This window comes from Aestuariimicrobium ganziense (assembly GCF_015352975.1).
In the GTDB taxonomy this organism is placed as follows: Bacteria; Actinomycetota; Actinomycetes; order Propionibacteriales; family Propionibacteriaceae; genus Aestuariimicrobium; species Aestuariimicrobium ganziense.
Genome location: NZ_JACYIZ010000006.1, coordinates 1 through 57671, shown reverse-complemented (window position 1 = coordinate 57671; position 57671 = coordinate 1). Strand labels below are relative to the sequence as shown.

Below are 57671 nucleotides of genomic sequence, written 5' to 3'. Positions count from 1 at the left end.
TGACCGCGGCGCTGAAGGAGTTCTTCGGCACCTCGCAGCTGAGCCAGTTCATGGACCAGAACAACCCGCTGGCCGGCCTCACCCACAAGCGTCGTCTGTCGGCGCTGGGCCCCGGTGGTCTGTCGCGTGATCGTGCCGGCATGGAGGTGCGTGACGTCCACCCCTCGCACTACGGACGCATGTGCCCGATCGAGACCCCTGAAGGCCCCAACATCGGCCTGATCGGCTCGCTGGCCAGCTTCGCCCGGGTGAACGCCTTCGGCTTCATCGAGACCCCGTACCGCAAGGTCGTCGACGGCCACGTCACCGAACAGATCGACTACCTCACCGCCGATGAGGAGGACCGCTACGTCGTCGCGCAGGCCAACGCCAAGCTCGACGCCAAGGGCCAGTTCATCGAGGACCACGTTCTGGTCCGGGTGCGCCACGGTGACATCGACACCGTGCCCGCCTCCGAGGTGGAGTACATGGACGTGTCGCCGCGCCAGATGGTGTCGGTGGCCACCGCGCTGATCCCCTTCCTCGAGCACGACGACGCGTCGCGTGCCCTGATGGGCGCCAACATGCAGCGCCAGGCCGTGCCGTTGATCCGCAACGAGGCCCCGCTGGTCGGCACCGGCATGGAGTTCCGCGCCGCCACCGACGTCGGTGACGTCACCCTGGCCAGCAAGGCCGGTGTGGTCACCAGCGTCAGCGCCGACCTGATCGACATCGCCCACGACGACGGCACCTACGGCACCTACCGGCTGCAGAAGTTCCGTCGCTCGAACGCCGGCACCTGCATCAACCAGCGCCCGCTGGTCGAGCCGAACCAGCGCGTCGAGGTCGGCACCCCGCTGGCCGACGGCCCCTGCACCGACCAGGGCGAGATGGCCCTGGGCCGCAACCTACTGGTCGCCTTCATGCCGTGGGAGGGTCACAACTACGAGGACGCGATCATCCTGTCGCAGCGCCTCGTGCAGGACGACGTGCTCACCTCGATCCACATCGAGGAGCACGAGATCGACGCCCGTGACACCAAGCTGGGTCCGGAGGAGATCACCCGCGACATCCCGAACATGAACGAGGACATGCTCGCCAACCTCGACGAGCGTGGCATCGTCCGCATCGGCGCCGAGGTCGGCACCGGCGACATCCTGGTCGGCAAGGTCACCCCGAAGGGCGAGACCGAGCTCACCCCCGAGGAGCGCCTGCTGCGCGCCATCTTCGGTGAGAAGGCCCGCGAGGTGCGCGACACCTCGATGAAGGTGCCCCACGGCGAGACCGGAACGGTCATCGGCGTGCGCGTCTTCAGCCGGGACGAGGGTGACGAGCTGGCGCCCGGCGTCAACGAGCTGGTCCGGGTCTACGTCGCCCAGAAGCGCAAGATCTCCGACGGCGACAAGCTCGCCGGACGCCACGGCAACAAGGGCGTCATCTCGAAGATCCTCCCGGTCGAGGACATGCCGTTCCTCGAGGACGGCACCCCGGTCGACATCGTGCTCAACCCGCTGGGCGTGCCCTCGCGCATGAACGTGGGCCAGGTGCTCGAGAACCACCTCGGCTGGATCGCCAAGACCGGCTGGGACCTGAGCGGTGTCGAGGGGGAGTGGGCCGAGCGCCTGCGCGCCGTCGGCCTCGAGAAGGTCGAGGGCAACGCCCGCCTGGCCACCCCGGTCTTCGACGGTGCCAACGAGGACGAGATCTCGGGCCTGCTCACCCACGGCAACATCAACCGTGACGGTGACCGGATGGTCGACGCCGACGGCAAGGCCCGTCTGTTCGACGGCCGCTCAGGCGAGCCCTACCCCGATCGCATCGGTGTCGGCTACATGTACATGCTCAAGCTGCACCACCTGGTCGACGACAAGATCCACGCCCGTTCTACCGGTCCGTACTCGATGATCACGCAGCAGCCCCTGGGCGGCAAGGCCCAGTTCGGCGGCCAGCGGTTCGGCGAGATGGAGGTGTGGGCACTCGAGGCCTACGGCGCCGCGTGGGCCCTGCAGGAGCTGTTGACCATCAAGTCCGACGACGTCCCCGGACGCGTCAAGGTCTACGAGGCGATCGTCAAGGGCGAGAACATCCCCGAGCCGGGCATCCCTGAGTCGTTCAAGGTGCTGGTCAAGGAGATGAAATCGCTGTGCCTGAACGTCGAGGTGCTCTCCAGCGACGGCCAGGTGGTCGAGCTGCGTGACTCCGAGGACGACTACCGCACCGCTGAGGACTTCGGCATCGACCTGTCCCGTCGACCCGGGGCGGACTCGTTCGCCCTCGTCGACGAAGTCTGAGTTCACACTCAGTCACCACACACTCACATCAGTCACTGACAGGAAAGTGAAGCCAACGTGCTGGACGTGAACTTCTACGACGAGCTGCGCATCGGACTGGCCACGGCCGACCAGATCCGCGAGTGGAGCCACGGCGAGGTCAAGAAGCCCGAGACGATCAACTACCGCACGCTCAAGCCCGAGCGTGATGGCCTGTTCTGCGAGAAGATCTTCGGTCCCACCCGGGACTGGGAGTGCTACTGCGGCAAGTACAAGCGGGTGCGCTTCAAGGGCATCATCTGCGAGCGCTGTGGCGTCGAGGTCACCCGCTCGAACGTGCGCCGCGACCGCATGGGCCACATCGAGCTGGCTGCCCCGGTCACCCACATCTGGTACTTCAAGGGTGTTCCGAGCCGTCTGGGCTACCTGCTCGACATCGCGCCGAAGGACCTCGAGAAGGTCATCTACTTCGCCGCCTACATGATCACCTCGGTCGACGAGGAGGCGCGTCACCGCGACCTGTCGTCGCTCGAGGGCAAGGTGGCGGTCGAGAAGACCCAGCTCGAGAAGCGTCGCGACAACGACATCAACGCCCGCCTGGCCAAGCTCGAGGAAGACCTCGAGACCCTCGAGAACGAGGGCGCCAAGGCCGACGCCAAGAAGCGGGTCAAGGACGCCGCCGAGAAGGAGGCCAAGGCGATCCGCGACCGCTCGCAGCGTGAGCTCGACCGCCTGGACGCCGTCTGGAGCCGCTTCAAGACCCTCAAGGTGCAGGACTTCGAGGGCGACGAGGTGCTCTACCGGGAGATGAAGAACCGCTTCGGCAAGTACTTCGAGGGCTCGATGGGCGCCGACGCCATCAAGAAGCGTCTGGCCAGCTTCGACCTGGTGGCCGAGGCCGCCAACCTGCGCGAGACCATCCAGACCGGCAAGGGCCAGCGCAAGACCCGCGCCCTGAAGCGGCTCAAGGTCGTCTCGGCCTTCCTCAACACCGAGAACTCCCCGCTCGGCATGGTGCTCGACGCCGTGCCGGTCATCCCGCCGGACCTGCGTCCGATGGTGCAGCTCGACGGTGGCCGCTTCGCGACCTCCGACCTCAACGACCTGTACCGCCGCGTGATCAACCGCAACAACCGCCTCAAGCGACTGCTCGACCTCGGCGCTCCCGAGATCATCGTCAACAACGAGAAGCGGATGCTGCAGGAGGCCGTCGACTCGCTGTTCGACAACGGACGCCGTGGTCGTCCGGTGACCGGACCGGGCAACCGTCCGCTGAAGTCGATCTCGGACATGCTCAAGGGCAAGCAGGGCCGGTTCCGTCAGAACCTGCTCGGCAAGCGCGTCGACTACTCGGGCCGTTCGGTCATCGTGGTCGGCCCGCAGCTCAAGCTGCACCAGTGCGGCCTGCCCAAGGCGATGGCGCTGGAGCTGTTCAAGCCGTTCGTGATGAAGCGTCTGGACGACCTGAACCACGCCCAGAACATCAAGTCGGCCAAGCGCATGGTCGAGCGTCAGCACCCGGTGGTGTGGGACGTGCTCGAAGAGGTCATCACCGAGCACCCCGTGCTGCTGAACCGTGCACCGACGCTGCACCGCCTCGGGATCCAGGCCTTCGAGCCGCAGCTGATCGAGGGCAAGGCCATCCAGATCCACCCGCTGGTCTGCACCGCCTTCAACGCCGACTTCGACGGCGACCAGATGGCCGTGCACCTCCCGCTGTCGGCCGAGGCCCAGGCCGAGGCCCGGATCCTGATGCTGTCGACCAACAACATCCTCAAGCCGGCTGACGGTCGTCCGGTGACCATGCCCACCCAGGACATGATCATCGGCCACTACTTCCTCACCCCGGAGCGTGAGGAGGCCGGTTCGGGACGCGCGTTCTCGTCCATCGGTGAGGCGATCATGGCCTTCGACCGCGGCGAGCTGGCGATCGGGTCGCCGATCAAGATGATGCTGTTCGACATCGTCACCGACGAGGCGCCGCAGCGTCCCGACGGCAGCGTCATGCTCAACACCACGCTGGGCCGCGCGCTGTTCAACGACGCCCTGCCCGCCGACTACCCCTACGTCAACCGCGAGGTCGGCAAGAAGGTGCTCGGCACGCTGGTGAACGACCTGGCTGAGCGCTACCCGCGCCTGGTCGTGGCTGCCACGCTCGACAACCTCAAGGACCTTGGCTTTCACTGGGCCACCCGCTCGGGTGTCACCGTCTCGATCGGTGACGTGCAGACCCCGGCGAGCAAGCCCCAGGTGTTGGCTGCCTACGAGGACAAGGCCGGCAAGATCGACCGGCTCTACGAGCGCGGCGCGGTCACCGACGAGGAGCGTCGTCAGGAGCTCATCCAGATCTGGACCGACGCCACCACCGAGCTGACCCAGGCGATGGAGGCGAACTTCACCCGGACCAACCCGATCTACATGATGGTGCACTCCGGCGCACGAGGGAACATGACCCAGATGCGCCAGATCGCCGCCATGCGAGGACTGGTGGCCAACCCCAAGGGTGAGATCATCGCGCGTCCGATCAAGTCGAACTTCCGCGAGGGCCTGTCGGTGGTGGAGTACTTCATCTCCACCCACGGCGGCCGCAAGGGACAGGCCGACACCGCGCTGCGCACGGCCGACTCGGGTTACCTGACCCGTCGTCTGGTCGACGTCAGCCAGGACGTGATCATCCGCGAGGAGGACTGTGGCACCGAGCGTGGTCTGACCAAGCCGATCGCGGTCGAGGTCGACGGTGCGCTGCAGGTGCTCGACAACGTCGAGACCGCTGTCTACGCCCGCACCCTGGCCACCGATGCCACCGATGCCAAGGGCACGGTGGTGGTCAAGGCCGGCACCGACCTCGGCGACGCCGACATCCGGGCGCTGGTCGCCGCGGGCGTCAGCGACGTCAAGGTGCGTTCGGTGCTGACCTGTGACGCCACCTCGGGCACCTGCGCGATGTGCTACGGACGCTCGCTGGCCACCGGCAAGCTGGTCGACGTGGGCGAGGCCGTGGGCATCGTCGCCGCGCAGTCGATCGGTGAGCCCGGCACCCAGTTGACGATGCGTACCTTCCACACCGGTGGTGTGGCCGGTGACGACATCACCCAGGGTCTGCCGCGTGTCATCGAGCTCTTCGAGGCGCGTCAGCCCAAGGGCAAGGCGCCGATCGCCGAGGCCGCAGGCATCGTCCGGATCGAGGAGGGTGACCGCAGCCGCAAGATCATCATCGAGCGCGAGGACGGCGGCGACGACCTGGAGTACCAGGTGCCGCGTCGTGCCCGCCTGGAGTTCGACGAGGCCGACGGCGAGCGCATCGCGATCGTCGACGGGCTGCGGGTGAAGGCCGGTCAGCAGCTGACCGCCGGAACCATGGATCCCCAGGACGTGCTGCGGGTCAACGGTGTGCGCAAGGTGCAGGAGTTGTTGGTCGAGGAGGTGCAGCGGGTCTACCGCACCCAGGGTGCGCCGATCCACGACAAGCACATCGAGATCATCATCCGCCAGATGCTGCGCCGGATCACCGTCATCGAGTCGGGTGACACCACGATGATGCCCGGTGAGCTGGCCGACCGTCAGACCTTCGAGTCCGAGAACCGTCGCGTGGTGGCCGAGGGCGGCAAGCCCGCCGAGGGCCGTCCTGTGCTGATGGGCATCACCAAGGCCTCGCTGGCCACCGAGTCGTGGCTGTCGGCCGCCTCGTTCCAGGAGACCACCAAGGTGCTCACCGACGCCGCGATCCACGCCAAGTCCGACAGCCTGCTCGGGCTGAAGGAGAACGTGATCCTCGGCAAGCTCATCCCGGCCGGTACCGGTCTCGACCGCTACCGCAACATCAGGGTCGAGCCGACCGCTGACGCCCGGGCCACGGCCTTCACCATGAACTACGACCCCTACGACTACGACTTCGGGTCGGGTTCGGGGGCTGCGGTTCCGCTGGAGGACCTGGACTTCGGCGACGGCATGCGCTGATCCCGCAGCAACGACAGACCGCCGGCCCACTCCCTGACGGGGGTGGGCCGGCGATCTTCATCGTGCATGGGCATCCCCCTGATGGGGGAGGCAGAGCCGTCGCGACGCAGTCAATTGGCCCTGACCCTGACCATCATGTAGGTTCCGTGGAAACAACCCCCCACAAACTTCGGGAGAGCAGACATGGGTATTGGGCGTAAGCTCGCCAGCCTCGCTTCGGCCGTGGTGCTGGCGGGCGCCGGCGTGATTGGCCTCGGCCAGACCGCTTTCGGCGCGGCCGGTGTCACCGCAACCAGCGTCGACGTTGGCCAGGCGAACACCATCACCATCACCGGGTGCAGCGATGCCGCGGTGTACTCCGGCGCGGTCGTCCAGATCGTCCGTATCGAGGAGAACGACGAGGTTGTTCCGGTTCAGGAACTGCCGGTCGCGACCACGGGACAGGCTTCGGCCTCGGTGACTTGGACTGCTCCGCAGGCCGGCGCCTACTACCTGCAGGCGACCTGCTTGGGCTACAACGGCAATGAGGACTCTGCCGCCGAGGCAGGCTTCTTCGTCTACCCGACCTCGCTGTTCGTCGAGCCCTCGAGCTGGAGCGCCGGCGACCCGGTGACCGTCTCGGCCTACGGCTTCACCCCCGGCGAGACCGTCTCGCTCAAGATGGTCGATGTCAGCACCGGTGCCACCGTCTGGTCCGACGCGGCCGTGGCCCGGGCCAACGACGACGGCACCTTCAGCTACGAGCTCGTGCTGAAGTCCGACGTGCCTGAGGGCAGCTACTACCTGATCGCCACCGGTGACGACAGCGGCAAGACCCGCACCCTCGAGTTCTACTGGGGAAGCCCCGATGAGGACGACAACGGCGGCGACAGCGGCGGCCCGGTCAGCCCGAACCCCGGTGGCGGCGGTGGCGGTCTGCCTTCGACCGGCAACTGATCGGTAGCCACCTCAACGCTTCACCTGGACTGGCCTCTCCCTCACGGGGGAGGCCAGTCTCTTTGTTGGTGGGAGACGACTCAGCGGCGGCTGAGGTCACACCATGGTCAAGCCCGCGTGCGAGGCGTACGATTCGCCTCACCCGCCAACACCTGGGAGCGGACCATGACCCTTCGTCGTGTCCTCGTCGCCACAGCCGGCGCAGTCGCCCTGGCGGCCACGAGCCTCATCTCCACCACCATCACCGCATCGGCAGCCCCACCCTGAGAGTCACCTCGGTGGACTCGGGCAGTGCACCCACCATCACCGTCAGTGGCTGCGGCGACGCCACGCGCTACGCCGGAGCCGTCGTCCAGGTCGTCGGCCCCCAGGGCCGCACTGACGGTGGATCCCACCCACTGGGCGGCAGGTGACGTCGTCACTCTGTCCGCCGAGGGCTTCACCCCCGGCGAGACGATCTCGCTGACCATGTACGACCACAGCACCGGCACGGTTGTCTGGTCGGCCGACGCCGTCGCCACCGCCAACGCCGACGGCACCTTCACCCACGACATCGTCCTGAAGTCGGACGTGCCGCTGGGCGACTACCTGCTGGTCGCCACCGGCGACGACTCGGGCAAGGAGCGCTTCCTGAGGTTCTACTGGGGCAGCCCTGACCCTGACCAGTCCGACCCGACCGTGGTGAGCGACGGCGGGGGAGGGGGTCTGCCCTCGACCGGCAACTGAGGTAGCGTCGCTCAGGTGATCGTCCCAACCCAGGCCGACCCTCGCCCCCGCCGCACGGTGTGGACGAGGGTCGTCCTTATGGTCGTCGCGCTGCTCGTGGCGGCGATGGTGGCCGAGTCGTTGGTGCTCTCGTCACGACCGCAACGCGTCGAGGTCGCCCTGCCCGACGCCGATGGTGCGCCCACTTGGCTGATCGTGGGGCTGGACGACCGGGCCGAGGCGGCCGACCCCGACAACGGTGACTTCGGCACGGGCCCTGACAAGCCCATCGGCGCCCGCACCGACGTGATCGTGCTGGTCAGGCCCGGAAGAACAGCACTGTCGGTCTCGCGCGACATCGTCGTGCTGCAGCAGGACGGACGCCCCCAACGCCTGGGCAACCTCTGGCTGCGCTCCCCCCAGGCGCTGGTGGACGGCCTGTGCACCGGTCTGCAGGTGCCGGTCACCCACCTGGTGGCCATCGACATGCGCGGTTTCCAGACGCTGGTCGACACCCTGGGTGGCATCGAGGTCACCCTGCCCGAGGCGATGCGTGATCGCCGCACCGGACTGTCGATCGAGGCCGGCAGCCACACCATCGACGGACGCACCGCGCTGGCGCTCGTCCGCTCGCGGCAGGGCGAGGTGCTGCGCAACGGCCGGTGGGTGCCCGAGGGCACCGGAGAGGCCGGACGAGAAGCACGCGCGGCCACGGTGATGGCTGACGTGGTCGCCAAGGCCAAGGCGCGCGGGACTCGCAACCCGGCGCTCGCCCACACCCTGGCCTGGCGGGTGCTGCCCGATGTCACCCTCGACGCCGATACCCCACTGGCCGAACTGGCCAGCCTGCGCAACCTGCCCGCATTCACCTCGCTGCCTGTCGAGCGCACCCCCAACTCGAACCTGGCCGCACTCACCGACCAGAGCCGCCAGACCCTGACCGAGCTGGGCTGGACCTCCGGTTGCACCGTGCGGCGGTGAGCGGCGGCGTCGTCCGCTGGGGTGGGCTGTTTTGACCCTCCACGCCGTACCACGTAATCTTGAACCCTGTGCTCGGTGTTGCACGAGCATCTGTGCGTGCCCTGGCGTGGCGCCCGCCACCTGACGTTGCAAGGTCAAGGTGGGGCCAGTGCGGAGTTCGCACGGCAGTCTGAGCAGATTCCCACGGGTGACGGTGGCCGGGTGGGGTCTGCGGGGCTGCAAGCCAGGGATCACCCGTCAAGACAACGAAAGAGATACCAGCAGGTGCCTACAATCCAGCAGCTGGTCCGCAAGGGCCGCGCCGACAAGGTCAGCAAGAACAAGACCGCCGCGCTCAAGGGCTCGCCCCAGCGCCGCGGAGTGTGCACGCGTGTGTACACCACCACCCCCAAGAAGCCGAACTCGGCGCTGCGCAAGGTCGCCCGTGTGCGCCTGAGCTCGGGCGTCGAGGTCACCGCCTACATCCCCGGCGTCGGCCACAACCTGCAGGAGCACTCGATGGTGCTCGTTCGCGGTGGTCGTGTGCGTGACCTGCCGGGTGTGCGCTACAAGATCGTCCGCGGTGCGCTCGACACCCAGGGTGTCAAGAACCGCAAGCAGGCCCGCAGCCGTTACGGCGCGAAGAAGGAGAAGTAATGCCTCGCAAGGGACCGGCGCCGAAGCGCCCGGTGATGGTCGATCCCGTCTACGGGTCGCCGGTGGTGTCGCAGTTGGTGAGCAAGATCCTGCTCGACGGCAAGAAGACCGTCGCCCAGGACATCGTCTACACCGCCCTCGAGGGCACCCGCGCCAAGACCGGGGTCGACCCGGTGCAGACGCTGAAGCGTGCGCTCGACAACATCAAGCCCAGCCTCGAGGTGAAGAGCCGCCGAGTCGGTGGCGCCACCTACCAGGTGCCGGTCGAGGTCAAGCCCGCCCGCGCCACCACGCTGTCGATGCGTTGGCTGGTCAGCTTCTCTCGCGCCCGTCGTGAGAAGACCATGGCCGAGCGCCTGATGAACGAGATTCTCGACGCCTCCAACGGTCTGGGCGCTTCGGTGAAGCGTCGCGAGGACACCCACAAGATGGCTGAGGCCAACCGCGCCTTCGCCCACTACCGCTGGTGAGGTGATGCCCCTTCGCTCCGGCGGAGGGGCACGCCCATGCTCGGGGCCCTACGGCCCCGAGTCAGCGCCGCCCAGCAGGCGCACTGCACGACCCTGACGAGCCCCCGCAGACACGAAATTGAGGACGAGCGTGGCACGCACCACCGACCTGAGCAAGGTCCGCAACTTCGGCATCATGGCGCACATCGATGCCGGCAAGACCACCACCACCGAGCGCATCCTGTTCTACACCGGCATCAACTACAAGATCGGTGAGGTGCACGACGGCGCCGCCACGATGGACTGGATGGAGCAGGAGCAGGAGCGTGGCATCACGATCACCTCTGCTGCCACCACCGCCTTCTGGCACGGCTACCACCTGAACATCATCGACACCCCCGGGCACGTCGACTTCACCGTCGAGGTGGAGCGCAACCTGCGCGTGCTCGACGGTGCGGTCGCGGTGTTCGACGGTGTGGCCGGTGTCGAGCCGCAGTCTCAGACCGTGTGGCGCCAGGCCGACAAGTACCGCGTGCCCCGCATCTGCTACATCAACAAGCTCGACCGCACCGGTGCCTCGTTCGACCACTGCGTCAAGACCATCCGTGAGCGCCTCAACGCGACCCCGCTGATCATCCAGCTGCCGATCGGCGCCGAGGCCAACTTCATCGGCGTCGTCGACATCGTCGGCATGCGCGCGCTGACCTGGCGCGGCGAGACCAAGGTGGGCGAGGACTACGAGGTCGAACAGATCCCGGCCGAGCTCGCCGAGAAGGCGGCCGAGACCCGCGAGGAGCTGGTCCACGCGCTCGCCGACCTCGACGACGACTTCGCCGAGATCTACCTCGAGAAGGAGGACTCGGGCGAGGAGATCACCGTCGAGGAGCTCAAGGCCGCGATCCGTCGCGTCGTGCTGGCCAGCAAGGCCAACGCCGTGGTCTGTGGCACCTCGTTCAAGAACAAGGGCGTGCAGCCCCTGCTCGACGCGGTGGTCGACTACCTGCCGGCCCCCACCGACATCCCCGCCATCGACGGCTACAAGCCCGGTGACGAGTCGGTGAAGCTCGAGCGGCACCCCTCCAACGAGGACCCCTTGTCGCTGCTGGCCTTCAAGATCGCGGCTGACCCGCACCTGGGCAAGCTGACCTTCGTCCGCGTGTACTCGGGCGTGCTGCAGTCGGGCACCCAGGTGCTCAACGCCACCAAGGGCAAGCGCGAGCGGATCGGCAAGATCTACCAGATGCACGCCAACAAGCGTGAAGAGGTTGCCGAGATGGGCGCGGGCATGATCTGCGCGGTGATGGGCCTGAAGGACACCACCACCGGTGAGACCCTGTGCGACCCAGCCAACCCGATCATCCTCGAGTCGATGGAGTTCCCCAACCCCGTCATCGAGCAGGCGATCGAGCCGAAGACCAAGTCCGACCAGGAGAAGCTGGGCACCGCGATCCAGCGTCTGGCCGAGGAGGACCCGACCTTCAAGGTGCACACCGACGACGAGACCGGGCAGACCATCATCGCCGGCATGGGCGAGTTGCACCTCGAGATCCTGATCGACCGCATGAAGCGCGAGTTCAAGGTCGAGGCCAACATCGGCAAGCCCCAGGTGGCCTACCGTGAGACCCTGCGTCGTCCGGTGCACAAGGTGGAGTACACCCACAAGAAGCAGTCGGGTGGTTCGGGTCAGTACGGCCGCGTCATCATCGACCTGGAGCCGAGCGAGCCGGGTGCGGGCTACGAGTTCGTCAATGCCGTCACCGGCGGCCGCATCCCCCGCGAGTACATCCCCGCGGTGGACGCCGGCATCAAGGAGTCGCTGCAGTTCGGTGTGCTGGCCGGATACCCGGTCGAGGACATCAAGGTGACCCTGGTCGACGGTGCCTACCACGACGTCGACTCCTCGGAGCTCGCCTTCAAGATTGCTGGCTCGATGGCCTTCAAGGAGGCCGCCCGCAAGGCCGATCCGGCCCTGCTCGAGCCGATGATGGCCGTCGAGGTCACCACCCCCGAGGAGTTCCTCGGCACGGTGATCGGCGACATCAACTCCCGCCGTGGCCACGTGCAGGGCATGGAGGAGCAGCACGGCAACCAGCTCGTGCGCGCCCTCGTGCCGCTGTCGGAGATGTTCGGCTACGTCGGTGACCTGCGGTCGAAGACCTCGGGCCAGGCGTCGTACTCGATGGAGTTCCACTCCTACGCCGAGACCCCCAAGAGCGTCTCGGACGAGATCGTCGCCAAGACCCGCGGCTCGATCGACTGAGGCCCTGCACGGGCGGTACTCGTTTGACTATGGTCCGCCCGTGCACAAGACTTGGGTGGGTTCGCCGCGTGTTCGCACGCCGCGCGCACACTCATGACAGACCAGACTTCGCGGGTCGTCCATCCGCGAGATGCAAACCACAGCGCCGCCAGCCGCGGCGCGTCCATCAGAAGGAGCCCCAGTGGCAAAGGCCAAGTTCGAGCGGACCAAGCCGCACTGCAACATCGGCACCATCGGACACATCGACCACGGCAAGACCACTCTGACCGCGGCGATCACCAAGGTGCTGCACGACAAGTACCCGGAGCTGAACGCTGTGTCGGCCTTCGACCAGATCGACAAGGCTCCTGAGGAGCGCCAGCGTGGCATCACGATCTCGATCGCGCACGTCGAGTACCAGACCGAGGCGCGCCACTACGCGCACGTCGACTGCCCCGGTCACGCTGACTACGTGAAGAACATGATCACCGGTGCGGCCCAGATGGACGGCGCCATCCTCGTGGTGGCCGCCACCGACGGCCCGATGCCTCAGACCCGCGAGCACGTGCTGCTCGCCCGCCAGGTCGGCGTGCCGGCGATCGTGGTCGCGCTGAACAAGTGCGACATGGTCGACGACGAGGAGCTCATCGAGCTCGTCGAGATGGAGGTCCGCGAGCTGCTGTCGAGCCAGGAGTTCGACGGCGACGACTGCCCGGTCGTCCGCGTGGCAGCCTTCCCGGCCCTCAACGGTGACGCCAAGTGGGGCGACTCGATCGCCGAGCTCATGGACGCCGTGGACTCCTACATCCCGCAGCCGGAGCGCGACACCGACAAGCCGTTCCTGATGCCGGTGGAGGACGTCTTCACCATCACCGGTCGTGGCACCGTCATCACCGGCCGCATCGAGCGCGGCATCGTCAAGACTGGCGAGACCGTCGACATCATCGGCATCCGTGAGGCCAAGCAGTCCTCGACCGTCACCGGTGTGGAGATGTTCCGCAAGATCCTCGACGAGGGTCGCGCTGGTGAGAACGTCGGCCTGCTGCTCCGTGGCACCAAGAAGGAGGACGTGGAGCGTGGCATGGTCGTCATCAAGCCGGGTTCGACCACCCCGCACACCGACTTCGAGGCCAACGTCTACGTGCTGACCAAGGAGGAGGGTGGCCGTCACAAGCCGTTCTTCTCGAACTACTCGCCGCAGTTCTACTTCCGCACCACCGACGTGACCGGTGTGGTTCAGCTGCCCGAGGGCACCGAGATGGTCATGCCTGGTGACAACACCGACATGACGGTTCACCTCAACAAGCCGATCGCCATGGAGGACGGGCTCAAGTTCGCCATCCGTGAGGGTGGCCGCACCGTCGGCGCCGGTCGTGTGACCAAGATCCTCAAGTGATCTGACCCAGCCCCTGGCTGGACAGCCCTGAGCTGAACGAGGGCCCCGTACCCCTGGTGGGTGCGGGGCCCTCGTCCATTTGGCGGGAGCGGGCTTCCGTCCACTTGGTGGGGGCGGCGGGGCGTCCGTGGTGCTGCCCATCCTCCTGTCCGTCACCTGTCGTCCACCCACCCCGACGATCACCCACCNCTTCCGTCCACTTGGTGGGGGCGGCGGGGCGTCCGTGGTGCTGCCCATCCTCCTGTCCGTCACCTGTCGTCCACCCACCCCGACGATCACCCACCCGCGTCGACGGGTAGCTCGGTGCTCGACGGGCATGGTGTGCAGTGCCGGTCGGCGTCCTGGATGAGCGTCGGGGGGACGAACCTGCCCGTCGCCACACGCGCAGGGCTGCTCGTTCCTGAGCTCCGTCGTCTTGCTCCGGGTGTTTGGCTCGTGGGGTGTGGCGACGATGGCGCTCTCCTCGACGACGATCACGTCCTCGCGTCGACGGGTAGCTCGGTGCTCGACGGGCATGGTGTGCAGTGCCCGTCGGCGTCCTAAGTGAGCGTCGGAGGACGAACCTGTTGTTCGAGACCAGCGATGTGTCGTGTAGGCGCGCTGATGCGGCAGAGGGCTCAGGCAGCGTGCGCACCGTGGGAGGCAAACTCACCTCAGCCAGACACTCGGCCGGTACTGGGCCCGCGCCGCTGCGACCTTCTTGCGTACGATCTTGGGTGAAGCCAGATCGCTCCACAGGATGCGGACGACGATGTACCCGGCACGCCGGAGGGCGTCCTCGCGGACCTTCTCCAGCAACAGGTTCTTGTGCACATCGTCAGGGGACACCCCGTACTTCGCCAGCCCGTCGACCTCGATGATGATCGGCTCGTCCTTGAGCATGAAGTCGACTCTGTAGCGCTTGCCTTCCGCGGGGATCACGACCTGGGGTGTGACGACCAGTCCCAGCAGCCGAGCGGTGTGGGCGAATCTTGTCTCAGCCACGCTCTCGTGGCGCGCGTCCAGTAAGGGACGATGGCTTCGGACCGCAGCGAGGCCCCGTCCTCCGGATCGAGCTTCGATGGCTCCGTCGATCTCGTCGAGGGTGGTGAGGCCATCTCGAAGCGCCTCATCGCCAGCAATCAGGAAGTCGAGTGGCGCTCGTCGGGCCATCACCTGCCCGAGGCCGACCAGAGCATCGGCGACGCTCACGCAGGGAACCCCCGACTGCTGGCTGATCGTCTCCGGGCCCGCTTGGTGCACCGTCAGGCCGAGCCGTGCGCGGGACTGGTTGTCGTCGACACGGACGAGGTGGACACGGTCGAGCGGTGTCGACCACAACGGCAGTCCGTGGAGCACCACCGCAGAGATGTGGCTGGCAGCGACTCGCGGGCTCATCTGTTGGATGAGGGCGATCGTCCGCAGCCGGTGCTCCCTGCGGAGCGCTTCGTACTGGGTCTCCTTGGGGGGTGGTGTGGTCCATGCCCCACGGGAGACTGGGACGAGTAGTCCTTGACGCTCCCACGCACGCAGGATGGCCGGTGGCAGCCCGACGGCTCTCGCCCGGGACGACTGCAGGATGTCGTTGTCCAGCAACTCTTGGATCAGCACGCCTTCACTGTGGGCGTCTGATGGCCCAAAGTGTCGCTCTCCACAGGACGAGCCTCGACATCGGCCAGTTGTCCACAGGTGCGCCACAGTCGTCCTAGGTGGACGATGCATGCGCTGGAGACCTGCTGCGACGGGCACCACCACAAGTCGGCGGGCACCTGGGTACCCCACGGGCATGGCACGCAGTACCCGTCGATGACCATGGTGGCCGTCGGCATGGAGAGGTGGCCGTCGCAGGGACGACGCAGGGACCCTTCTGGTGGGGGAGGGGCGGCAACCCGAGCGACGTGACCCCGGGGTCAGCAGGCGTGTACGCCGGGGTCAGCAGACGTGGGCGCGGGCCTCGTCCACCAACGTGCGGACGACCCGTACCCGGGCTGCCAGTGAGGACGAGGTGTCCGTCCGGTCGTGGGAACCAGATCCCGCCTCTGGGAACCCGGACATCGCAGCCGACGCTCGCTCGCCCCAGCCTCGGGGCGCCCCGGGCAGGCGCTCCACACCGGGCACCAGGCCCTTCTCGTTGGTCACCCAGACGCCAGCGGCGGCGTGCAGCGCGTGCGCGCAGATCATCAGCGCATGCGACAGGCACAGCATCACGAAGGTCGCATCACCCCTCGAGACACCCTTGGCCACGATCCCCAGGTCGAAGTCGGCCTCCCACAACCGTCCGACCATCTGCTCGCGCAGCGCCTCGGGGTACACCAGACAAGCCTCCCGCCGCCGCCCGAGTTCACCGGAGGGGTCGGCCAGCACCACCGACAGCGCCAGTTCGCCGCAGTAGGCCGCGTCCCAGAACCCGAACGGGTGTCCCGGCTGCGTGTGGAACGCGCTTCGTCCCTCACACGCCCGGCCCCACGCCTCGTCCACGCGCCGCAGGTCACGCACGATCCAGTCGACCGGCACCTCGTCCACGGTCAGCCAGCCACCATGGTCGACCCACGGCCCCCACGAGCCCGACGGCCCGATCTCGACCGGCGTCGAACTCCACCGCGCCGCGACCGCGTTCAGCCCTGCCAGATCCAGCCCGCCGCCGTGGTGCACCCCGAGGTCGACGTCCGACCCGGCGACGGCATCCCCCCGGGCTCGGCTTCCACCCAGGCTGACCCCGACCACGCCGGGCACGCCGACCAGGTCGTCGGCCATCGCCTGCAGTCGCGCCTCGTCCACGGGCCCCAGCCTCACACGTCCAGCAGCAACGCGACCGGCAACTCGTCCAACACCTGCGCCACGTAGACCCGGCCCGAGAACTCCCGCCCGGTCAGCACGTCGACGCAGGGCCGTGGCAGCAGCACCGAGGTGTCGCCCCAGCCTCCGCGGGCCGCCAGGCCCACCGGCAGCCTGGTCGCCAGCGTCACCGCCCCACCCCGGTCGAAGCCGAACAGGTGGTCCGAGGCCGACCCGGCGGCCAGCAGCGGTGTGTACGCGGTGAACGCCTGCGGACGATTGCGGCGCGCGGTCAACGCCTGGTGCACCAGCCACTGCTTGGCCGCCCCGGTCTCGTCCACCGCCGGCGCGCCGTCCTCGACCGCCGTGCCAGGCCACGGCATCGCGTCCCACGCGACCGGACGCCGGTTGTCGGGATCGACCAGCGAGTCCTCCCAGACCTCGGTGCCGCGGTAGACGTCGGGCACCCCCGGCATGGTCAGCTGCACCAGCTTCTGGGTCAGGCTGTTCGACCGAGCGGGTCCTTCGACGAGCCCCAGCAGGGTCTGCCAGGCCTCGTGCAGCACCGGGTGGTCGTGGGCGATGTCGACCGCATCGAGCACGCTGCGCTCGAACACCTCGTCCGAATCGGTCCAGGTGGTCTCCTCCGACGCCTCGCGCATCGCCTTGACCAGGTACTCCTTGATCCGCTCACGCACGCCAGCGTTGTCGAGCCCCAGACCGACACCGACCAGGGTCTGCGCCACGAACCGCGAGAAGCGAGGATTGCTGATCCTGGTGTGGGCGTCGAAGACCTCGCGGAACGCCGGCCACGCCTCGGGCAGCTCGGTGAGCACCGCCAGCCGGGCCCGCACGTCCTCACCGCGCTTGGTGTCGTGGGTCGACAGCGCCGTCATCGAGCCGGGCAGCAACCGCTGGCGACGTTCCAGGGCGTGGTGGGCCTGGGCGAGTGTGCAGCCCAGCTCACCGGGGTGCCCGCCGACCTCGTTGAGGCCGACCTGGCGGGTGTAGCGGTACCAGGCGGTGTCCTCAACGCCCTTGGCCATCACCGCACCGCTGAGCTGCTCGAACCGCTTGGCAGCCGGCTGGTTGGCGTCGATCAACGTGGGCTCGAGCTCGTCCACGGTCAGCGCCAGGTCGGGACGCTCGTCTCGCAGACGGGCGATCGCCCTGGCCAGGGTGCCGGCGTTGTCGGGCAGGTACGACCGGTAGACCGGCACGCGTGCCGCCAGTTCGCGCAGGGTGTCGGCGGCGTCCTCGACGTCGGCGGGGACGACCGGCAGCTCGCGCAGGATCCGGTTCACCTCGGCCGAGAACATCGTCTGCGCCACGAACCGCTTGCCCTCGAGCACGTGCTCGGCCACGGATCGTTCGTCCCCGGTCGACTCGACGTACTCGGCGGTCATCCACGCGTCGGCGCTCGGGTCACCCAGCAGCAGGTTGACCTCGGCCATCGCGTCGTAGCCGGTGGTGCCGTCGATGGGCCAGTGGGGCAGCGGCTCGTCGGTCTCAAGGATCTTCTCGCCCAGCAGCCAGACGTCGGGGCCGACCGCCTCACGCAGCCGGGTGAAGTAGCCGCGGGGGTCGACCAAGCCGTCGGGGTGGTCGACCCGCAGCCCCTCGATGCCGTCCTCGTGCACCCAGCGCAGCACCCGCTCGTGGGTGGCGGCGAACACGTCCTCGTCCTCGACCCGTAGCCCGGCCAGGGTCTCGACGGCGAAGAAGCGACGATGGGTCAGCCGTGACCCGCCAGTCCAGGGCACCAGCCGGTAGACCTGCCGTTGGGCCACCACCGCGACCGGGGCACCGTCGTCCGCCGTGCCCGGGGCGATCGGCAGCCGGTCGTCGTAGAACCGCAACTCGGTGCGGTCGTCGTTGAGTTCCAGCCCGTCGAGCGAGCCGTCGGCCGGCAGGAACGGCAGCATCAACGCCGGACGCTCCCAGTCGATGTCGAACCAGTGCGCGTAGGGGGAGTGGCGGCCCTCACGCAGCACTGACCACCAAGCCTCGTTCTCCCACGGCTTCGAGATGCCCATGTGGTTGGGGACGATGTCGACCACGATCTTCAGCCCGGCCTCGCGCGCAGCCTGGACGAAGCGTCGCCAGCCTTCCTCGCCGCCGCGCTGCGGGTCGACCTGGCGCCAGTCGGTCCAGTCGTAGCCGTGGTCGGAGCCCGTCGTCGAGGTCAGCAGCGGCGACAGGTAGACCGCATCGGCGCCCAGGGCAGCGATCCGGGCGCAGTGGTCGGCAGCCTCGTCCAGGGTGAAATCGGGCGAGATCTGCAGGCGGTACGTCGAGGTGGGGATGGTCACGCCTCCTGACCCTATCGACTGCTGCCCCTACCCTTGAACTCGTGAGCATGCCTCCCCCTCCGGCCACACCCCCGGCCGACGCCCAGGCGACACCCCCGCCACACGTTCTCGACCCCGCACCCGCCGACCGCCCAGCGCGCTCGACGGTGCTGCTCAGCAAGGTGCTGGACGACCTGATCCCGATTCCGGGCACCAAGCAGAGCATCGGTGCCGACGCCATCGCCGCGTTCGTCCCCGGCTTCGGCAACGCCGCCGGCACCGCCATGTCTGGCGTGGTGATCGCCGACGCCATCAGGCTGCGGGTACCGCTTCCGATCCTGGGCCGGATGCTGTTCAACATTGGCATCGACGCCGCCGTCGGCTACGTGCCCGTGATCGGACCGGTGCTCGACGCCGCCTGGCGGGCCAACCGGCGCAACATGAAGCTTCTCGAACGCACCCTGATGGACGAGCAGAAGACCGCCCAGTCGTCGGTGGTCTACCTCGTGGTGGCGGTCACCCTGAGCGTCACCGTGCTGCTGGCGCTGCTGGCCTCGGCGGTGTTCGCGATCTGGGCCGTCGTCCAGTTGCTCAACGGGATCGCCTACTGATGCCGGTCGGGCTCACCACCGTCTGGGGCGAGAACCTCGACCCCGACGCGGTGCTGCCCGAGTACCCGCGCCCGATGCTCGAGCGCGACGAATGGCTCAGCCTCAACGGCCCCTGGGACCACGCCGTGCGCCCCGACACCGGAACCACGACGCCGCCCGAGCGCTGGGACGAACCTCTGCTGGTCCCGTTCGCGATCGAGACCGCCGCATCGGGGGTGCAACGGGCGCTGCGCCCGGACGAGGTGCTGTACGTGAGTCGACAGATCGTCGTGCCGCCGGTATGGCGCGGACGACGGGTCGTGCTGCATGCCGAGGCGGTCGACCACGACTGCACCGTGCTGGTCAACGGGGTCGAGGTCGGACGCCATCGCGGCGGCTACCTGCCGTTCAGCGTCGAGTTGCCGCGTGGGGACGCCGATGTGGTCGACGTCTGCCTGGCGGTACGCGACCCCAGCGACGCCGGGCTGCAGCAGCGGGGCAAGCAGTCACTGCACCCCGACTCGATCTGGTACACCGCCACCTCAGGTCCGTGGCAGTCGATCTGGCTGGAGCCACTGCCCGAAGCCGCCATCACGCGGGTGGTGGCCACCACCGACGACCTGCGCAGCCTGGAGGTGCTGGTCGAGGCCGAGCGCCCCGGGACGGTCAGGGTCGCGGTCGACCTGCCCGACGGTCCGCTGGTCGTCGACGGCCGCACCGACCAGCCGATCTCCATCCCGCTGGCAGACCCACACCCCTGGACCCCCGACGACCCGCACCTGTACCGGCTCACCGTCACCACTGAGCATGACCGGGTGACCACCTGGGCCGGTCTTCGCACCATCGCCATAGGACCGATCCCCGGTGCCGTGGACGGCCAACGCCACGCGATCCTGCTCAACGGCCGGCCGATCCTGCTCAACACCCCGCTGTGGCAGGGCTACTGGCCAGAGTCGGGCATGACCGCCCCGGCCGACGCCGCCCTCGTCCACGACCTCGAGACCATGAAGGCGATGGGCTTCAACGGCGTGCGGGTGCACGTCAAGGTCGAGTCGCGTCGCTTCTACCATCACGCCGACCGGCTGGGGCTGCTGGTTGTCCAGGACGCCGTCAGCGGCGGACGACCGATGACCGGGCTCACCGCCTCGGGCGTCGTGCAGGCCCTCGACCTGACCATGGACGACCGCTCGGCGCTGGCCATGCGCCTGGCCGGACGAACCGACGCCGCCACCCGGCAGGAGTTCACCGACGAACTGTGCGCCATGGTGACCCACCTGGCGCCGCACCCGTCGATCGTGATGTGGGTGCCGTTCAACGAGTCGTGGGGCCAGTTCGACGCCCGCGGCGCCGCCCGGCTGGTGCGCCGGCTCGACCCGACCCGGCTGGTCGACCACGCATCGGGCTGGTTCGACCAGGGTGACCCGGAGTTCCGCTCCCGGCACCGCTACGTGCTCAAGCTCCGCCGACCACCGCGGCGCGACCGTCGTCCATTCTCGCTGTCGGAGTTCGGCGGGCTCAACCTCGCCGTACCCGGCCACCTGTGGGACGAGCAGCGCCGCTTCGGCTACCGCTTCTTCGACGACGCCGACGGGTTGGCCGAGGCCTTCACCCGGCTCTACCGCGAGCAGTTGGTGCCGCTGGTCGCCCACGGGCTGCGGGCCGCCACGTACACCCAGGTCAGCGACGTCGAGATCGAGACCAACGGGCTGCTCACCTACGACCGGGCGGTCACCAAGCTGCCGGTCGACCTGGTCGCCCGACTCAACCGCGAACTCGACGACGCCCTGGCTGCGCTGGGACGCCGATGACCACGCCCGCTGGTCCGACCACCCGGACCAGGCTGCCCGGACGCACCTGGCTGGTGGTCGTCCTGCTCGGCCTGTCGGGCCAGATCGCCTGGAACGTCGAGAACAGCTGGCTCAACACGTTCGTCTTCGACGAGATCACCCCCGACCCGCGCCCGATCGCGGTGATGGTCGCGGTCTCGGCGATCGTTGCCACGGTCACCACCTTGGTGATGGGCAACGCCTCCGACCGGTTGGGACGACGCAAGCCGTTCATCCTGGTCGGCTACATCGCCTGGGCGCTCACCACTGCCGCGTTCCCGGTGGCCAGTTGGACCGACGCGGTCGCGGTCGGGGTGTTCCTGGTGATCGCGCTCGATGCGCTGATGACCTTCTTCGGGTCGAGCGCCAACGACGCCACGTTCAACGCCTGGGTCACCGATGTCACCGGACCGGGCAACCGCGGCCGGGTCGAGGGCGTGCTGCAGGTGATGCCGGTGCTCGCCACCGCCATCGGCATGGGCCTCTCGGGTCTGATGATCGAACGCTTCGGCTACGCCACCTTCTTCGGGCTGCTGGGCGGACTGGTGCTGCTGATGGGCCTGGTCGGCGGGCTGATGCTGCGCGAGTCACCGCACCTGGCCCCGGCTCCTGGTGGAGCCGGACTGCGCGAGGTGGTGGGGCGCATCCTGTCGTCCGAAGAGCGACGCGAACGCCGGCAGTTGTACCTGGTCTTCGCCGCGATGGCCATCTTCGGGATCGCGGTGCAGGTCACCTTTCCCTATGAGCTGATCTACCTCGAACGCCACGCCGGGGTGTCGAAGGCCACCGCCGGGGTGATCGCCGCCATGGTCGCGCCGGTGCTGTTGCTGTTGGCGCTGCCGGTGGGCTGGCTCACCGACCGAGGCCACGGCCGCGCGGTGCTGCTGGTCGGCTACCCGGTGGCAGCGGTGGGCACGGTGCTGTTCGCCAGCACCACCAGCATCGTCTGGCTGGCGGTGTTCGCGATGGTGAAGTCGGTGGGCTTCCTGATGGCGGTGGTGCTGATGGCTTGGCACCGCAACCTGCTGCCGACCGATGCCCGCGGCGCCTACCAGGGCGTGCGGATGGTGTTCACGGTCCTGCTGCCGATGACCATCGGACCGGCGCTGGGCGCGACCGTCACCGGGCTGTTCGGGGCCTCGGTGGTGGTCGGGCAGAACGTCGGGACCGCTCCGCCGCCCTCGATCTACTGGTGGAGCGCGGCGGTCATGCTGGTCACCCTGGTGCCGGTGTTGCTGCTCAGGCCTTCTGCTGTCGCCGCTGGATCGCAGCCCACTCGTCCTTGAGCCCCACCGTGCGGTGGAACAGCCCCGGCTGGTCGGGGTCGGCCGCGAAGTAGCCCAGGCGCTCGAACTGGACGACCTGACCGCCCTCGACGTCGGCCAGCGAGGCCTCGCCCAAGCACCCGGTGAGCAGCTCTCGCGAGTTCGGGTTGAGGTCGTCCAGCGACTCGCCGGTGGCCTCACCCGGCACCTCGGCGGCAAAAAGCCGGTCGTACAGGGCGGCGGTCAGCGGGGTGCTGTGCGGCACTGACACCCAGTGCATGGTCGACTTCACCTTGCGTCCGTCGGGGGCGTCGCCACCACGGGTCTCGGGATCGTAGGTGGCCAGCACCTCGACCACGTTGCCGTCGTCGTCGGTGACCACGTCGGTGGCGGTGACCAGGTAGGCGCCACGCAGGCGCACCTCTCGTCCCACCGAGAGCCGGAAGAACTTCGGCGGCGGATCCAGGGCGAAGTCCTCGCTCTCGATCACCAGGTTGCCGGTGAAGGCTACCCGGCGGGTGCCGTCGTCGGGGTTCTCGGGGTTGTTGGTCAGGTCGAACCACTCCACCACCGGGGTGCCGTCGTCGTTGGTGGGCCAGTTGGTCAGCGTCAGCTTGATCGGACGAAGCACCGCCATCCGGCGCTGGGCGACCGCATTCAACTGGCGACGCACCACGGCTTCGAGCGACTCGATGGCGTGGCGGGCGTTGGTGCGGGCGGTGCCGATCTCGACGCAGAAGGTGGTGATCGCACTCGGCGGGTAACCGCGGCGACGCAGCCCGGCCAGGGTCGGCATCCGCGGGTCGTCCCACCCGTCGACGACGCCCTCGGCGACCATCTTCTTCAGCCGCCGCTTCGAGGTGACGGTGTGGGTGAACTCCAGGCGCGCGAACTCGATCTGCTGCGGCTGCTCGTAGGGCAACGGCAGGTTGTCGAGGCACCAGTCGTAGAGCGGACGGTGCGAGTCGAACTCCAGCGTGCAGATCGAGTGGGTGACGCCTTCGATGGCATCGGACTGACCGTGCGCCCAGTCATAGGTGGGATAGATCACCCAGGCGTCGTGGGTGCGGTGGTGGTGGCCGTGGCGGATCCGGTAGAGCACCGGGTCGCGCAGCCACATGTTGTCGGACTGCATGTCGATCTTGGCGCGCAGGCACATCGCGCCCTCGTCGAACTCACCAGCCCGCATCCGGGCGAACAGGTCGAGCGACTCGGCGACAGGACGATCGCGGTAGGGGCTCTCGATGCCCGGCCTGCCGTAGCCGCCGCGCTGCGCCGAGATGGTGTCGCCGTCCTGCTCATCGACGTAGGCCAGGTTGTTGCTGATCAGGTGGAGGGCCCAGTCGTAGAGCTGCTCGAAGTAGTCCGAGGCGTAGAACACGTTCGCGGGGTGGAAGCCCAGCCACTCGATGTCGGCCAGGATCGACTCGACGAACTCGACCTCTTCGGTGTCGGGGTTGGTGTCGTCGAAGCGCACGTTGCAGATGCCACCGAACGATTCGGCGGTGACGAAGTCCTGGGTGATCGCCTTGGCGTGGCCGATGTGCAGGTAGCCGTTGGGCTCGGGTGGGAACCGGGTCTGGACCCGTCCGCCGAAGGTTCCCTGCTCGATGTCGCGCTGCACGCGCTCGCGGATGAAGTCGGAAGCGGCCGGCCTCTCGGTGGCGGCCGGCTTGGCGCCTGCGCTCGGCTTCGCGCCGGCGCTCGGCTTCGCGCCGGCGCTCGGCGTCGCGCCGGCGCTCGGCGTCTCGGGGGAACCTGCGGTCATGGCGGCGACTCTATCGAACGGGGACGATCCCACCGCTCCCGGTAGGCTGGTGCCCCGTGAGCCAGCAGCAGGAGCCCTCGTCCACCAGTCCCGCCACCTCGGCGCCCCCCGCGTCGGCACCCACACCCTCATCTGGGCCGGCGCGCACCCGGGTGGCCCCGTCGCCCACCGGCGACCCGCACGTGGGCACCGCCTACCAGGCGTTGTTCGACCTGGCCTGGGCCCGCCGCACTGGCGGACAATTCATCGTCCGCATCGAGGACACCGACCGCGCCCGTCTGGTCGATGGGTCGCAGCAGCAGATCGAGGACTCGCTGGCCTGGCTGGGGCTCGTCCCGGACGAGGCGCCGTGGCTGGGTGGGCCGCATGCGCCGTACCGGCAGTCGGAGCGGCTCGAGACCTATCGTCCGGTGGTCGACCGACTGATCGCGGACGGGCATGCCTACCACTGCTGGTGCACCCCTGAGCGGCTGGCCGAGATGCGCGCCGAGCAGGAGGCGTCGAAGGCCGAGGTCACCGGCTATGACCGGCTGTGCCACGGCAAGACCGCCGAGCAGCGCGCCGAGCTGCCCGGGTTCCAGCCCAACCCGGTGGTGCGGATGCTCGTCCCCGACGACGTGCCGCTGACCTTCACCGACCTGATCGGAGGGGAACTGTCGGCGCCGCGTCCCGACGACCAGGTGATCTTCAAGGCCGACGGCTTCCCGACCTACCACCTGGCCGTGGTGGTCGACGACCACCTGATGGGCATCACCCACATGGTGCGCGGCCAGGAGTGGATCAGCTCGACCCCGAAGCAGGTGCTGCTGTACCAGTGGCTGGGTTGGCAGGTGCCGCAGTTCGCGCACACCCCGCTGATCCGCAACACCGACCGCTCCAAGCTGGGCAAGCGCAAGAGCCCCTGGGCCAAGCTGGTCTGGTTCCGTGAGCAGGGCTACCTGCCCGAGGCGCTGCTGAACTTCCTCATGCTGCTCGGGTACCCGCCGGTCAACCAGGGTACCGAGGTGCAGACGTTGGACGAGTTCATCGCCGCCTTCGACTGGTCGCGGATCAACCCCGCGGGCGCGATCTTCGACATCAAGAAGCTGGACTGGCTCAATGGGCACTACCTGCGGGCGCTGACTTCGGAGGAGTTGGCTGAGCGAATCGTGGCGCACCACGTCGAGACCGGTGGCGAGGCGTTGTCTCAGCGCGACCAGGCGACGCTGGTGAAGGCCGTGCCGCTGGTGCAGGAACGGATGGTGCTGCTGGGCGATGCCCTGCCCAAGCTCGGCTTCCTGTTCAGCGAGGGCGTCGAGGTCGAGGACGAGGCACGGGCATCGCTGGGGGAGGACGCCGGTGCGGTGCTGGACGCCGCTGTCGGTGCCCTCGAGGCGCTGCCCGAGTGGTCGACTGCCGAGATCGAGGCGGCGCTGCGCGCCGCGCTCGTGGATGGACTGGGGATCAAGCCGAAGTTCGCCTTCGGGCCCGTGCGGGTGGCGATCACCGGTTCGCGGGTGTCGCCACCGCTGTTCGAGTCGATGGAGTTGCTGGGCCGTGAGGCCTCGCTGGAGCGGCTGAAGGCCCTGCGCGGCAGCCTCTGAGCGTTCGCCGGTCCGCAGGACGAGTTGGAGTTCCGCCGTGCTCAACGCCATGCAGCGGCCGGCGGGGAGCGAGCGCCGGAATCCCCTTCATCCCGCGCCCCGGCTTCGTCCGATTGGCGGATCGCCGCGGGTACTCACGGAGTGATCCGCCACTCGGGGGGCATGCCTCACCGGTTCGTGGCGAGAAACAGCGGGTCATCGCGTCGTTTGTCGCCACGAATCGCCAGAGGCGGCACCGCACTCCCGAGCCGCCAGCGGTTCGCGGCGTGAAACGTGTGGTCTCTGCGCCATTTCCCGCCACGAATCGTGGGAGCCCCAGGCGCTGATCAGAACCTGCGCGGGTCGTTCTCGGGACGATCGGTGAGCGGGTTCACCTCGTCCTCAGGCGACGACCGGGTGAACCGCTCAGCCAGGTGCACCACCACCACGAACGCCGCCAGCGCCAACGCCCACCAGGCGTGGCCGGTCAGGGCAAGGCCGAGGACTGCCGCGGCGTAGACCACCAGCTTGGTTGCCAGTGAGACCGCTGGCGACGCGGTGGCCCGGGGTGAGGCCAGCTTGCCCCACGCGACCAGCACCAGCAGGACGACGACCGCGGCGATGGCCGCCGCCGTCCAGTCGCTCCCGGCGATCCGATACACGGCGTAGCCGATCGCTGCCCAGGCGAAAAGCTCGGCGAGCATCACGAACAACAAGCCCATGGCCCGCAGCGGTTGCAGTGTCGGACGAGTGCGATCCATGCCCTCCACTGTGCCCTGTTCACACCCTCAGGTCAGTTGGGCGTCACGAATCGCCCAGACATCGCCCGGGCGTGGCGCCTTCTGCCTACGGTGGTGCCACCCACGATCACCACGCTCACCACAGGGAGAAGCGATGCTCAACGCCGAGCAGATGGCCGACTACGAGCGCGACGGCTTCGTCCTCGTCAAGGGAGTGCTCACCCCCGAGGAAGCCGCCGCACTGCGCCAGGAGGCGCACGACGTGCTGGCCAGGATCAACGACACCTCCGACCCCACGTGGGGCTCGGCCCGGGAGGCCGCCGGCGGACGCCAGACCCGCCTGCAGCACTGCCACGACACCCAGTTCCACTCCGCAGCGTTCAGCCGGCTGCTGGTCGACCGACGCTGGACCGAGGTCGCCGGTCAGACCATCGGCACCCCGAACGTGCAGTTGCACCACACCAAGCTGTTCGTGAAGCCGCCCGAGAACGGCTCCCCGTTCCCGATGCACCAGGACCACCCGTTCTTCCCGCACACCCACCACCGGATGGGCGCGGTGATCTTCTTCCTCGACGGCGCCAGTGAAGAGAAGGGCTGCCTGCGGGTCGTTCCCGGCTCGTACAAGCAGGGTCCGCAGGAGCACCTCGAAGAAGGCAGCTACCACCTCAGCGCCGAGACCTGGCCACCCGAGCAGGCCGTCCCGGTGCCCTGCGAGCCGGGTGATGCGATCTTCTTCAGCTACCTGACCGTGCACTCCTCGGGGGTGAACACCTCGTCCGAGGCCCGCACCACCTGGCTGATCCAGTACCGCGACCCGGCCGACCCGCCGCTGACCGACCAGCACACCCACTCGCTGGGGCAGGGCATGATCCTGGCCGGCATCGACCCCACCGGACGCAAGCACGCCGCCGCCGGCGACGCCACGGGCGGTCCAGCGATGGGCGGTCCGGCGATGGGTGTGATGGGGACGATGGGCGGCTGAGTCCAGCCATCACTTCGGGACGAGCCGCCCGCACAGCTCAGGGACGAAGCGACTTCAGCGTGCCTCCGGCACCGGGTTGCTGCACCTGGGCCAGGTAGAGCTCGGCACAACTGAGGGCATCGCTGAGCGCGTTGTGGGCGGCGTGTCTGGGCAGGTTGTACTGGTCGCAGGCCCCCCACAGCCGCAGCGCGCCCCGAGGCGGGTCGGTGTCACGCTCCCGGCTCAGCAGTCGGTACTGCAACTGCATGGTGTCGACCACCTCGAACAGCGGTTCTGCCCCCCACAGCCGACGACAGGCGGCCGACAGGAACCCGACCTCGACATCGGCGTGATGGGCCAGCAGGACGCGGCCGGCCAGCGCGGCCAGCGTCGTCGTGACCGCCTCCTGCTCCGAGCGACCTTGTCCGAGCGCGTCGTCGGTCAGGCCGTGGATGGTTGCCGAGTCACCGACCGAGCCCTCCTGGTCCTGACGGATCACCACGTGCCGGGCCGACCCGACCACCACCTCGTCCCCGTCGACCTCGACGAAACCGACCGACAACAGCCGGTCGCTGGCCGGGTCGAGACCGGTGGTTTCGAGGTCGATGGCGAGCAGTCGCAGGTCAGCCACGGGTGTCTCCGGTGCCGGAACCGCGGCGAGGACGAAGTCGCGCAACGGACCGGGGGAGAGCTTGCCGGCCAGCCGCTCACGCTTGGCCGCCGCTGAGAACCACCACGCCATGTCAGCTCGCCGCTTCAGTTCATCAGGTGGGTCTGGTAGCGCTGGGCGAGTGCCTTCTGGGCGGCCGAGACCACCCCGAAGGCCTCCTTGAGGTGGCGCTGCTCGAACCCGGTGAGCAGGTCAGGACGGACGTGGTTGTCAGGCCCCTCACCTGCGCGCACCTGCGCCGCCTGGTGGGTGAGCCGTACGTGGCTGAGGAATTCGAAGGCCTCGACCAGTTCTTCGGCACCCTCCTGGCTGAGGCCGCCGACGTGGGCGACGGCCACGAGCCGGTCGGTGGTGCCGACCTCGACCACACCGTTGGCCAGGGCGTGTACGCGGGCGAGTTCGATCACCCCGTGCAGGCCGCCGGCCTTGATGTCGAAGGTGTCGGCGTGCTCGCCGCCCTTCTCGAGCACGAAGCCCTTGAAGAAGCCCAGCGGTGGGGTGCGCTCGACCGCCATCGCCGCCATGTGGCCGAGGAAGCGCTGGTTGCCCGCGGCTTGGGTGACCACGGCTTGGCGCAGGTCGTCCAACAACGAGGTCTCGCCGTGCACCACGCGCATGTCGAAGAAGATCTGGGCGTGCAGCACCTGTTCCGACCCCGGCTGCTGGATCCACTGGCTGAACTGGCGCCGCCACTGGGCCAGGCTCACTCGCCAGCGCGGGTTGGTGGCCATGGCGTCGCCGGCGCAGCGGGGCTGTCCGCAGGCCTCGAGTCCGTCGACCACCCGCGCGGCCAGTTCGGCGAACCAGCCGTCGTCGTCGGTGGTGTCGGCGGTGATGATCGCGTGGTCCTGGTCGGAGGCCAGTCCCTGCTCGTGGCGGGCCTGTGAGCCCATCGCCACCCAGCACCACGGCTGTGGCGCAGGCCCGATCTCGGCCTCGACCAGCGCGATCAGCTTGCGGGTCAGCGAATCGGCCAGGGTCGACAGCAGCCTGGTGATCTCGTCGGCGCTGACGTGCTGGTCGGAGTAGGTGGCGACCACGCCGGGGATCCGGCGTGCGACTTCGGCCACCCCGGCGACCGTGGTCTGCCGGTTGATCTGGCTGGTCAGGCTGATCGGGTGCGAGCGCTCCAGTCGCATCACGTCACCGGAACTGACCAGGCCGATCGGACGACCGTCGGCCACCACGGGCAGGTGGTGGAAGTTGCGGCCGGTCATCTCGAGCAGCACCTCGAAGGCCCGGGTGTGCGGGGTGGTGGTGACCGGGTCGGCGGTCATGATCGTGCGCACCGGGGCCGAGGTGTCGGCGCCTGCGGCCACCACCTTCGAGCGCAGGTCGCGGTCGGTGACGATCCCCTCGAGGTGACCGTCGTCGTCGACCAACAGCAATGCTGAGACCCGGTGTTCGGACATGGTCGCCGCGGCCTGCTGAATGCTGACCTCGGACGACGCGGTGACCGGGGCACGGCCCAGGATCGACTCCACGGTGCGCGACAGCGAAGGCTCGCGGCCCATCGAGATGCCGCCGCGGGACAGGTTGTGCCGGTTGGCGCCCTGCAGACGTTTCTGCGCAGTGGACGTGTAGTGGGCAGCGAACGTGGCGTCGTCCTCGGCGACCTGGCGAACCACGTCGCCGGGGAAGACCACGACCAGGGTGTCCTCGATCGCGGTGACGGTCACAGCAGAGGCGGTCTGCGCCAGCAGCGACGAGGTGCCGAACGACCCGCCAGGCTCGACCCGTTCGACCAGCACTCCATCCGCGCCGTTCAGGTCAACCCCACCCGAACGCACCACGTGCAGGGAGTTGTTGGGTTCGCCGTGGCGGTAGAGCACCGTGCCGCGACGGTGGTAGCGGATGCGTGACTGCTGGACGAGGCGGTTCAGCAGGGGGCCGGGCAGGTCGGCGAACGGGGCGTGTCGGCGCAGGAAATCGGCCACCTCGACCAGTTCGACGTCCATCTGTGGCTCCTTCGCTCACCGTGAGTGTGCCACGGGTGCCCGGAAGGCGGGAGCTGCTGATTCATGTCCTGACATATGTGGAAGGATGACCGGCATGACCGAGGTACGACCGCTCGACCAGCGCATCGCCGGGGCCCCGATCAGTTGGGGTGTGTGTGAGGTTCCCGGATGGGGATTCCAGCTCGGCGCCGACACCGTGCTCACGCAGATGCGTGAGGTGGGGATCGCGGCCACCGAATACGGCCCCGATGGGTTCCTGCCCGATGACCCGACGGCCAAGGCCGACCTGCTGGCCCGCTACGAACTGCAGGCCGTGGGGCAGTTCGTCCCGGTCGTGCTGCACGACCCGAGCGTCGACCCGATGCCCACCGTGCAGGAGGCGATGACCGGCCTGATCGCGACGAACGCGATGGTCGTGGTGATCGCCGCCGCGACCGGCGTCGACGGGTACGACGATCGTCCCGTGCTCGACGACGAGGGCTGGGCCACGCTGCTCGGCCACCTGGACGAGATCACCGACGCCGCTGCGGCCCGGGGCCTGACCGCCACCGTCCACCCGCACGTCGGGACGATGATCGAGACCGGTGACGAGGTCGCCCGGGTGCTCGCCGGGTCGCGCATCAAGCTGTGCCTCGACACCGGCCACCTGCTGATCGGTGGGGGAGACCCCGCGGCGGTCGTCCGTGACCACGCCGACCGGATCGGCCACATGCACCTCAAGGACGTGCGCGTCGACCTGGCCGCCAAGGTCGGATCGGGTGAGCTCAGCTACACCGACGCGGTGCGCGAGGGCATCTACGTGCCGCTGGGGCAGGGAGATGTCGACATCGCCGGCATCATCGGCCGGCTCGAGCAGGCCGGCTACGACGGCTGGTACGTGATGGAGCAGGACACGATCCTGGCCGCGGCGCCGGACGAGGGCGGCGCTGACCCGCTGGACGACATCCGCTCGTCCATCGACTTCTTGCTGGCTTCGGCCAAGGCCTGAGAGGACGACCATGCTGCGCTTCGGACTGTTCGGCGCCGGCCGGATCGGGCAGGTGCACGCCGAGACCCTGTCGACCCATCCGGGCACCCGGTTGGTCGCGGTGCACGACCCGGTGCCCGAGGGCGCTGCCGCCTTGGCCGGACGCACCGGCGCCCGGGTCGCTGCCGACGCCGACGAGATCATCGGTGACCCCGAGATCGACGCGGTGCTGATCGGCTCGCCGACCCCGACCCACGTCGACCTGATCACCGCTGCGGTCAGGGCGGGCAAGAAGGTGCTCTGCGAGAAGCCGATCGACCTGTCGCTGGCTCGCGTCGACGAGTGCTGGCACGAGATCTCGCCGCTCGACCCGACCGTGATGATCGGCTTCAACCGGCGCTTCGACCCCTCGTTCGCGGCCGTCAAGCAGCGGGTCGACCGGGGCGACATCGGCGACCTGGAGCAGTTGGTGATCACCTCGCGTGACCCCGCGCCCGCGCCGGCGGAGTACATCAAGGTGTCGGGTGGGATCTTTCGCGACATGACCATCCACGACTTCGACCTCGCCCGGCACTTCCTGGGCGACGTGGTCGAGGTGACGGTGTTCGCGGCGAACCGGGTCGAGCCCTACATCGCTGAGGCTGGCGACGTCGACTCGGCCACGGTGGTGCTCAAGAGCGCCAACGGGACGATCGCGACCATCATCAACAGCCGCCGCTGCGCCTTCGGCTACGACCAGCGGCTCGAGGCCTTCGGCTCGAAGGGCATGCTGCAGGCCGGCAACCAGACCGCGACCACGGTGACCTGGTCGTCGGCGGCCGGCACGGCGCAGGCCGACCCTGCGCTGGACTTCTTCCTGCAGCGCTACATGCCTGCCTACCGGGCCGAGCTTGACCACTTCGTCAGTGCTGTCGAGCAGGGGGTGGCGCCGTCGCCCGACTTCACCGACGGACGCGAGGCGCTCGCCCTGGCCGAGGCCGCGAACGAGTCACTGCGGACCGGCTGCGTCGTCAAGTTCTGAAGGCCGCCACCCTCATCGCTGGCTGGTCGAGTGGCTCGCGGGGGACGAGCGAGCGTGTCCGAGGCATGCGAGCCGTCGTCGCGGCGGCTGCGTGGAGGTCCTTCGCGGCTACCCGCGGGCGCGAGCCCGTGGGCGGGCACCTGTGTGGGGGACGCCGCTTCCGGACGCTCCCCGCACCCCCGCTCGCCCTCGACCTGCGGACAGCCCCTCACAGGTAGTGGCGCTGGCCCTGCTTCTGGTGCTCGTACTCGACGCGTGCGGTCTGGGTGCTCTCCAGGGTCGAGACCTCGGCGACCGGCACCTCCCACCAGGCCGACCCCGGCGGATTCGGACCCATCAGGTCGGTGTGGATGTGCAACACCACCGGGCCGGACGAGGCCGCAGCTGTGACGTAGTTGGCCCGGAACTGCTCGATGCCGTCGCAGCGCAGCACCTCCAGCCCCCACGAGGCGGCGTTGGCGGCCAGATCGAACGGAATCACATCGCCGTCCAGCCGGCCGGTCTCGCCACCGGAACGCATCCGATAGCGAGTCCCGAACCGCTGCGAGCCGCGCGACTCCGACAGTGCCCCGATCGAGGCGAAGCCACCGTTGTCGAGCAGGACGATGATCACCCGCAGCCCCTCCTGGACGATCGTCGCCAGTTCCATCGGAGCCATCTGGTAGGTGCCGTCGCCGACGATGGCGACCACCTGCACGTCGTCGTCCACCGCGAACCGGGCACCGATCGCCGCCGGGATCTCATAGCCCATGCACGAGTAGGCGTACTCCACGTGGTACTGCTCGGGCGTCGAGGCCCGCCACAGTGCCTGCAGGTCGCCCGGCATCGAGCCGGCGGCGTTGATCACCACGTCCCGAGGACCCATCAACTCGTTCAGCGCACCGAACACCTCGGTCTGGGCCGGCAGGGGAGTGTGGTCGCGGTGGTAGCACTCGTCCACGTCGCGCTGCCACGCCTCGTCCAACTCAACCACGCGTGCCCGGTAGGCCTCGTCGGTCTGCCAGCCCGACAGTGCCTCGGTGAGCGAGGTCAGTGCCTCCCGGGCGTCTGCCTGCACCATGGTCGCGCCGTGCTTGGCGGCGTCGAGGCCCAAGGTGTTGACGTTGACGAAGCGCACGTTCGGGTCGGCGAACACGGTGTGGCTGGCGGTGGTGAAGTCGCTGTAGCGCGTGCCGACGCCGATCACCACGTCGGCCTCGCGGGCCAAGGTGTTGGCGGCGGTCGTCCCGGTCGAACCCACGCCTCCGACGGCGCTGGGGTGGTCCCAGTTGATCGCGCCCTTGCCGGCGGGGGTGTCGGCGACCGGGATGCCGGTGGCCGAGGCGAACGCCCGCAACTGCTCCGAGGCCTCGGAGTAGACCACGCCACCGCCGGCGACCAGCAGCGGACGCTCAGCCGAACGGATCACCTCAACCGCACGCGCCAGCGCCGCCGGTTCGGGCACCGGACGACCGATGTGCCAGGTGCGCTCGGCGAAGAAGGCCACCGGCCAGTCGTACGCCTCGGCCTGCACGTCCTGGGGCAGGGCGATGGTCACCGCGCCGGTGTCGGCGGGGTCGGTGAGCACGCGCATCGCGTTCATCAGCGAAGGGATCGCCTGCTCGGGTCGCAGGATCCGGTCGAAGAACCTCGACACCGGGCGGAAGCAGTCGGTGACTGCGGTGTCGAGAGTCTGCGGCGACTCCAACTGCTGCAGCACCGGGTCGGGAATTCGGCTGGCGAACTGGTCAGAGGGGAACAACAGCACCGGGATCCGGTTGGTGGTGGCCAGCGCCGCACCTGTGACCATGTTGGTCGCTCCCGGACCGATCGAGGTGGTCACCGCCATGGTCTGGGTGCGGTTGCGCTGCCGTGAGAAGGCCACCGCGGCGTGCACACCGCTCTGCTCGTTGCGCACCAGGTAGTAGGGCAGGTGTCCCTCGAGGCTGCCGTCTTTCTCGGCGGCCACCTGGTCCTCGAGCAGCGCCTGCCCGACGCCGCAGACGTTGCCGTGGCCGAAGATGCCGAACATGCCGGTCACCAGGCGCTGGCGCACCCCGTCGCGCTCGCTGTACTGGGCGGCCAGGAAACGGACGATGGCCTGTCCCACCGTCAACCTGATCGTGTCGCTCATCATGGTCCTCGTCTCGAGTGGTCGTGGTCAGGGCCTGGGGCCCAGTGTCAGGGGGCGGGGTGCAGCACGTCGCGGACGAGGTGGTCGAGTTCCTCGTCGGCGGCCAGGAACTGCCGCAGGGTGGTGCGGGTGGCGCCGAAGCTGTCGAACTCGTCCGGGGTCATTCCGTCGGGTTCGTAGGCGCGGCGGAAGTCGTCGAAAGCCGCCAGCAGGCGCTCGACAATCGCGGGGTCGACCGGCTCGTCCATCCGGTCGACCGGGTCGATGCCGGAGTCCTGGATCTTCTCCTGCCAACCGAACGGGGGAGAGATCACCACGTCGCCGCCGACGAACTCAGACCAGTGCCGGGTGGTGCGGAACGCCGCCGACAGCAGGCGCGAGCGGTAGCCGCGTTCGGTGAACAGGGCGTAGGCCCGCTTGAAGGCCGCCACACCCGCCCAGTCGAGGTCGTCCTCGTCGAGTTCGACGCCGGGATTGACCTCACCGCGTGAGGCGAGCACCTTCAACCAGTCGTCCAGCCGGCCGACCATGATGGTGACCACGTGGCCCATGTTGCTGACGTCGTGACCGTCGGCGGCGCGGGCATCCAGACCACGCTCGATCGCCTCGGCGGCAGCCACGGCCTGCGGCACGGTGAACGAGACGGTGACGTTGATCGACACGCCGCGGCGCACGGCCTGCTCGATCGCCACGATGCCGGCGGCGGTGGCGGGGATCTTCACGATCACGTTTGGCGCCAGGCTCGAGAAGTGCACGGCCTGCTCGACCAAGGCTTCGGGGTCGCGCGCGAGCCGTGGGTCGGTCTGCATCGACAGCCGACCGTTGCGCCCGCCGTGGGCCTCGAACGCCGGCTCGAGCAGCTTGGCTGCTTCCACCGAGATCTCCTCGACCACCTGCCAGCCGATCTGCGACTCGCTCGCGGTCGGACGCTCGGCGGCGATCTCGGCCATCCGGGACGACCAGCGGGGCAGGTCGTTCTTGACGCACTGCACCGCGATCACCGGGTTGCAGGTGGCGCCGACCGCACCCCAGGCCAGCGACTGGCCGAGCTCGCGGGGATCGGCGGAGTCGTTCCACAGCACGGTGGGACCGCCCTTGGCCGTCATCTTCTCCAGAATCATGGACGCACTCCTCGTGGTGCCAGACCGGTGGTTTGTCCTGACATTATCACTCGGGTCAGGCGCGACCACCGGGGCGGTCGGGCTCATGCACAGTCACGTCGAAGGCGTACTGGTCGTAGCGGTAGCAGTGGTCGCCGAACTCGACCGGCGCGCCCTCGGCGTCGAAGGCGCGCCGACTCATCGTCAGCAGCGGATCACCCGCGGCCAGACCGAGCAGCCGCCGCTCCGCGGCGGTCGGACGACGGGCGCCGATGGTCTGGTGGGCCACCACCGGGTGGGCGCCGCGATCGCGCAGCACGGCGTACAGCGACGACGCGTCCAACTCCTCGGCGGTCAGGTCGTCGTAGCGCGGTGGCAGCCAGTTGTGCATCAAGGCGGTGGGCACCTGGTCAGCCATCCTGAGCCGCTCGACGAACAGCATCGTGGTCTCGATCGGCAGGCCCAGTGCGCGGGCGGCCACGGGATTGGTCTCCTTGCGCAGTGCCAGCACCCGGGTCTGCGGCTGCTGCCCGCGGCGCAGCATGTCGTCGTGCAGGCTGGTCAGTTCGTCGCGGCGGTGGATCACCGCACTGGCCACCGTCGTGCCCACACCACGCCGGCGCACCAGCAGTCCATGGCGCACCAGGTCGGCGATCGCCTGGCGTACGGTCGGGCGCGACACGTCGAGTCGACGCGCCATGTCGACCTCGTTCTCGAACGGGTCGCCCGGCTTGAGCAGGCCGTCCTCGATGGCTGCGACCAGCTGCTCAGCGAGCTGTTGGTACAGCGGCACCGTGCTGGAACGGTCGAGGACGACGGGGATCTGCACACCACGCACCCTATGCCGCCCGCGCTGGTCAGAATGGGTTCCATGACCGTTCACCAGGATCCGTGGTTCCACCCCGCAGGCAGTTCGACCGAGTCGGGATGTGATGTGTCGATCCGTCCTGGCGTCACCGAGGGCTGGTCGCACACCGGCCTGCTCGTGGTCACTCTCGCGGCCGGCGAGCGCCACGACCAGCCGGCCACCGAGTGCGAGTGGGTCATCGTCCCGCTGGAGGGTCGCGACTGGCAGGTGCAGGCCGGTGAGGAGTCGTTCGCCCTGCACGGACGAGAGTCGGTGTGGGTCGGTGCGACCGACGTCGCCTTCGTCGGACGAGGTGTGGGCTTCGCCGTGTCGACGGCCACGGGCGGACGTGTGGCCCTCGCTCACGCTGTGGCCGCCCAGGAGCGCCCCGCGGTGCTGGTGCCGGCGGACGAGGTGCCGGTCGAGACCAGGGGAGCCGGCATTGCCACCCGCGAGGTGCGCAACTTCGGCACCCCGGCCGTGCTCGAGGCCGACTCGATCATCGCCTGCGAGGTGCTCACCCCAGCCGGCAACTGGTCGAGCTATCCGCCACACAAGCACGACGAGGATCGCCCCGGCGTCGAGACCAGACTGGAGGAGATCTACTACTTCCAGGTTCGTCCCGAGGCTGGCGCTCCGGGTGAGGCCGACCCGATCGCCTACCAACGGGTCTTCGGCGACGATGATCGTCCGATCGACGTGCTGCACGAGGTGCGCACCGACGACGTGGTGCTGGTGCCGCACGGTTGGCACGGGCCGTCGATGGCCCCGCCCGGGTACGACCTGTACTACCTGAACGTGATGGCAGGACCGGGTGCGGAGCGAGCCTGGTTGATCCAGGACCACCCGGCGCACGCCTGGGTGCGCAGCACCTGGCCGGCACAACCCACCGACCCTCGGGTGCCGTTCTCCGTAGGAGGTGGGGGATGACCCCCTGCACCCCCACGCGGGGGATGACCCCCTGCAACCCCACGCGGGGGATGACCCCCTGCACCCCCACGCGGGGCAGCTCGCCCATGTCTGATAGTTTGTCCTGACAAAGTCCCCTCAGTCTCGCGGAGGAAGCCATGCCCACGCGCATCACCCACCTGATCAGCGGAGCCCCGTGGCAGGGCACCGCTCAGCGCACCAGCCCGGTCTACAACCCCGCCACCGGCGAGCACACCGGCGATCTCGACCTGGCCGACGCCGCCCTGGTCGACGAGGTGGTCGCCACCGCGCACCAGGCGTGGCAGTCCAGCTGGCGCTCGTCCACGCTGGCCAAGCGCAGCCAGGTGCTCTTCCGGTTCCGCGAACTGCTCAACGAGCGCAAGGACGACATCGCCGCGCTGATCACCGCCGAGCACGGCAAGGTGCTCTCGGACGCCCTCGGTGAGGTCACTCGTGGCCTCGAGGTCGCCGAGTTCGCCTGCGGCATCCCGCACCTGCTCAAGGGGGGCTTTTCCGAGAACGTCTCGACCCGGGTCGACTCCTACTCGATCCGCCAGCCGCTGGGCGTGGTGGCGATCATCTCCCCGTTCAACTTCCCGGCGATGGTGCCGCTGTGGTTCGTCCCGGTGGCGATCGCGACCGGCAACGCCGTGGTGATCAAGCCCTCTGAGAAGGACCCGAGCGCGGTCAACGCGATCGCCGCGCTGTGGGCCGAGGCCGGCCTGCCCGAGGGTGTGCTCAACGTCGTCCATGGCGACAAGGAGGCGGTTGACGCGCTGCTGACCCACCCGCTGGTCAAGGGCATCTCGTTCGTCGGCTCCACCCCGATCGCCCAGTACGTCTACGAGACCGGAACCGCCCACGGCAAGCGCGTGCAGGCCCTGGGTGGGGCGAAGAACCACATGCTCGTGCTGCCCGACGCCGACCTCGACCTGGCTGCCGACGCCGCGGTGAATGCCGGCTTCGGGTCTGCTGGGGAGCGCTGCATGGCGATCTCGGCCCTGGTCGCGGTCGAGCCCGTCGCCGACGAGTTGGTCGCCAAGATCGTCGAGCGGATGGACAAGCTGGTCACCGGTGACGGCACCCGGGCCTGCGACATGGGTCCGCTGGTCACCCGCCAGCACCGCGACAAGGTCGCGTCCTACCTGGACGCCGGCGTCGAGGCCGGCGCCACCCTGGTCGTGGACGGTCGCGAGGGATCGGTCGACGCCGACGGCGACGGCTTCTTCCTGCGTCCCACGCTGTTCGACCACGTCAAGCCCGGCATGTCGATCCACTCCGACGAGATCTTCGGCCCCGTCCTGTCGGTGGTGCGGGTGGGCTCGTTCGACGAGGGCCTCGACCTGATCAACGCCAGCCCCTACGGCAACGGCACCGCCATCTTCACCAACGACGGCGGTGCGGCCCGGCGCTTCCAGCACGAGGTCGAGGTCGGCATGGTCGGCATCAACGTGCCGATCCCAGTGCCCATGGCCTACTACTCCTTCGGAGGCTGGAAGGCCTCGCTGTTCGGCGACACCCACGCCCACGGCATGGAAGGTGTGCACTTCTTCACCCGCGGCAAGGTGGTCACCTCACGCTGGCTCGACCCCAGCCACGGTGGCATCAACCTGGGCTTCCCCCAGAACACCTGAGCCAGCGGCAACGGCGGCCCCATCCTCAACCGGGAGGGGGCCGCCGCTGTCGTGTGGAACGCCGGAGCCTGAGTTCAGACCTCGATGGTGGTGGTGAAGCCGCCCGCACCCTTGGCGGTCACCTGGTTCGCGGTGGTCTTGATGATCTCCATGCCGTACTCCTCGGCCCGGGCCACGGCCTCGGCCAGGTCGGCGGCGGTGTCACGATCCGGGCCGTAACCCTTGATCCGCTTCCAGATCACCGGCGGGGCACCACGCTCGGCCCGTTCGCTGTGCACCCACTGCACACCATTGGCGATCACCCGACGGATGTCGGGGTCGAAGTAGATCGGGTACTCCTGGTCGCCGGGGGAGAAGTAGAAGATCTTGCCGTGGCCGCGACGGAAGGTGCAGCCACCGCGGAAGACCTCCCCGCCGTCGAAGCTTGAGACGAAGATCAGGTCGTCCGGGGTCGGGATGTCGAAGAACTCTCCGTACATCTCGTGGCTGGGCAGGATCATCGGGCTGGGCACACCCTGGGCGATCGGGTGGGTGGGGTTGACCGTCCAGATCAGCTCGCGGTTCTCACCGCCACGCCAGCGCAGGTTGCAAGTGGTGCCCATCAGCTTGCGGAAGATCTTGGAGTGGTGGCCAGAGTGCAGCACGATCAGGCCCATGCCGTCGAGCACCGCCTGGTGCACCCGGTCGACCACGGCGTCGTCCACGTGCTGGTGGATCCAGTGACCCCACCAGGTGAGCACGTCGGTGTTGGCCAGCACCTCTTCGGTGAGGCCGTGCTCAGGCTCGTCCATGACGACGGTGCGCACCTCGACACCCTCGCCCAGCAACTCGTTGAGGCCCTCGGCGATCGCGCCGTGCAGGCCGTTCGGGTAGAGCTTCTGCACGCTCTCGTCGTGCTGCTCGTGATAGTTCTCGCCAAAGACGGTGACCCGGATGGGTGCAGCCATGGTGTGTTCTCCTGTGCTCGAATGGATGCCCCGAGCCTATTGCCCCACGTCGCGCAGGGGGAAGCGACCCCGATTTTGTCTGCGTGGTGCTGACGTGACAAGATGGTCCGGTTGCTCCGAGCAGGAGCCGCCGCATGCGTGCGAGGACTCGCCGGCCCTTTCGGGGGTGGTGAGGCCGGGCGTGATGGTGGTTCTTCCGTGCGAGGTGTGTCACCCGCGCAGGCGCCCAATCCGACTCAGACGAGGACGATCGCGGCCCCTGAATGCGCGACACGCCCGACCGCGGGGGTCGGAGAAGCCAAGCCGGCGAGAGTCGGACCAAGCGACGCACCGGGACCGGTGAGTGGCTCAGGACGAGAGAAGGAACAACTGTGGCGGGACAGAAGATCCGCATCAGGCTGCGGGCCTATGACCACGAGGTCATCGACTCGTCGGCGCGCAAGATCGTCGACACCGTGACCCGTACGGGTGCCAAGGTCGCCGGCCCGGTGCCGCTGCCGACCGAGAAGAACGTGTTCTGCGTGATCCGTTCGCCCCACAAGTACAAGGACAGCCGCGAGCACTTCGAGATGCGCACCCACAAGCGGCTCATCGACATCCTCGACCCGACTCCGAAGACCGTCGACTCGCTGATGCGTCTCGACCTTCCGGCCGGTGTCGACATCGAGATCAAGCTTCCGTGAGGTCTGACATGAGCAACGAACGCAAAGTGAAGGGGCTGCTGGGCACCAAGCTCGGCATGACCCAGCTGTGGGACGAGAACAAGCGAGTCGTCCCCGTGACCGTCATCCAGGCCGGGCCCTGCGTGGTGACCCAGGTCCGCACCCCCGAGGTCGACGGCTACTCCGCCGTCCAGCTCGGCATGGGCGCGATCAAGGCCAAGAAGGTGACCAAGCCGGCCGCCGGCCACTTCGACAAGGCTGGCGTGACCCCGCGCAAGCACCTGGTCGAGCTGCGCACCTCTGACGCCTCGGACTACACCCTGGGCCAGGAGCTGACCGCCGAGGTGTTCGAGGCCGGACAGGTCGTCGACGTGACCGGCATCTCCAAGGGCAAGGGCACCGCGGGTGTCATGAAGCGCCACGGCTTCGCCGGTCTGCGCGCCAGCCACGGTGTGCACCGCAAGCACCGCTCGCCGGGTTCCATCGGCGGCTGCGCCACCCCTGGTCGCGTGTTCAAGGGCCTGCGCATGGCCGGCCGCATGGGCAACGACAAGGTGACCGTGCAGAACCTGTCCATCCACAGCGTCGACTCCGACCGGGGCCTGATCCTGGTCAAGGGCGCCATCCCCGGCAACAAGGGTGGCCTGGTCGTCGTGCGCACCGCAGCCAAGAAGGGTGACGTGGCATGAGTGAGACCGTGAAGGCCGCGACGTCGGCCGAACTGCCCGCCGAGTACTTCGACGTGCAGACCAACATCCCCCTGATCCACCAGGTGGTCGTGGCCCAGCAGGCCGCTGCCCGTCAGGGCACCCACGCCACCAAGACCCGCGGCGAGGTCCGCGGCGGTGGCGCCAAGCCGTGGCGCCAGAAGGGCACCGGTCGCGCCCGCCAGGGTTCGCGCCGCGCCCCGCAGTGGACCGGCGGTGGCGTCGTCCACGGCCCGCAGCCGCGCAGCTACGCCCAGCGCACCCCCAAGAAGATGATCGCTGCCGCCCTGCGCGGTGCGCTGTCCGACCGGGCGCGTGACGGCCAGATCTACGTCGTGGACGAGATCGTCGCTGGCGAGGTCCCCTCGACCAAGTCGGCGCTGGCCACCCTGAATGCGATCGGTGACCTCGGCAAGCTGCTGGTCGTCCTGCACCGCGACGAAGACCTGGCCTGGCTGAGCCTGCGCAACGTGGCGAGCGTCCACGCGCTGGCGGTCGACCAGCTGAACGCCTACGACGTGCTCTGCAACGACCAGGTCGTCTTCACCCGCGCCGCCCTTGACGCCTACACGTCGGGTCCGGCCAGGGGGAAGTCGGTCAAGGCCGTCGCCACCGAGTCCGAGGCTGACGAGGAGAACGAGAAGTGAGCGAGTTCAAGATCAAGGACCACCGCGACATCCTGCTCGCGCCGGTCGTGAGCGAGAAGAGCTACGGGCTGCTCGACGAGAACACCTACACCTTCGTCGTGGCTCCCGACGCCAACAAGACCGAGATCAAGATCGCCGTCGAGAAGGTCTTCGACGTCAAGGTCACCTCGGTCAACACCCTCAACCGCAAGGGCAAGGTCCGTCGGACCCGCTTCGGCCTCGGCAAGCGCGCCGACACCAAGCGCGCCATCGTGACCGTCGCCGACGGCCAGCGCATCGACATCTTCGGTGGACCGGTCGGCTGACCGGCGCACGTTCGAGACGTTAAGGAACGAGACACCTCATGGGTATCCGCAAGTACAAGCCGACAACGCCAGGCCGTCGCGGCTCCAGCGTCGCCGACTTCGTCGAGCTCACCCGCTCGACTCCCGAGAAGTCGCTGCTGGCGCCCAAGCCGAAGACCGGTGGCCGCAACAACTCCGGCCGCATCACCACCCGTCACATCGGTGGTGGCCACAAGCAGGCCTACCGCCTGGTCGACTTCAAGCGCTACGACAAGGACGGCGTGCCGGCCAAGGTCGCTCACATCGAGTACGACCCCAACCGCACCGCCCGCATCGCGCTGCTGCACTACGCCGACGGCGAGAAGCGCTACATCATCGCGCCGGTGGGTCTGACCCAGGGCGCGCAGGTGCAGGCCGGCGAAGGCAGTGACATCAAGCCCGGCAACAACCTTCCGCTGCGCAACATCCCGGTCGGCACCACGGTGCATGCCGTGGAGCTGCGTCCCGGCGGCGGCGCCAAGCTCGGCCGCTCGGCCGGTGCGTCGATCCAGCTGGTCGCCCGCGAGGGCAAGATGGCCACGCTGCGCATGCCCTCGGGCGAAATGCGCATGGTCGACGTGCGCTGCCGCGCCACCGTGGGTGCGGTCGGCAATGCCGAGCAGTCCAACATCAACTGGGGCAAGGCCGGCCGCTCCCGCTGGAAGGGCGTCCGCCCGACCGTGCGTGGTGTGGTCATGAACCCGCACGACCACCCGCACGGTGGTGGTGAGGGTCGTACCTCGGGTGGTCGTCACCCGGTCTCGCCGTGGGGCAAGCCCGAAGGCCGCACCCGCGACAAGAACAAGGCCAGCACCCGCCTCATCATCCGTCGCCGCAAGTCCGGCAAGAAGCGCTGACAGGGGAGCCTGAACAATGCCACGCAGTTTGAAGAAGGGTCCCTTCGTCGACGAGCACCTGGCCAAGAAGGTCGATGCCCAGAACGAGAAGGGCACCAAGAACGTGATCCGTACCTGGTCGCGTCGCTCGATGATCGTGCCCGACATGCTCGGCCACACCATCGGTGTGCACGACGGACGAAAGCACGTCCCGGTCTTCGTGACCGAGAACATGATCGGCCACAAGCTCGGAGAGTTTGCGCCGACCCGGACCTTCCGCGGTCACATCAAGGACGACAAGAAGAGCCGCCGGCGCTGAGCCAGCTGACGAGGAACGAGAACACATGAGCACCACTGAACGGGCCAGCCGTCGGTCTGCCCTGCTCGGCGACCGTCCCGGCTCCTACGCCATCGCCCGCCACGTCCGGATGAGCCCCACCAAGGTTCGTCGCGTCGTCGACCTGGTTCGCGGCATGGACGTCAACGCCGCCCTGACCACCCTGCGGTTCGCCCCGCAGGCGGCTTCCGAGCCGGTCTACAAGGTCGTCGCGTCGGCCGTCGCCAACGCTGAGCAGACCGAGGCCCTGCGGGCCGAGGAGCTGTTCATCTCGCAGGCCTACGTGGACGAGGGCGTCACCATGCGCCGCATCCGTCCCCGCGCCAAGGGCTCGGCCAGCCGGATCCTGAAGCGCGCCGCGCACATCACCGTGGTCGTCGAGCCGCGTGAGGACGAGCCGGTGGCTCCGGCCAAGCCGAAGTCGAGCAGGGCCAAGTCCACCAAGTCCGAGAGCAAGAAGGGGGCCTGAGCATGGGCCAGAAGATCCACCCCACTGGCTTCCGCCTTGGGATCAGCACCGACCACACCACCCGCTGGTACTCGGAGAAGAACTACGCCGAGTTGGTCGGTGAGGACGTCAAGATCCGCGCCTACCTGAAGAAGACCCTGGAGCGCGCCGGCATCAGTTCGATCGAGATCGAGCGCCGGTCCGAGCGGGTCACCATCTTCCTGCACGCCGCGCGTCCGGGCATCGTCATCGGCCGCAACGGCGCCGAGGCCGAGCGGGTTCGCGCCGAGCTCGAGAAGCTCACCGGCAAGCAGATCCAGCTGAACATCCTCGAGGTCAAGAACCCCGAGATCGATGCCCAGCTGGTCGCCCAGGGCGTCGCCGAGCAGCTGGGGGCCCGCGTGGCCTTCCGCCGTGCGATGCGCAAGGCACAGCAGACCGCGATGCGCTCGGGTGCCCAGGGCATCCGCATCCGCTGCTCGGGCCGTCTGGGTGGCGCTGAGATGAGCCGCTCCGAGGGCTACCGCGACGGTCAGGTGCCGCTGCACACCCTGCGCGCCGACATCGACTACGGCTTCTACGAGGCCAAGACCACCTTCGGTCGGATCGGTGTCAAGGTCTGGATCTACAAGGGCGAGGTCACCGGCAACCGTGCCGAGCGCGCCGCCCAGAAGGCCGCCCGCAACGCGGCCCCCGGTGGACGCCAGCGTCCGACCCGTCGTCCGGGTCGTGGCGAGGGCCGCACCGATCGTCCCGAGCGTGGCGGACGCCGCCGCGTCGAGGCCGCTGAGGGCACCTCGCCCGAGGCGACCGTCGCCACCGAGAACGCAGGAGCCTGAGTCACATGCTGATTCCTCGTCGAGTGAAGTTCCGCAAGCAGCACCACCCCCGGCGTACCGGCCAGGCCAAGGGTGCGACCAAGCTTGCCTTCGGTGACTACGGCATCCAGGCCCTCGAGGGCTCGTACCTGACCAACCGTCAGATCGAGGCCGCGCGTATCGCGATGACCCGTCACATCAAGCGTGGTGGAAAGGTGTGGATCAACGTCTACCCCGACCGCCCGCTGACCAAGAAGCCTGCTGAGACCCGAATGGGTTCCGGCAAGGGTTCCCCCGAGTGGTGGATCGCCAACATCAAGCCCGGACGCGTGCTGTTCGAGCTGTCAGGCGTGCAGGAGGACGTGGCCCGCGAGGCCATGCGCCTGGCCATCCACAAGCTGCCGTTCAAGGCTCGCTTCATCAAGCGGGAAGCAGGTGACCTCTGATGCCGAACACCACCACGGCCGCTGATCTGCGCGGCCTGAGCCGTGACGACCTCAACGCCAAGGTTCGCGAGCTGAAGGAGGAGCTGTTCTCGCTCCGCTTCCAGTCCGCCACCGGCCAGCTCGAGTCGCACGGACGCCTCCGCGAGGTCCGCAAGGACATCGCGCGGATCTACACGGTGCTCCAGGAGCGCAACCTGGGCATCACCGTCGACCCTGACGCTGAGAAGAAGGCCTGACCATGAGCGAGAAGACCACCGAGACCGCCGTCGAGGCGCGCGGCAACGCCCGCAAGGTTCGCGAGGGCGTCGTCGTCAGCGACAAGATGGACAAGACCGTCGTCGTGCAGATCTCCGAGCGTGTCAAGCACGCGCTCTACGGCAAGGTGCTCACCCAGAGCACCAAGCTGAAGGTGCACGACGAGAACAACGAGGCCAGCACCGGCGACCGCGTGCGGGTCATGGAGACCCGTCCGCTGAGCGCCACCAAGCGCTGGCGTTTGGTCGAGATCATCGAGAAGGCCAAGTGAGGCCTCGCTGATCCCAGCACCGAATGTGAGACGGCTCGCCCCGACCGGGGCGAGCCGTTTCGCGTTGTGATGGCGGATCCCTGTGTACCGGAACCCTGCGCCGACGGGCGACGCCGGCGTCAGTCGGCCCGTCGCCGGGTCTCGGTGACGCTGCGGTCGCGTGAGCGGTACTGGCTGGGGCTGACTTGGTGGATGCGGCGGAACTGGCGTGAGAAGTACAGCCCGTCGGCATAGCCCACCTCGGCGGCGATCGAGGCGATCGTGCGGTCGGTGGTGTCGAGCAGGGTCCTGGCGATGCTCATCCGCAGCCGGGTCTGGTACTCCAGCACGCCATAACCGGTCGCCCGACGGAAGACCGCCGAGAAGTGCGAGGTGCTCCAGCCAGCCAGTGCTGCCAGGTCCGGCACCGACAGGTGCTCGCTGACGTGGTCGCGGATGTGGGCCACCACCTCGGGGATCGGGTCGACCCGTCCCGACCCGTGGCGCGGGCGACCGTCGGCGGCCAGTGCCGTGACCAGCGCCCATCCCAGGCCCGACGCAGCGCTCAGCGAGGTCATCGTCTCGTCGGTCTCCATCCGGCGCAGGATGCTGTCGACCAGGCTCGCCGCCCGGGTCACCTCGGCCAACCGGAAGACCGGAGCCTCGATGGTGGCTCGGGTTCCTGCCACCAGGTCATCGGCCTCGCGACCGGTCAGGTGCACCCACCAGATCGTCCATGGGTCGTCCGGGTCTGCCCGGTAGCGGTGGGCGGCCCCGGCAGGGATGACCAGCACCTCCCCGGCCCTGACCTCGTGGCGGGTGCCCTCGAGCACGCACTCGCCGGCGCCACTGGTGCACACGATGAGAATGTGTTCCGGGCACGAGCGGCGCGACCTGCCGTGGTGGCGGGCCCGCGGGAAGTAGCCGACATCGGTGACCAGCAGGTGCCGGGTGACCGGGGCACGCAGGGCTTCGGCCACCAGAGGGCGGGGCAGCACCCGCAGGCGTTGCCCCGGGAATCCGTCGGGGACCTGCGCAACCTCGTCCAGCTCGGACGCGCTCATGGCCTCAAGAATGACAGATGATCCATCTGCGCGTGCTGATTACGCTCGATTTCCACCAGCGGGTGCGTGGAATTGTCCATGATGGTGTTCGATCACCCCCTGTGCGTCACCGGTGCCGGCCCGATAGCGTGGGGACACACCCGCCTGCGAGGAGGAGCCATGTCAACGTTGACCCACCTGCGTCGCGACGGTGTCTCGGTGGTCGTGCTGACCGACGAGCGCCTGCCGCGCATCCTGCACTGGGGGGCCGACCTGGGCGAGTTGGACGACGCTGCGCTGGCCGGGCTGCACAGCGCCACCGCCGCGACGGTCGGGGACTCCGCGGTCACCTTCCCGCAGCCGGTCAGTGTGCTGCCGGCTCTGGCCGAGGGTTGGTTGGAGCGTCCCAGCCTGTCGGGTGCCCGCAGCGGGGGACGGGCCTGGTCACCGCTGTTCGCGGTCACCACACGCGAGGCCGGCGAGCACCACCTGCGGGTCGAGGCCCGCGACGAGGCGTCCGCGCTCGGCCTGGTCGTCGAACTCACCCTCGAGGTCGGGGGAGTGCTGGCCGCGCGAGCCATCGTGACCAACACCGGAGACGACGACTACCACCTGCACACCTGCGAACTCAGCCTGCCGGTGCCCGCCCAGGCCCGCGAGCAGGCTGACTTCGCCGGCCGCTGGGCCCAGGAGCGGCAGTTCCAGCGCCGCGAGTTCCAGCCCGGCCAGTGGGTGCGCGAGTCCCGCGGTGGCAAGCCGGGCTTGGAGAACCAGTGGTTGGTGATGGCCGGTGAGCCCGGCTTCGGCCACCGCCGGGGGCAGGTCTGGGCTGCGCACCTGGCCTGGAGCGGATCTCAGGCCGTCGCCGCCCAACGCACGCCCTACGACACCCGGGTGCTGTCGGCCGGTGAGCTGATCGCCCCCGACGAGGTCGTCCTCGCCCCCGGTGAGAGCTACTACAGCCCCACCCTCTACGGCAGCCACGGCGTCGGGACCGACCGGGTCGCCCACCGCTTCCACCGACTGGTCAGGTCGTGGGGCCACCAGCAGCGGGCCACTCGTCCGGTCACCTGGAACTCCTGGGAAGCGGTCTACTTCGACCACGACCCGCAGGTGCTCGCCCAGGCCGTCGAGCGGGCCGCTTCGATCGGGGTCGAGCGGGTCGTGCTGGACGACGGCTGGTTCGGCAAGCGCCGCGACGACCACACCTCGCTGGGTGACTGGACCGTCGACCGCGAGCGCTGGACCGAGGGCCTCAAGCCGTTCGCCGACCTGGTCCACTCCCTCGGCATGGAGTTCGGGCTGTGGGTCGAGCCCGAGATGATCTCGGTCGACTCCGATCTGGCCCGCGCCCACCCCGACTGGTTCTTCGACGCCGGGCACGGCATCGGGCTGCCTTCGCGCCAGCAGTACGTGCTCGACCTCGGCCACCCCGAGGCCAAGCGCCACATCCTCGAGGCCATGTCGGCGCTGATCACCGAGATCGGCATCGAGGCCTTCAAGTGGGACCACAACCGCTACCTGCTCGAGGGGGGCCACCAGCCCACCGGCGCGGCCGGCCAGCGCAACCAGACCCTGGCCGCGCTCGAGATCATGGACGAACTGACCCGCCGCCACAGCGACATCGGATCGGGGGGCTTCCAGATCGAGTCGTGCGCCTCCGGTGGCGGACGCGCCGACCTGCGGGTGATGGCCAGTTGCACCCGGATGTGGCCCAGCGACTGCAACGACCCGCACGAGCGGGTGCAGATCCTCACCGGCACCGAGATGCTGCTGCCGCCCGAGGTGATCGGCACCCACGTCGGCGCCTCGCCCGACCACATCACCGGCCGCACCATGGCGCTCAACTTCCGCGGCACCATGGCCCTGATCGGCCACTACGGCATCGAGGCCCCCCTGGAGCGGGTCGACGAGGCCACCCTGGCCGAGTACGGACGATGGATCGCCCTGCACAAGCGGTTCCGCGGACTGCTGCACACCGGCGAGGTGCTCCACCTCGACACCGATCCGTCGGTGGCGGTGCGCGGGGTGGTCGCCGAGAACGGCAGCCAGGCCCTCTACAGCTACGCGGTGCTGCACCGGCCCACCACCTGGCCGCCCGAGCGGCTGCGCCTGGAAGGGCTGGACGACGACCGCACCTACCGCGTCGAGGTGGTGGAGCGACCCGAGGGTCAGGCCCTGCCGCCGTGGGCCGACGCCGCCGTTGAACTACCCGGACGAGTGCTCGCCACCGTCGGGCTCGAGGGCGCTTCACTGCGTCCTGACCACTGCATTCTCGTCCACGCCCAAGAGGTCGACCGATGATCCGCCACGACGCCCCCAACCTGCCGGCCCGCCCCAGCGACCAGGCCGAGGCCCGGGTGGCCTGCTGGAGCGAGCCTGTCAGCATGCCCACCTACCACCCGCACACCCCTTCGGCCTACCCCGACTTCATGCCCGGGCGGGTCTACCAGGGGTCGTCCGGTGCGATCTACCCGCTGCCGGTCTACGAGGCGATCGACACCGAGCCCACCCCACACGACTGGCAGGCGGTGCACCTGGAGAACGACTGGATCCGGCTGATGGTGCTGCCCGAACTGGGCGGACGCATCCACCTGGGCTTCGACCGTCTGCGCGGCTACGACTTCTTCTACCGCAACGAGGTGATCAAGCCTGCCCTGGTCGGCGTCACTGGGCCGTGGCTGTCAGGTGGGGTGGAGTTCAACTGGCCCCAGCACCATCGACCGGCCACCTACCTGCCCACCGAGGTCGAGATCGAGACCGACGACGACGGATCGGTCACCGTCTGGTGCTCCGACCACGACCCGTTCAACCGGATGAAGGGCATGCACGGCATCCGGCTGTCGCCCGACCGTGCGGCCATCGAGTTGCTGGTGCGCGTGCACAACCGCACCGAACTCACCCAGACCTTCCTGTGGTGGGCCAATGTCGCGGCCCGGGTCGACGACAACTACCAGTCGTTCTTCCCCAACGACGTGCACTTCGTCGCCGACCACGCCAACCGGGCCACCACGGCCTTTCCCGAGGCCGATCGCCCCTACTACGGCATCGACTACCCGGCGAGGGTCGACGCCGACCACCCCGACGCCGCGCGCCTCGACTGGTACCGCAACATCCCGGTGCCGACCAGCTACATGGTGCTCGAGACCGACGACGAGTTCTTCGGTGGCTACGACCACGCCGCCAAGGCCGGGTTCGTCCACTGGTCCTCGCGCGAGGTGTCGCCGGGCAAGAAGCAGTGGACCTGGGGCAACCACGAGTTCGGCTGGGCCTGGGACCGGGCGCTCACCGACGACGGCAGCCACTACATCGAACTGATGGCAGGCGTGCACACCAACAACCAGCCCGACTTCACCTTCCTGCAGCCCGGTGAGACCAAGACATTCACCCAGCTGTGGTACCCGATCGGTGAACTCGGCCCGGTGCAGCAGGCCAATCCCGATGCCGCCGGCCGGATCACCGTCGCCGACGGTGTGGTCGACCTGCGGCTGCAGAGCACCCGCGACCTGAGCGAGGTCAGCGTCGACCTGATACTCGGTGAGCAGACCCTGGCCCACTGGGACGTCGCGTCGCTCGAGGCCGGGCAGCCCTGGTCGGTGACCCACCAGGTCGACGCTGCCGACCTCGACCTGGACGAGTTGGTCGCCGTGCTGCGCAGCGAGGGAACCGGCCTGCTCTGGGTGCGTCCCGCCGTGGGCGTCGACGACTTCGAGGTGCCCCCGCCGGCCAAGGAGCCGCCGGCCCCCGAGACGGTCGCCAGCAGCGACGAGCTCTACCTGATCGGCTCTCACCTGGACCAGTACCGCCACCCCAGCCGGTCGCCCGAGACCTGGTGGACCGAGGCGCTGCGCCGCGACCCCGGGGACTTCCGCTGCAACGTCGCCATGGGGCTTCGCCGCTATCGCTCCGGTGCGCTGCAGGAGGCTGAGCAGCACCTGCGCACCGCGGTCGAGCGGCAGAGCATGCTCAACCTCAACCCACGCGACGCCGAGGGCCACTACCTGCTGGGCCTGGCGCTGTGGCGTCTCAACCGGGTCGAAGAGGCCTGGAAGCTGCTCGCCCGGGCGGGCTGGGACGGCCACTGGTGGGTGCCGGCGCAGCTGGCCATGGCCAGGATCGAACTGTCCTGGGACGACGACCAGGCCGCCACCGACCGGCTGCTCAAGCTGGTCGAGTTCGCACCCGTGCAGCTCGAGGCCCGCAACCTCGCCGTCGTCGCGCTGCGTCGTCTGGGCATGGCGTCCGAGGCCGACGAGCTGCTCGCCGGAACCCTCGAGATCGACCCACTGGACGCGTGGGCGCGGGTGCTGGCCGGCCGCGAGCCCGCGCTCGATCCGGTGACCTGGCTCGACGTGGCCAAGGAGTTCATCCGCTGCGGATCTGCCGACGAGGCGCTCCAGGCGCTCGACCGGGCCGCCGCAGCCGATCACGTCGAGGGCATGACCGGGGTCGCCCCGCTGGTGGAGTACCACCGGGCGTGGGTGCTGGCCTCACGCGACGACGACCCGGCTCCGGCCTTCGCCGCCGCAGCCTCGGCCGACGCCACCTGGTGCCTGCCGATCGACCTCGATGACGTGGCCGTGCTGGAGTGGGCCTCGTCCGAGCGCCCCGACGACCCGGTGCCGCCGGTCCTGCTGGGCAGCTGGTGCCACCACTGGCGTCGCTACGACGACTCCCGGCGGCTCTGGCAGCACAGCTGGGACCTCGAGCCCAGCGCACTGGCCGCCCGCAACCTTGGGCTGTGGCACCACAACCAGGGCAATGACGCCGAGGGGGCGTGGCAGCTGCTCAGCACCGCCTTCGAGCTCGAGCCCGAGGACGCCAAGCTGCTGGTCGAGCTCGACCAGCTCGCGGAGCGGTTGGCCCATCCGGTGGCCGACCGCCTGCAGCGGCTCGAGCAGCACCGTGACCTGGTGGTGCAGCGACACGACCTGTCGGTCACGATGGCGCGGCTGCTGGTGCTCAGCGGACGAGCCGACGAGGCCCTCACCCTGCTGGCTGGACGGTCCTTCCAGCCGTGGGAGGGTGGCGAGGGCGTGGTCCTCTCGGCCTGGGACGCGGCCTCCCTCGCGGCCGCGGGCACCGAGCCTGAGCGGGCCCTCGAGCTGGTCAAGGGTGCGTTGCGTCCGCCGCTGACGCTGGGGGAGGAGCGACACCCGCTGGCCAACCGGGCCCACCTCGACCTGGCACTGGGCGATGCCTTGGCAGCCGCCGGCGACAGCGAAGGTGCCGAGCGGGCCTGGCGGGGCGCGGCCAGTGCCACCGGCGACTTCCGCGAGATGGCCACCACCGCGCACTCCGACCTGACCCTGTTCCAGGTGCTGGCCCTGCGCCGACTCGGTGAGGACGAGCGGGCCGAGGCCCTGACCGGTGAACTGGCCGAGTTCGCCGACCAGGTCGAGCGCACCCCGGCCACGATCGAGCACTTCGCCACCTCGCTGCCGCAGTCGGGGCTGTTCGTCGGGCCCGAACGCGACCGGGACGAGCGTGTGCAGGTGATGCGGGCCCAGGTCGAACTGCTCAACGGACGCAGCGACGGTCCGGCGCTGGCCCAGGCCCATCGCGAGCAGCCGCACCACGTGCTGCTGTGGCTGAGCGAGCAGTCGGTGTGAGCACCACCCGGGTGGAGGGCCCTCGGGGCTCGATGACCATCGAGGCGCAGCGAGGCGCGAAGATCACCTCGCTGCGCGGCGTCGATGGCACCGAGTGGCTAACCACCGAGCCGCGGCGGCGTGTCGAGCTACCCGGCCGGTATGGCTTCACCGAGGCCGAGATGTGCGGCTGGGACGAGTGCGCGCCCACCATCGACGCGGCGACCCTGGCGGACGGACGTGAACTGAGCGACCACGGCGACGTCTGGGACGTGCCCTGGCAGGTGCTGCACCAGACCGACGACGAGGTCGTCCTCGAGGTCGTCGTCGACCGCTTGGGCTTCGCGCTGCGTCGCCGGGCGGCCGCCACCTCGACCGGGTTCGTCCTCGAGTACGAGGCCCGGGCCACCGATGAGCGCTCGCTGCCGTGGCTGTGGGCCGCTCACCCGCAGTTCGCGGCACCCGACGACCTGGTCGTCGAGGTGCCGGGCCTGGAACGGGTGCGCCAGGTGTACCCACCCGACGCCACCGGCGACGACCGGCCCTTCGCGCCCATCGCGGCCCCGATCACCGCCTCGGCCAAATACTGGGCAGTGGCCCCCGCACTGCCGCCCGGGGCGGTCCTGCGCCGGGGCGAGGCCTGCTTGGAACTGCGCTGGTCGGGTGAGGCACTGCGCGGCCTGGCGCTGTGGCTCGACAGCGGCGACGTCGCCGATCATCGCTGTGTCGCGGTCGAGCCCGCCACCGGTCGCGGCGACCGGGTCAGCGACCTCACCACACCCGCCGAGGTGGCCCTGCTCGAAGCGGGGAACCCCTTGTCGTGGCGGCTCGAGCTGCACCTGTGAGCACCGCTGTGCTCGATTTCTTTCCGGTGCAGGGCCTCGTGTAGGCTGGACAGGCTGTCCTAGGACTGTGCCCTCGCATCGACTGGTCGCCGAGGGGACCTCTCCTGGTCGGCCACGCGCCGTGGGCGCAATGTTCACCCCTCCTGGCCAAATCCAGGGGGACAACCACGAGTTTCACCAGGCCTCCCCCGAGTCTGTCAGGACGCGGGACGGGGAACCGGTGAGACAGGAGAAGAAATGATCCAGCAGGAGTCGCGACTCAAGGTCGCCGACAACACTGGTGCGAAGGAACTCCTCTGCATCCGTGTGCTCGGTGGCTCACGTCGTCGCTACGCCGGCCTGGGGGACACCATCGTGTGCAGCGTCAAGGACGCGATCCCCGGCGGCAACGTCAAGAAGGGCGACGTGGTCAAGGCCGTGATCGTCCGCACCACCAAGGCCCACCGCCGCGGTGACGGTTCCTACATCAAGTTCGACGAGAACGCTGCCGTGATCCTGAAGACCGACGGGGAGCCTCGCGGCACCCGCATCTTCGGCCCGGTCGCCCGCGAGCTGCGCGACAAGCGCTACATGCGCATCGTCTCGCTCGCCCCGGAGGTGATCTGAGTGAAGTCGCTCCATGTCAAGAAGGGTGATCGCGTCAAGGTCATCGCCGGCAAGGACAAGGGCACCGTCGGTGAGGTCATCGCCGTCGACGTCGCCAACAACCGGGTGACCGTCCAGGGCGTCAACATCGTCAAGCGCCACCTGCGCGACTCGTCCACCCAGCCCCAGCAGGGTCGTCAGACCAAGGGCGGCATCATCGCGTCCGAGGCCCCGATCCACGCCTCCAACGTGCAGCCCGCCGTCGGCAGTGGCAAGGACGTCACCGGTAGCCGCGTCGGCTACCGCCGCGAAGAGGTGACCAAGCGTCGTCCCGACGGCTCGGAGTACACCTCCAGCCGTAGCGTGCGCTTCCTCAAGAAGGAGGCCAAGGCCGAGGCCGAGGCCAAGCCCGCGAAGAAGGCCGCGAAGAAGAAGGAGGCCGACAAGTGAGCACCGAAGCCCCCGAGAAGGTCGAGAAGACCGAGCAGGTCGACAGCAGCAAGGCTCCCGCCAAGGAGATGCCCCGCCTCAAGAAGCGTTACCGTGAGGAGATCGCGCCGAAGCTGAACGAGGAGTTCTCCTACGACAACGTCATGCAGATCCCCGGTCTGGTCAAGATCGTGGTGAACATGGGTGTCGGCGAGGCCGCTCGCGACTCCAAGATCATCGACGGAGCGATCCGCGACCTGACCGCGATCACCGGGCAGAAGCCCCAGGTGACCAAGGCCCGCAAGTCGATCGCCCAGTTCAAGCTGCGTGAGGGCATGCCGATCGGCTGCCACGTCACGCTGCGCGGTGACCGGATGTGGGAGTTCGCCGACCGTCTGCTGACCCTGGCGCTGCCACGCATCCGCGACTTCCGCGGCCTCAACGGCAACCAGTTCGACGGCCTGGGCAACTACACCTTCGGCCTCAACGAACAGGTCATGTTCCTCGAGATCGACCAGGACCGCATCGACCGGGTCCGCGGCATGGACATCACCTTCGTCACCTCGGCTCGCAACAACGAGGAGGGTCGGGCGCTGCTGAAGCACCTCGGCTTCCCGTTCAAGGAAGTCGACGACCCCAAGAAGACCGGCCCCCGCCGCGGCAAGGCCTTCTATTCCAAGAAGAAGAAGTGAGCTGAGGAGTACCGATGGCCAAGACCGCTCTCAAGGTCAAGCAGTCGCGCAAGCCGAAGTTCGCGGTGCGCGCCTACACCCGGTGCCAGAAGTGCGGACGACCCAAGGCGGTCTACCGCAAGTTCGGGCTGTGCCGAGTGTGCGTCCGTGAGCTCGCCCACCGCGGTGAGCTGCCCGGCGTGATCAAGTCCTCCTGGTGAGTGACGCAGACCTTCAAGAATCGACGACGCCACAGGTCCGGACCTCGTCCGGAAACCGGGGTGAGAAAGAGGCTGACAAGCCATGACCATGACTGATCCCATTGCGGACATGTTGACTCGCCTGCGCAACGCCAACCAGGCGTACCACGACCAGACGAGCATGCCGCACTCCAAGATCAAGGTTCGGATCGCCGAGATCCTCAAGACCGAGGGCTACATCGCAGACTTCGCGGTGAACGAGCCCGCCGAGGGCGAGGTCGGCAAGACCCTGACCCTGACGCTGAAGTACGGCGACTCACGTGAGCGTTCGATCGCCGGCCTGAAGCGCATCAGCAAGCCCGGCCTGCGGGTGTACGCCAAGTCGACCAACCTGCCCAAGGTGCTGGGTGGCCTCGGTGTGGCGATCATCTCGACCTCGCAGGGCCTGCTCACCGACCGACAGGCACACGAGAAGGCCGTGGGCGGCGAAGTCCTGGCCTACGTGTGGTGACCCGACGAGACTGACAAGGAGTAGAAGATGTCGCGTATTGGCAAGCTCCCGATCACCGTCCCGTCCGGGGTCGATGTGAGCATCGACGGCCGCAACGTCGAGGTGAAGGGTCCCAAGGGCACCCTGAGCCACGTCGTCGCCGAGCCGATCACCGTGAGCAAGAACGACGAGGGCCAGCTCGAGGTCGCTCGTCCCAACGACGAGCGCCAGAGCCGCTCGCTGCACGGCCTGACCCGCACCCTGGTGGCCAACATGGTCACCGGTGTGACCGAGGGCTACGAGAAGAAGCTCGAGATCGTCGGCGTGGGTTACCGCGTGATCTCCAAGGGCCCGGCCCAGCTGGAGTTCAACCTCGGCTTCTCGCACCCGGTGGTGATCGACGCCCCCGAGGGTGTCACCTTCACCGTCGAGACCCCGACCCGGTTCTCGGTGCAGGGGATCAACAAGCAGGTGGTGGGAGAGGTTGCGGCGAACATCCGCAAGCTCCGCAAGCCCGAGCCCTACAAGGGCAAGGGTGTGCGCTACGCCGGCGAGCACGTGCGCCGCAAGGCTGGAAAGGCTGGTAAGTGACCATGGCGATCTCTCTGGGAGTGCGCAAGGGTCTGGCTTCGAAGACGGCGTCGCGTGTGCGTCGCCAGTCGCGTGGCCGCAAGAGGATCCATGGGTCGGCCGAGCGTCCTCGCCTGGTCGTCACCCGTTCTGCCCGCCACATCGGCGTGCAGGTGATCGACGACGTCCGCGGGGTCACCCTGGCCAGCGCCTCCACCATGGAGGCCGGCCTGCGTGGCATCGACGGCGACAAGTCGGCCAGGGCCGCCAAGGTCGGTCAGCTGATCGCTGAGCGCGCCAAGGCTGCCGGGGTCGAGCAGGTCGTCATGGACCGCGCCGGCAACAAGTACCACGGTCGGATTGCTTCGCTGGCGGACGCCGCCCGCGAGGCCGGCCTGAGCTTCTGAGAAACGACGAAAGGTAACGAGACGATGAGTGGAACCCAGCGCCGCGGTGGCGGTGCAGGTGGTGATCAGCGTCGTGGCCGTGACGATCGTCGTGGCCAGGGCCAGCAGCGCGAGGAGAAGAGCCAGTACCTCGAGCGCGTTGTCGCCATCAACCGTGTGGCGAAGGTCGTGCAGGGTGGCCGTCGGTTCAGCTTCACCGCGCTGGTCGTGGTGGGCGACGGCGAGGGCACCGTGGGTGTCGGCTACGGCAAGGCCAAGGAAGTGCCCGCGGCGATCGCCAAGGGTGTCGAGGAGGCCAAGAAGCACTTCTTCAAGGTGCCGCTGATCCAGCGGACGATCCCGCACCCCGTGCAGGGCGAGAAGGCGGCCGGCGTGGTCATGCTGCGTCCGGCGTCGCCGGGTACCGGTGTCATCGCCGGTGGCTCGGCCCGCGCCGTGCTCGAGTGCGCCGGTGTGCACGACGTGCTGGCCAAGTCCCTGGGCTCGGCCAATGCGATCAACGTGGTGCACGCCACGGTCGCGGCCCTGCAGGGCCTCGAGCAGCCCGAGCAGGTGGCCAAGCGCCGCGGCAAGGCTGTCGAGGACATCGCTCCGGCGGCCCTGCTGCGCGCGGCCAAGGAGGAGGTGGCTCACTGATGGCACGACTCAAGGTGACCCAGACCAAGTCCGGGATCGGTGGCAAGCAGAACCAGAAGGAGACCCTGCGCAGCCTGGGTCTCAAGAGGATCGGCGACGTCGTGGTGAAGGAGGATCGTCCCGAGATTCGCGGGATGATCCACACCGTCACCCACCTCGTGGCCGTGGAAGAGGTGGAGTGAGATGGCGCTGAAGGTGCATCACCTGCGTCCTGCCCCGGGCGCCAAGACCGCCAAGACCCGTGTGGGTCGCGGTGAGGGCGGCAAGGGCGGCAAGACTGCCGGCCGTGGAACCAAGGGCACCGGCGCACGCAAGAACGTGTCGCAGGCGTTCGAGGGCGGTCAGATGCCGCTGCACATGCGGATGCCGAAGCTCAAGGGCTTCAAGAACCCCTTCCGGGTCGAGTACCAGGTGGTCAACCTGGCGAAGTTGGACGAGTTGTTCCCCGATGGCGGCGACGTCACGGTGGACGACCTGGTGGCCAAGGGTGCCGTGCGCGCCGGTCACCTGGTCAAGGTGCTCGGCAACGGCGAGATCTCGAGCGCGGTCAACGTGACCGCGGACGCGTTCTCGGCCTCGGCAAAGGAGAAGATCGAGAAGGCTGGTGGTTCGGTCACCGAGCTGTGACCTGAACGCCGACCACATGCCCGTCGGGCCGCCGGAGAACGCTCCGGCGGCCCGACGGCATTTCACGCCCTTGAGGGTGAGGGTTTTGGTCACGACTGGATCAAGATGTCGTGTNGGGCCGCCGGAGAACGCTCCGGCGCCCCGACGGCATTTCACGCCCTTGAGGGTGAGGGTTTTGGTCACGACTGGATCAAGATGTCGTGTCCCAGATGGCCCACTGCACTGCGTCGGGGCACGATGGAAGGTACACCCGGGTGAATCGCCTGGGATGAACCAGGAGGAAGAATGAGCACGTTCACTCGACGAAGTCTGTTGAGCACTGCTGCTGTGGGTGGTGCCGCGTTGACGCTGGCCGC

Annotated in this window: 54 protein-coding genes (1 of these 54 running past the window's edge); 42 read left to right on the top strand and 12 right to left on the bottom strand. The window is 68.7% G+C overall.

The genetic code is table 11. The features are described from left to right. From rpoB to tuf, 9 genes are all read left to right on the top strand, one after another. Window positions 1-2270 carry the 3' portion of a DNA-directed RNA polymerase subunit beta gene (gene rpoB, locus IE660_RS12140; protein ID WP_203568644.1) on the top strand. Its footprint begins 1237 nt before the window's first position, so 2270 of the gene's 3507 nt are visible here — the last part of the coding sequence; its start codon lies beyond the left edge, outside the window; its stop codon occupies window positions 2268-2270. Window positions 2271-2327: 57 nt separating this feature from the next. Continuing rightward, window positions 2328-6206, top strand: a complete 3879-nt coding sequence (locus IE660_RS12135) for a DNA-directed RNA polymerase subunit beta' (RefSeq protein WP_203568643.1) — start codon at window positions 2328-2330, stop codon at window positions 6204-6206. 183 nt (window positions 6207-6389) lie between these two features. After that, window positions 6390-7142: a hypothetical protein gene (locus IE660_RS12130; protein ID WP_203568642.1), complete on the top strand. Its 753-nt coding sequence runs from the start codon at window positions 6390-6392 to the stop codon at window positions 7140-7142. A gap of 384 nt (window positions 7143-7526) precedes the next feature. Then, window positions 7527-7868: a hypothetical protein gene (locus IE660_RS12125; protein WP_203568641.1), complete on the top strand. Its 342-nt coding sequence runs from the start codon at window positions 7527-7529 to the stop codon at window positions 7866-7868. Window positions 7869-7883: 15 nt separating this feature from the next. Further along, on the top strand, window positions 7884-8828 hold the full coding sequence (locus tag IE660_RS12120; protein WP_203568640.1) for an LCP family protein: 945 nt from the start codon (window positions 7884-7886) through the stop codon (window positions 8826-8828). A 264-nt stretch (window positions 8829-9092) separates the two neighbouring features. Continuing rightward, entirely contained in the window at window positions 9093-9464 is a 372-nt protein-coding gene (gene rpsL, locus IE660_RS12115; RefSeq protein ID WP_203568639.1) for a 30S ribosomal protein S12, read from the top strand. Beyond that, on the top strand, window positions 9464-9934 hold the full coding sequence (gene rpsG / locus IE660_RS12110; protein ID WP_203568638.1) for a 30S ribosomal protein S7: 471 nt from the start codon (window positions 9464-9466) through the stop codon (window positions 9932-9934). The genes rpsL and rpsG overlap by 1 nt, the downstream gene beginning before the upstream one ends. Before the next feature lie 130 nt (window positions 9935-10064). Beyond that, the gene (gene fusA / locus IE660_RS12105) at window positions 10065-12173 is read left to right on the top strand and encodes an elongation factor G (RefSeq protein WP_203568637.1); all 2109 of its coding nucleotides are present in this window, start codon (window positions 10065-10067) and stop codon (window positions 12171-12173) included. 181 nt (window positions 12174-12354) lie between these two features. Further along, the gene (gene tuf / locus IE660_RS12100; RefSeq protein WP_203568636.1) at window positions 12355-13548 is read left to right on the top strand and encodes an elongation factor Tu; all 1194 of its coding nucleotides are present in this window, start codon (window positions 12355-12357) and stop codon (window positions 13546-13548) included. A gap of 648 nt (window positions 13549-14196) precedes the next feature. Here tuf and IE660_RS12095 read toward each other — a convergent pair. The 3 genes from IE660_RS12095 to treY all read right to left on the bottom strand — a co-directional run bounded on the left by IE660_RS12095 (window position 14197) and on the right by treY (window position 18614). After that, window positions 14197-15138 (bottom strand): hypothetical protein, encoded by a 942-nt coding sequence (locus IE660_RS12095; RefSeq protein ID WP_203568635.1) that lies wholly within the window; start codon window positions 15136-15138, stop codon window positions 14197-14199. A 321-nt stretch (window positions 15139-15459) separates the two neighbouring features. After that, window positions 15460-16305: a nucleotidyltransferase domain-containing protein gene (locus IE660_RS12090; RefSeq protein ID WP_203568634.1), complete on the bottom strand. Its 846-nt coding sequence runs from the start codon at window positions 16303-16305 to the stop codon at window positions 15460-15462. Between the two features lie 11 nt (window positions 16306-16316). After that, window positions 16317-18614, bottom strand: coding sequence for a malto-oligosyltrehalose synthase (gene treY, locus IE660_RS12085; protein ID WP_203568633.1), 2298 nt, complete (start codon window positions 18612-18614; stop codon window positions 16317-16319). Between the two features lie 47 nt (window positions 18615-18661). Here treY and IE660_RS12080 point away from each other — a divergent pair, with 47 nt between their 5' ends. From IE660_RS12080 to IE660_RS12070, 3 genes are read left to right on the top strand one after another with little or no spacing between them, the layout of a single operon-like run. Further along, window positions 18662-19204, top strand: a complete 543-nt coding sequence (locus tag IE660_RS12080; protein ID WP_235998040.1) for a DUF4112 domain-containing protein — start codon at window positions 18662-18664, stop codon at window positions 19202-19204. Beyond that, the gene (locus IE660_RS12075; RefSeq protein ID WP_203568631.1) at window positions 19204-20991 is read left to right on the top strand and encodes a glycoside hydrolase family 2 protein; all 1788 of its coding nucleotides are present in this window, start codon (window positions 19204-19206) and stop codon (window positions 20989-20991) included. Before IE660_RS12080 ends, IE660_RS12075 begins: the two co-directional genes overlap by 1 nt. Beyond that, a complete protein-coding gene (locus tag IE660_RS12070) occupies window positions 20988-22295 on the top strand; it encodes an MFS transporter (protein WP_203568630.1) in 1308 nt (435 codons plus the stop codon). The genes IE660_RS12075 and IE660_RS12070 overlap by 4 nt, the downstream gene beginning before the upstream one ends. Here the strand turns inward: IE660_RS12070 and IE660_RS12065 are convergent. Further along, on the bottom strand, window positions 22249-24042 hold the full coding sequence (locus tag IE660_RS12065; protein WP_203568629.1) for a glutamine--tRNA ligase/YqeY domain fusion protein: 1794 nt from the start codon (window positions 24040-24042) through the stop codon (window positions 22249-22251). The genes IE660_RS12070 and IE660_RS12065 overlap by 47 nt on opposite strands. Window positions 24043-24194: 152 nt before the next feature. On the opposite strand from IE660_RS12065, the gene gltX reads away from it, so the two are divergent. Continuing rightward, entirely contained in the window at window positions 24195-25625 is a 1431-nt protein-coding gene (gene gltX / locus IE660_RS12060) for a glutamate--tRNA ligase (RefSeq protein ID WP_328701952.1), read from the top strand. Between the two features lie 326 nt (window positions 25626-25951). Here gltX and IE660_RS12055 read toward each other — a convergent pair whose 3' ends face one another. Beyond that, window positions 25952-26365 carry a YrdB family protein gene (locus IE660_RS12055; protein ID WP_203568627.1) on the bottom strand — a complete coding sequence of 138 codons (414 nt, stop codon included), beginning with the start codon at window positions 26363-26365 and terminating at the stop codon, window positions 25952-25954. A gap of 133 nt (window positions 26366-26498) precedes the next feature. On the opposite strand from IE660_RS12055, the gene IE660_RS12050 reads away from it, so the two are divergent. Further along, window positions 26499-27326 carry a phytanoyl-CoA dioxygenase family protein gene (locus IE660_RS12050; protein WP_203568626.1) on the top strand — a complete coding sequence of 276 codons (828 nt, stop codon included), beginning with the start codon at window positions 26499-26501 and terminating at the stop codon, window positions 27324-27326. Between the two features lie 37 nt (window positions 27327-27363). Here the strand turns inward: IE660_RS12050 and IE660_RS12045 are convergent, their stop codons facing one another. Both IE660_RS12045 and IE660_RS12040 read right to left on the bottom strand, forming a co-directional pair. Next, entirely contained in the window at window positions 27364-28047 is a 684-nt protein-coding gene (locus IE660_RS12045) for an exonuclease domain-containing protein (RefSeq protein ID WP_203568625.1), read from the bottom strand. A gap of 14 nt (window positions 28048-28061) precedes the next feature. Next, on the bottom strand, window positions 28062-29933 hold the full coding sequence (locus IE660_RS12040) for a DUF294 nucleotidyltransferase-like domain-containing protein (protein WP_203568624.1): 1872 nt from the start codon (window positions 29931-29933) through the stop codon (window positions 28062-28064). A 94-nt stretch (window positions 29934-30027) separates the two neighbouring features. On the opposite strand from IE660_RS12040, the gene IE660_RS12035 reads away from it, so the two are divergent. Both IE660_RS12035 and iolG read left to right on the top strand, forming a co-directional pair. Next, complete coding sequence (locus tag IE660_RS12035; RefSeq protein ID WP_203568623.1) at window positions 30028-30921, top strand: TIM barrel protein; 894 nt, start codon at window positions 30028-30030, stop codon at window positions 30919-30921. Between the two features lie 10 nt (window positions 30922-30931). After that, complete coding sequence (gene iolG / locus IE660_RS12030) at window positions 30932-31921, top strand: inositol 2-dehydrogenase (RefSeq protein ID WP_203568622.1); 990 nt, start codon at window positions 30932-30934, stop codon at window positions 31919-31921. Between the two features lie 208 nt (window positions 31922-32129). Here the strand turns inward: iolG and iolD are convergent, their stop codons facing one another. Genes iolD through IE660_RS12015 form a run of 3 tightly spaced genes read right to left on the bottom strand, consistent with a single transcriptional unit; the run spans window position 32130 to window position 35963 of the window. Further along, window positions 32130-34037 carry a 3D-(3,5/4)-trihydroxycyclohexane-1,2-dione acylhydrolase (decyclizing) gene (gene iolD / locus IE660_RS12025; protein ID WP_203568621.1) on the bottom strand — a complete coding sequence of 636 codons (1908 nt, stop codon included), beginning with the start codon at window positions 34035-34037 and terminating at the stop codon, window positions 32130-32132. 44 nt (window positions 34038-34081) lie between these two features. Further along, window positions 34082-35155, bottom strand: coding sequence for a transaldolase family protein (locus IE660_RS12020; protein WP_203568620.1), 1074 nt, complete (start codon window positions 35153-35155; stop codon window positions 34082-34084). Window positions 35156-35210: 55 nt separating this feature from the next. After that, window positions 35211-35963: a GntR family transcriptional regulator gene (locus tag IE660_RS12015; RefSeq protein WP_203568619.1), complete on the bottom strand. Its 753-nt coding sequence runs from the start codon at window positions 35961-35963 to the stop codon at window positions 35211-35213. Between the two features lie 42 nt (window positions 35964-36005). Here IE660_RS12015 and iolB point away from each other — a divergent pair, with 42 nt between their 5' ends. Next, window positions 36006-36911, top strand: a complete 906-nt coding sequence (iolB, locus tag IE660_RS12010; protein WP_203568618.1) for a 5-deoxy-glucuronate isomerase — start codon at window positions 36006-36008, stop codon at window positions 36909-36911. A 137-nt stretch (window positions 36912-37048) separates the two neighbouring features. Next, window positions 37049-38545, top strand: a complete 1497-nt coding sequence (locus tag IE660_RS12005) for a CoA-acylating methylmalonate-semialdehyde dehydrogenase (RefSeq protein ID WP_203568617.1) — start codon at window positions 37049-37051, stop codon at window positions 38543-38545. Window positions 38546-38619: 74 nt separating this feature from the next. On the opposite strand, the gene IE660_RS12000 is transcribed toward IE660_RS12005, so the two are convergent. Continuing rightward, entirely contained in the window at window positions 38620-39492 is an 873-nt protein-coding gene (locus IE660_RS12000; protein ID WP_203568616.1) for a ThuA domain-containing protein, read from the bottom strand. Between the two features lie 371 nt (window positions 39493-39863). Between IE660_RS12000 and rpsJ the strand changes: the two genes are divergently transcribed. The 11 genes from rpsJ to rpsQ are packed head-to-tail and all read left to right on the top strand — an operon-like array spanning window position 39864 to window position 45242. Continuing rightward, window positions 39864-40175, top strand: coding sequence for a 30S ribosomal protein S10 (gene rpsJ / locus IE660_RS11995; protein ID WP_015071250.1), 312 nt, complete (start codon window positions 39864-39866; stop codon window positions 40173-40175). 8 nt (window positions 40176-40183) lie between these two features. Beyond that, the gene (gene rplC, locus IE660_RS11990) at window positions 40184-40843 is read left to right on the top strand and encodes a 50S ribosomal protein L3 (RefSeq protein WP_203568615.1); all 660 of its coding nucleotides are present in this window, start codon (window positions 40184-40186) and stop codon (window positions 40841-40843) included. Then, on the top strand, window positions 40840-41508 hold the full coding sequence (gene rplD, locus IE660_RS11985; protein ID WP_203568614.1) for a 50S ribosomal protein L4: 669 nt from the start codon (window positions 40840-40842) through the stop codon (window positions 41506-41508). Before rplC ends, rplD begins: the two co-directional genes overlap by 4 nt. Further along, window positions 41505-41813 carry a 50S ribosomal protein L23 gene (gene rplW, locus IE660_RS11980; protein WP_203568613.1) on the top strand — a complete coding sequence of 103 codons (309 nt, stop codon included), beginning with the start codon at window positions 41505-41507 and terminating at the stop codon, window positions 41811-41813. Before rplD ends, rplW begins: the two co-directional genes overlap by 4 nt. A 38-nt stretch (window positions 41814-41851) precedes the next feature. Continuing rightward, window positions 41852-42688, top strand: coding sequence for a 50S ribosomal protein L2 (gene rplB, locus IE660_RS11975; RefSeq protein ID WP_203568612.1), 837 nt, complete (start codon window positions 41852-41854; stop codon window positions 42686-42688). A gap of 16 nt (window positions 42689-42704) precedes the next feature. After that, on the top strand, window positions 42705-42986 hold the full coding sequence (gene rpsS / locus IE660_RS11970; protein ID WP_203568611.1) for a 30S ribosomal protein S19: 282 nt from the start codon (window positions 42705-42707) through the stop codon (window positions 42984-42986). Window positions 42987-43011: 25 nt separating this feature from the next. Further along, on the top strand, window positions 43012-43473 hold the full coding sequence (gene rplV / locus IE660_RS11965) for a 50S ribosomal protein L22 (protein WP_203568610.1): 462 nt from the start codon (window positions 43012-43014) through the stop codon (window positions 43471-43473). 2 nt (window positions 43474-43475) lie between these two features. Next, a complete protein-coding gene (rpsC, locus tag IE660_RS11960; RefSeq protein WP_203568609.1) occupies window positions 43476-44291 on the top strand; it encodes a 30S ribosomal protein S3 in 816 nt (271 codons plus the stop codon). A 5-nt stretch (window positions 44292-44296) separates the two neighbouring features. Further along, on the top strand, window positions 44297-44716 hold the full coding sequence (rplP, locus tag IE660_RS11955) for a 50S ribosomal protein L16 (protein WP_203568608.1): 420 nt from the start codon (window positions 44297-44299) through the stop codon (window positions 44714-44716). Continuing rightward, window positions 44716-44952, top strand: a complete 237-nt coding sequence (gene rpmC / locus IE660_RS11950; RefSeq protein ID WP_203568607.1) for a 50S ribosomal protein L29 — start codon at window positions 44716-44718, stop codon at window positions 44950-44952. Before rplP ends, rpmC begins: the two co-directional genes overlap by 1 nt. A 2-nt stretch (window positions 44953-44954) precedes the next feature. Further along, the gene (gene rpsQ / locus IE660_RS11945; protein WP_203568606.1) at window positions 44955-45242 is read left to right on the top strand and encodes a 30S ribosomal protein S17; all 288 of its coding nucleotides are present in this window, start codon (window positions 44955-44957) and stop codon (window positions 45240-45242) included. 119 nt (window positions 45243-45361) lie between these two features. Here the strand turns inward: rpsQ and IE660_RS11940 are convergent, their stop codons facing one another. After that, entirely contained in the window at window positions 45362-46285 is a 924-nt protein-coding gene (locus IE660_RS11940) for an AraC family transcriptional regulator (protein ID WP_203568605.1), read from the bottom strand. Between the two features lie 159 nt (window positions 46286-46444). Between IE660_RS11940 and IE660_RS11935 the strand changes: the two genes are divergently transcribed. The 13 genes from IE660_RS11935 to rplO all read left to right on the top strand — a co-directional run bounded on the left by IE660_RS11935 (window position 46445) and on the right by rplO (window position 57315). Then, complete coding sequence (locus IE660_RS11935) at window positions 46445-48568, top strand: alpha-galactosidase (protein ID WP_203568604.1); 2124 nt, start codon at window positions 46445-46447, stop codon at window positions 48566-48568. After that, the gene (locus IE660_RS11930; protein ID WP_203568603.1) at window positions 48565-51876 is read left to right on the top strand and encodes a DUF5107 domain-containing protein; all 3312 of its coding nucleotides are present in this window, start codon (window positions 48565-48567) and stop codon (window positions 51874-51876) included. Before IE660_RS11935 ends, IE660_RS11930 begins: the two co-directional genes overlap by 4 nt. After that, on the top strand, window positions 51873-52700 hold the full coding sequence (locus IE660_RS11925; protein WP_203568602.1) for an aldose epimerase family protein: 828 nt from the start codon (window positions 51873-51875) through the stop codon (window positions 52698-52700). Before IE660_RS11930 ends, IE660_RS11925 begins: the two co-directional genes overlap by 4 nt. 237 nt (window positions 52701-52937) lie before the next feature. Beyond that, window positions 52938-53306, top strand: coding sequence for a 50S ribosomal protein L14 (rplN, locus tag IE660_RS11920; protein ID WP_203568601.1), 369 nt, complete (start codon window positions 52938-52940; stop codon window positions 53304-53306). Next, window positions 53307-53735, top strand: coding sequence for a 50S ribosomal protein L24 (gene rplX / locus IE660_RS11915; protein WP_203568600.1), 429 nt, complete (start codon window positions 53307-53309; stop codon window positions 53733-53735). A 68-nt stretch (window positions 53736-53803) separates the two neighbouring features. Continuing rightward, window positions 53804-54406 (top strand): 50S ribosomal protein L5, encoded by a 603-nt coding sequence (gene rplE, locus IE660_RS11910; protein ID WP_203568777.1) that lies wholly within the window; start codon window positions 53804-53806, stop codon window positions 54404-54406. A 14-nt stretch (window positions 54407-54420) separates the two neighbouring features. Next, on the top strand, window positions 54421-54606 hold the full coding sequence (locus IE660_RS11905) for a type Z 30S ribosomal protein S14 (protein ID WP_203568599.1): 186 nt from the start codon (window positions 54421-54423) through the stop codon (window positions 54604-54606). Window positions 54607-54688: 82 nt separating this feature from the next. After that, complete coding sequence (gene rpsH, locus IE660_RS11900; RefSeq protein ID WP_203568598.1) at window positions 54689-55096, top strand: 30S ribosomal protein S8; 408 nt, start codon at window positions 54689-54691, stop codon at window positions 55094-55096. Between the two features lie 27 nt (window positions 55097-55123). Continuing rightward, the gene (gene rplF, locus IE660_RS11895; RefSeq protein ID WP_203568597.1) at window positions 55124-55666 is read left to right on the top strand and encodes a 50S ribosomal protein L6; all 543 of its coding nucleotides are present in this window, start codon (window positions 55124-55126) and stop codon (window positions 55664-55666) included. Between the two features lie 2 nt (window positions 55667-55668). Then, the gene (gene rplR / locus IE660_RS11890; protein ID WP_203568596.1) at window positions 55669-56052 is read left to right on the top strand and encodes a 50S ribosomal protein L18; all 384 of its coding nucleotides are present in this window, start codon (window positions 55669-55671) and stop codon (window positions 56050-56052) included. Between the two features lie 24 nt (window positions 56053-56076). After that, window positions 56077-56688, top strand: a complete 612-nt coding sequence (gene rpsE, locus IE660_RS11885) for a 30S ribosomal protein S5 (protein WP_203568595.1) — start codon at window positions 56077-56079, stop codon at window positions 56686-56688. Beyond that, window positions 56688-56870, top strand: a complete 183-nt coding sequence (gene rpmD / locus IE660_RS11880) for a 50S ribosomal protein L30 (protein ID WP_203568594.1) — start codon at window positions 56688-56690, stop codon at window positions 56868-56870. Before rpsE ends, rpmD begins: the two co-directional genes overlap by 1 nt. Window position 56871: 1 nt before the next feature. Continuing rightward, a complete protein-coding gene (gene rplO / locus IE660_RS11875; RefSeq protein WP_203568593.1) occupies window positions 56872-57315 on the top strand; it encodes a 50S ribosomal protein L15 in 444 nt (147 codons plus the stop codon). Window positions 57316-57671: the final 356 nt, after the last annotated feature.

Bases quoted from the DNA above. Each gene is read 5' to 3' on its own strand.
- IE660_RS12130 (WP_203568642.1), top strand. From the start codon at position 6,390: ATGGGTATTGGGCGTAAGCTCGCCAGCCTCGCTTCGGCCGTGGTGCTG.
- rpsG (WP_203568638.1), top strand. From the start codon at position 9,464: ATGCCTCGCAAGGGACCGGCGCCGAAGCGCCCGGTGATGGTCGATCCC.
- IE660_RS12080 (WP_235998040.1), top strand. From the start codon at position 18,662: ATGCCTCCCCCTCCGGCCACACCCCCGGCCGACGCCCAGGCGACACCC.
- IE660_RS12075 (WP_203568631.1), top strand. From the start codon at position 19,204: ATGCCGGTCGGGCTCACCACCGTCTGGGGCGAGAACCTCGACCCCGAC.
- IE660_RS12070 (WP_203568630.1), top strand. From the start codon at position 20,988: ATGACCACGCCCGCTGGTCCGACCACCCGGACCAGGCTGCCCGGACGC.
- IE660_RS12065 (WP_203568629.1), bottom strand. From the start codon at position 24,042: ATGACCGCAGGTTCCCCCGAGACGCCGAGCGCCGGCGCGACGCCGAGC.
- IE660_RS12055 (WP_203568627.1), bottom strand. From the start codon at position 26,365: ATGGATCGCACTCGTCCGACACTGCAACCGCTGCGGGCCATGGGCTTG.
- IE660_RS12050 (WP_203568626.1), top strand. From the start codon at position 26,499: ATGCTCAACGCCGAGCAGATGGCCGACTACGAGCGCGACGGCTTCGTC.
- IE660_RS12045 (WP_203568625.1), bottom strand. From the start codon at position 28,047: ATGGCGTGGTGGTTCTCAGCGGCGGCCAAGCGTGAGCGGCTGGCCGGC.
- IE660_RS12040 (WP_203568624.1), bottom strand. From the start codon at position 29,933: ATGGACGTCGAACTGGTCGAGGTGGCCGATTTCCTGCGCCGACACGCC.
- IE660_RS12035 (WP_203568623.1), top strand. From the start codon at position 30,028: ATGACCGAGGTACGACCGCTCGACCAGCGCATCGCCGGGGCCCCGATC.
- iolG (WP_203568622.1), top strand. From the start codon at position 30,932: ATGCTGCGCTTCGGACTGTTCGGCGCCGGCCGGATCGGGCAGGTGCAC.
- iolD (WP_203568621.1), bottom strand. From the start codon at position 34,037: ATGATGAGCGACACGATCAGGTTGACGGTGGGACAGGCCATCGTCCGT.
- IE660_RS12020 (WP_203568620.1), bottom strand. From the start codon at position 35,155: ATGATTCTGGAGAAGATGACGGCCAAGGGCGGTCCCACCGTGCTGTGG.
- iolB (WP_203568618.1), top strand. From the start codon at position 36,006: ATGACCGTTCACCAGGATCCGTGGTTCCACCCCGCAGGCAGTTCGACC.
- IE660_RS12005 (WP_203568617.1), top strand. From the start codon at position 37,049: ATGCCCACGCGCATCACCCACCTGATCAGCGGAGCCCCGTGGCAGGGC.
- IE660_RS12000 (WP_203568616.1), bottom strand. From the start codon at position 39,492: ATGGCTGCACCCATCCGGGTCACCGTCTTTGGCGAGAACTATCACGAG.
- rplC (WP_203568615.1), top strand. From the start codon at position 40,184: ATGAGCAACGAACGCAAAGTGAAGGGGCTGCTGGGCACCAAGCTCGGC.
- rplD (WP_203568614.1), top strand. From the start codon at position 40,840: ATGAGTGAGACCGTGAAGGCCGCGACGTCGGCCGAACTGCCCGCCGAG.
- rplB (WP_203568612.1), top strand. From the start codon at position 41,852: ATGGGTATCCGCAAGTACAAGCCGACAACGCCAGGCCGTCGCGGCTCC.
- rpsS (WP_203568611.1), top strand. From the start codon at position 42,705: ATGCCACGCAGTTTGAAGAAGGGTCCCTTCGTCGACGAGCACCTGGCC.
- rplV (WP_203568610.1), top strand. From the start codon at position 43,012: ATGAGCACCACTGAACGGGCCAGCCGTCGGTCTGCCCTGCTCGGCGAC.
- rpsC (WP_203568609.1), top strand. From the start codon at position 43,476: ATGGGCCAGAAGATCCACCCCACTGGCTTCCGCCTTGGGATCAGCACC.
- rplP (WP_203568608.1), top strand. From the start codon at position 44,297: ATGCTGATTCCTCGTCGAGTGAAGTTCCGCAAGCAGCACCACCCCCGG.
- rpmC (WP_203568607.1), top strand. From the start codon at position 44,716: ATGCCGAACACCACCACGGCCGCTGATCTGCGCGGCCTGAGCCGTGAC.
- rpsQ (WP_203568606.1), top strand. From the start codon at position 44,955: ATGAGCGAGAAGACCACCGAGACCGCCGTCGAGGCGCGCGGCAACGCC.
- IE660_RS11940 (WP_203568605.1), bottom strand. From the start codon at position 46,285: ATGAGCGCGTCCGAGCTGGACGAGGTTGCGCAGGTCCCCGACGGATTC.
- IE660_RS11935 (WP_203568604.1), top strand. From the start codon at position 46,445: ATGTCAACGTTGACCCACCTGCGTCGCGACGGTGTCTCGGTGGTCGTG.
- IE660_RS11930 (WP_203568603.1), top strand. From the start codon at position 48,565: ATGATCCGCCACGACGCCCCCAACCTGCCGGCCCGCCCCAGCGACCAG.
- rplN (WP_203568601.1), top strand. From the start codon at position 52,938: ATGATCCAGCAGGAGTCGCGACTCAAGGTCGCCGACAACACTGGTGCG.
- rplE (WP_203568777.1), top strand. From the start codon at position 53,804: ATGCCCCGCCTCAAGAAGCGTTACCGTGAGGAGATCGCGCCGAAGCTG.
- IE660_RS11905 (WP_203568599.1), top strand. From the start codon at position 54,421: ATGGCCAAGACCGCTCTCAAGGTCAAGCAGTCGCGCAAGCCGAAGTTC.
- rpsH (WP_203568598.1), top strand. From the start codon at position 54,689: ATGACCATGACTGATCCCATTGCGGACATGTTGACTCGCCTGCGCAAC.
- rplF (WP_203568597.1), top strand. From the start codon at position 55,124: ATGTCGCGTATTGGCAAGCTCCCGATCACCGTCCCGTCCGGGGTCGAT.
- rplR (WP_203568596.1), top strand. From the start codon at position 55,669: ATGGCGATCTCTCTGGGAGTGCGCAAGGGTCTGGCTTCGAAGACGGCG.
- rpsE (WP_203568595.1), top strand. From the start codon at position 56,077: ATGAGTGGAACCCAGCGCCGCGGTGGCGGTGCAGGTGGTGATCAGCGT.
- rpmD (WP_203568594.1), top strand. From the start codon at position 56,688: ATGGCACGACTCAAGGTGACCCAGACCAAGTCCGGGATCGGTGGCAAG.
- rplO (WP_203568593.1), top strand. From the start codon at position 56,872: ATGGCGCTGAAGGTGCATCACCTGCGTCCTGCCCCGGGCGCCAAGACC.